Source organism: Alkalicoccus luteus, from assembly GCF_052061695.1.
Taxonomy (GTDB): domain Bacteria; phylum Bacillota; class Bacilli; order Bacillales; family Salisediminibacteriaceae; genus Alkalicoccus; species Alkalicoccus luteus.
Map to the genome: position 1 here is coordinate 1 of NZ_JBPZEY010000013.1, position 57,043 is coordinate 57,043.

Genomic DNA, 57,043 nt, shown 5'->3' on the forward strand with positions numbered 1-57,043 from the left:
GAAGGCCGCTCGGATTTCTGCTATTTTTTTGTCTTTTTCTCATTTCATTCCAAAAAAAAGCGGTACCGGACATATCCGGCACCGCTTTTTGTTTCAAGAAGAGCTTTTTAGACAGCCCCATTTGCTACCTCACTTATTTACTGTGAATGGTTAGAATCGTTGTTTCGCCTGCAATGACGTTTTCGCCCTCTACTTTATCCATCGAGGCCACTGCGTCACCATTCGTAATGATTACTGGAGTAATTGTGCTCTCAGCTTTCTCATTGACGAGGTCAAGATCGAATTCGATCAGCGTATCTCCCGCCTTTACTTTATCTCCTTCGCCGACATAAGCTTTAAAGCCTTCTCCCTGCATATTGACCGTTTCAATACCGATGTGCAGTAAAATTTCGACTCCATTAACCGTTTTGATGCCTACCGCATGCTTCGTTGGGAACAGCTGCATAATTTCACCCGTTACCGGTGCAACAATTTTACCTGTTGATGGTTTTACAGCGACGCCGTCTCCCATCATTTTTTCTGCGAAAGTTGGATCCGGCACTTCGGATAACGCCACAACTTCTCCATCGGCTGGACTGACGAGAACATCTTTCCCGTCTGCTTCCGGCATCTGCACCTCTTCTTTTTTCTTATCTAGACCAAACAGTTTCTTAAACATGTAGTCAGACTCCTTTCGCGTTTCAATTGTATATACAACTACAAAATACGGTTTACAGTATACGTCGAACACGACGCTGATGCAAGCACGGGCTCATGTTACTTTCGTTCCCCGATTAGGGGTGAGCGAAACCAATTGTCAGTCATAGCGCATTTTGCGCGTCATGCCGCCGTCCACCTTAATTTCTTCACCGTTGATAAAGTTATTTTCGGGTTTCGACAAGTACCAGCATAATGAAGCGATGTCTTCTGGACGGCCGATTCGCCCTGACCAGTGCATCCGGTGGTAATAGTCATCATGTGTTGCCCCTTCGGTGTCGATCCATCCGGGACTGATGGCATTTACCGTAATGCCTTCAGACGCCAGGCTGGCAGCAAGTGCATGCGTAAGAGCCGTGACCCCGCCTTTTGAAGCAGCGTATGCTTCACTGTCCGGCTCTGACATCGTCGCCCTGGTAGAGGATATATTAATAATCGCACCACCGTTCATTCTCGCTGATCCATACTGACTCATCAGCATGACCCCAGTGAGATTTGATGCAATCACTTCATTCCAGACTGAGAGCGGGAGCGTTTCAAACGGATGAAAGGTGGAAATTCCCGCGTTATTAATAATGACATGAAACGTTTCTGGAAGCTCTTCCCTGCTGAACAAGGTTTTTATCTCATTCTCTTCTCCAACGTTGCATACAAAAGGCGTTGCCATGCCTTCGATCTCTTCAGCCCGCTTCATAACGTCGGCTGATTTATCGATCATGAGCACATGATCACCTTTTGCCGCAAAAAATGATGCACAGCTTAACCCGATTCCAGATGCTGCTCCGGTAATAAGTACATTTTTCATATTATCATCCTCCATCCTGGTTAGTATGTACTCTCTGGTAAAACTTGTGCGGCTCCGGTATACTTTCTGCAGATAAAGGGAATAGAATCAACGGAAACCCGTAACTTAGAAAGGACGTGTCGTATGCCTCATCGTTATGATAATTACTTATTTCGTTTTTTTGTAGTCTGGTACGCAATCGGCGTTATTTTGCTCTCTTTCCATTTAGTTCCCCCTTGGCTCGAGTGGGCAAACGTCGTGTTCCTTATCAGCTCCGGCCTGTTAGGTGTCTTCTATTTTATCCGCTCTGCAGGTCCTGCAGGTGCTGCGGCTGTAATCATTATCTTTTTTGGCTCGATAGCGGTGGAAAGCTTCGGTGTACACACCGGACTGTTTTTTGGAGCGTATACATACGAAACGGACTTTGGTCCCAAGCTGATTGGAGTTCCGGTCACAATCGGGTTTGCATGGGTAATGGTGCTCGCGACTACGCACGTGCTTGCTGCTCCCTTGATGAAATGGAACTTCCCTGCCGGAGGGTTTCTTTATGTCGTGTACGGTGCGCTGGCTGCTGTCATTATGGATTTAATTATCGACCCTGTAGCTTATGATGTGAAACAATATTGGGTTTGGAATGAGGGCGGATTGTATTATGATATTCCCTTCTCAAATTTTGCAGGCTGGTTTATTTTATCCGCTGTCTTCCATGCATTATTACTTCTTCTTTTTAGAAGAAACGGCAAGTGGACCAACACGCACTCTTCTTACTGGAGTATCCGGATGAAATGGCTTTATGCGATGATGACCGGTATGTTTATCATTGTCGCGTTAGCAAACGGCTTGCTGCTGGCACCAATACTGACTGCAGTGCTCGTTACTGCTGTTCTGTTGTTCTATTCCTATATGCAGCGGGCAGGTGGACGTGCATGATCGAAGCAGCTCGTTCCCCGATGTTTGTCCGTGTGTTTGATGCCTATAATGCATGGCTTATAAAAAGACATTTCAAGCGGGTGCATGTATCGTTCTCGTCGATTCCGCTCCCAAACAAGCCTTCAATTATTATTGTTAACCATAGTTCATGGTGGGATCCGCTCTTTCTTTTCTACTACAATGAACGAATTTGGCGCCGTAGCAGTCTGGCGATGATGGATGAAGAAGGATTGAACCGCTATCCTTTCTTTGCAAAGCTCGGTGCGTTTTCTATAGGAAAGCGCGCTCGGGCAATTCATGAGTCGCTGCTGTACGCGGAAAAACAGCTGCGAAATGGGCACGATATCTTTTTGTTTCCGCAAGGGGGAGAAGCTCCGCTCGAAGAAGCCTATTCCTTCTTTACCGGCGCTGGTCATCTTAAACAAGCAGTTCCTGAAGCGCCTGTTGTACCCGTATGTTTTTATCACGGCTTCCGGCATCACCAGCTGCCAGAGTGGACCATGATGACTGGAGCTCCTATTCAAGGAGCTCCCTCGTGGAATCGCAGGCGGTGGACCGAAGAGATGGAGCGAGGCATGGAACAAACCAGGAACATGCTGAGAAATGAGTGGAATGACTCCAAGACGTCTTTTCATACCGTCACGCATGGGCGTGCCGGAATTGGTGAATCCTGGGAGCGGTTCAAACGCCGGACAGGGCGTTTATCATGATGATCACTGCAATAACTGTTGTCCTCTCGGCCTTGCTGATTTGGACCGTTATTAACTTAATTGCGCTGCCTCTACCCTCAGTCAAAGAAACGTCTATAGAAGAGCCATTTGTCTCTATTTTAATCCCAGTCAGGAATGAAGAACGCAATATCCCTCCGCTTTTAAAAAGCTTAGAGCTGCTTTCGTATGACAACAAAGAAATTATCGTACTAAACGACAACTCGACCGACAGCACCGGTGACCTGCTCGCATCAGCATCGGAATCTGTTCAAACAATTGCCGGCGAGAAACTGCCTGATGGATGGGTAGGGAAAGTTCACGCCTGCCATCAGCTTGGCAAAAAAGCTTCCGGCGACTACTATATGTTCATTGACGCCGATGTCCGTCTTCATCCTAATGCAGTTGAAACGGCACTCGCAGCGTTCCGAAAAGATACTGGCCTGATCAGCGGCTTCCCAAAGATTCCGCTCAAAAGTTTGCTGGGCCACCTGCTCGTGCCAATGCAGCATTTTCTCGTTTATGTTCATCTGCCCGTACTGCTTGCTAACGCAACTGCTTGGCCTCCGGCTTCTGCTGCACACGGAGCCTTCATGATGTTCCGGGCAGATGCCTATGAGCAGGCAGGGGGACATGCTGCGGTCCGAAACGATATCGTGGAGGATATTTCGCTCATGCGACAGGTGAAACGATCGGGCTGGCAAGCTCTATTAATAAACCCCCTCCGCTTTGTAACATGCTACATGTATGAAACGAACGCTGAGGTGTGGAATGGTTTTTCAAAAAACATTTATAACGGCATAGGCAGAAAGCTTTTTGCTGGAGCAGGAGTGATGCTGCTTTACAGTTCTTTATTCGCAGCACCTGCCGGCATCGCTGTATACGGCGCTTTGACTGGAGAATGGGTCTACCTGCTTCCGCTGCTGATCGGTTTCGCGATCAAGTTTCTCGTCGATTCGGCAGCAGGATATCCACGCTGGCTGTTTTTGCTTATGCCGCTGTCTGCTCTAAGTTTTATTGCACTGCTGCTGTATGCGATCTATCGGGATATGACGAAAAAAGGCGTAATTTGGAAAGGAAGAGTGTATGAGTAAACAGCATGTCGTTATTATTGGCGCAGGACTCGGCGGTCTGTCGTCAGCGATCGTCCTGCAAAGCAAAGGCTACCAAGTTACCTGCCTTGAAAAGAATAGCCACCCTGGTGGGAAGCTGCATGAAATTAAGCTCGATACAGCTTCATTTGACTTTGGTCCAAATACGATCACGATGCCGCACGTGTTTCAGGATGTGTTGAGAGGAGCTGGTCTGGAACCTGATGACTATTTTACCTTTACGAAGCTGCAAAAGCATACGACGAATGCGTTTCCGGACGGCTCCAGCTTCTCTTTCTCTTCCAATACAGAAGAAATGCGGGAAGAACTTTTTCAGCTTGACCCGGATGCAGCGGACAAGTACCCTGCTTACTTAAAAGAGGCGGAACGTCTGTTCAAGCTTGCGGAACGCCATTTCTTCAGCCGGACTTTCTCAAGCTTTCGGGATTACTTTTCTTTCGGACTCGCAAAGGCGCTGGCGGCTTCAAAGCCTGTTCAGACGATGGATGCCTTTCATCAGCGCTTCTTTTCCGATGAAAGGATCCGCTCTGCTTTTAACCGGTACGCTACTTATATCGGCTCCTCCCCTTTCGCATGTCCTGCGACTTTTTCGCTGATCGGCTATTTAGAGCTTGCAGATGGCGTCTACTACACGAACGGAGGAAACTTCCAAATTGCAGAAGGGATGCGGCGTGCAGCGGAAGACTTGGGGGTATCTTTCTACTTTGATGAAGAAGTAGTAAATCTTGAAGTAGTGGAAAAGCAGATTCAAACCGTACACACAACGAAACGCATGCTGCCTGCCAATGCTGTGATCATGAACGGCGATTTGCTGACCCAGTACCCATCACTCGTACTCGAAAAAAACCGCCCTTCTTTTTCAGATAAAAAGGCAGCGTCGTTTGAACCTTCTATTTCGGCGGCGGTGATGCTTTCTGCAGTCGATACTGTCTTCCCTACTACTCATCACCATGTCTTCTTCAGCGGAGACCCTGAGAAAGAGTTCAGGCAAATTTTTCACGAAAAACAGTATGGTGAAGACCCGACAATCTATTTGTGCACATCCTCGAGATCGGATGGAAAGAGAAGTCCCGATGGCGACAACATCTTCCTGCTCGTGAACGCCCCTGCTGTGTCAGGTAAAAAGACGGAATTTCCAGTTGAAAGAATTTATCGAAAACTTCGCAGATACGGAATAGATCTTCGTCATCATACGAAGGAAAACAAAGTGATTTTGCCTGAGCATATTGAGAAGTCATTTTATGCTTTCCGCGGAGCGCTGTATGGTCTTTCTGCCAACTCTCGTAAAAATACATTTTTACGCCCTTATAATCACGCCGCAGATATTCCAAACTTATACTTTGCCGGGGGGAGCACGCATCCTGGAGGTGGTTCTCCGATGGTAACGATCAGCGGAGTCCGAACAGCTGAATTATTAATGAGCCACCGCTAAGGGGCTGGGTCCGCCACGTTTTACATTCTGCTGGAAACAGTTTTCTGCAGGAACAGTATGAAGCCGTACGAACAGGCGGTACTGTTCAGAGCAGAAGCTGTCATTTTAAGCAACCTTCATTTTCAACCAGGTTCGTATCAGGGTTCAAAACTTCTCACGAGCATTGTTGTCCGTTTGCAGCCTTGCCTTTCCCTTGTGCGGCAGGTCCACCTCGGAATAGTACGGGAAACAATCTCATCAAAGTCACAGTAAACAGAAGGACATATATCCAAACTAGTAAACAGGTTCCTTTCCGTCCAAATCAATAAGCTGAAAAACAGGATGCGCCCGACGGCACATCCTGTTTTTCAGCTATTTACTTAAAGCGAGTCCGCTCAAAATATGCTGTTTTGTTTCTGTCGATACGACAGCCCGTTGCTTAAACACATCGTACCGGTTGTTTCTAGCTGTTTGTAAAATCTCCCGATAAAAGTAAGCGGCTGCCTGTACTGGCAGTCTGGCCGCCGGAGAGTATAAGTGAATATCCTGCAGTCCTTCTTGATAAAATGATTCCGCTAAAGTAGCAAGTCTTTCCCAAACTTGTACAAACGACTCGTTCACAATCCCGGCCTCAAGCATTTCTCGCGTATAACCGTATTCCTTCATCAGATCATCCGGCAAATACTTTCTGCCCAGTCGAATATCTTCTCCAACATCTCGAAGGATATTGGTTAATTGCATGGCATATCCAAGCTTGATCGCACTGGGGCGAAGATCGTTCTCTTTCCCTGGAGCCAGAATCGGCAGCAGCATTAAGCCGACAGTTGACGCTACATGGTAGGAATAATCAAGTACCTCTTCAACAGACGTATACGACCGGCTTCGCAGATCCATCCGCTGACCTGCAATCATGTCATAAAAGGGCTTAAGGTCGAAGTCAAACCTGCTGAACGTATCAGAGAGCGCCGTCCAAAGCAGTCTTTCCCGAGGCACCGCCCCTTGTTCAAACTGCATCAGCTCCTGTTCAAACTGATCCAGGTCCTCTTCCTGATTTGTGCCTTCATCTACGAGGTCATCAGCTGTGCGGCAGAACGCGTAAACCGCCCAGACTGCCTGCCGCTTCGCTTTTGGCAGGTGCTGAAACGCTTTTGAGAAGGTTTTGGAGTGTTTTTCGATGACCATTTTGCAGTGCTTATATGCCTGTTCTGTGTGCATAAAGTCCGCTCCTTTCTAACGTCTGCCGGACGAAGGCTGTTTGAATTATCAGCCATATTAGTAATAGAGTATCAGAAAACATCCGCCATAAACAGCTATGTGGCCGGCTGAAGGGAGGAATCACCTATTTCCTCATCTCTTAAAAGCTCATTCAGTACTTTTGCCCCCTGCATCACGATGGGGATTCCGCCTCCCGGGTGAACGGAAGCACCAACTGCATATACATTATCGATCTCAAACGGTTTAACTTGCGGTCTGAATACACCTGATTGAAACAGTGTTGGCGCTATCCCGAAGCTCCCCCCTTGGAATAGTCCATCCATTTTTGCTTCATGAGGGGTTCGGATATGAGACCATTCTGTTTTTTCCAAGAGACCGGCATCTACCCTTTCGATCAGTTTTTCTTTTATGTTCTCCGCGTAGTCTAGATATTCCTGCCTTGTCACATGTGCTGCCGAAGGAACCGGGACGAGAACGTAGGCAACTGCATGTCCTTCAGGTGCGAGTGACGCATCAATTAAGCTCGGCTGAAATACATAGAAAGAAGGATCTTCTTCCAGCTTCTTATTTTTGAATACGGACTGCATATGTTCATCAAGGCTTTTTCCCATGTAAAAGCTGTGCACGTGCTCTGTCTGAAGGGGCTTGTTCAATCCGAAATAAAGAAGCAGACATCCGGAAGACGGTTCATAGTTTCGAACTTGCCGTTTACGCACCAGCTTCTCCACTGCTGGAAACTCACCATTCATAATAACCCTGTCACAAGCAATTTCTTCTCCATTTACCTGAACAGCCTCAGCGTGCAGCTCATCCTCTGACATTCTCAGACCGTTTACACTTGCACCCGTGCGAATGACAATGCCTCTTTCCTCCATTGCTTCCTGAAGCACTTCAGCAAGCCGGGCATATCCCCCATCAACATACCAGATTCCGTGAAAATGCTCGCTGAATGGAACGAGCGAATACATAGCAGGAGTAGCATCCGGAGCTCCTCCTATATAGAGCGTCTGCAGCATGAACGCTTCCTGCACCCGCTTATCTTTGAAGTATGTTTTCACCTGCTTTTTTACGGACTGGTAAGCCTTGAGCCTCAGCAGATGCTGAATGTTTCTGCCTGTCCAAAAGTCTTTTTTCTTTACAAAAGCTCTGCCGAGAAACGAGGCACTGCCGATTTTAAACCGTTCTTCCATATCGGTCATATAAGCGGGAAACGCAGCCGCATCTTTTTTAGAAAACCGCTCCAGCTCCTGCTGCTGCTGTTCAACTCCGCTCATTTTCAATAACGTCGATCCATCCTGAAAATGCATTGGATAAAGCGGATTGATCCTCGTCATAGCTATCCGGTCCTGCAGGTTGAGTTCTTCCAGTATGGTATTAATCATGTCAGGCAGCAGGACGATCGTAGGGCCTTCATCGATTTTATAGTTTCCGCGGTCATGATAGGCGAGCCGCCCTCCTAATCGCGGCTTTTTTTCAAACAAGATCACCTCATGCCCTGCTTGATTTTCATAAAGTGCGCTGATCATCCCGCCTATACCGCCGCCGCAAATGATCGTTCTCATGCTTTCACCTTCTTCCTGTCATGAATGGCTATCAAAGAAGAAGTAATCCGTGCAGATTCAAAAATTGTTGGCAAGCCGCTGCCAGGATGTGTGCCTCCGCCGGTCAGCCATAGTCCTTTGATATCATCGAACTCATTATGCGGCCGGAAATACATCATTTGCCCTAAATTATGCGCTAAATTGAAAGTAGCTCCTTCGTAAATAAGCTTATCCTCTTCCCAGCCTTGTGGAGACAGAACACGCTCCACTTCAATTCTGCTCTCCAAATCAGGGATACCTGCACGATCAGCCACCGTTTGGAGTACCAGGTCACGGAATGCTTTTTCGTGTGTTTCCCAATCGATGCCGCTCATATTGTTTGGAACAGGTGCGAGTATATAGAGCGCTGACTTCCCGTCCGGAGCAACCGTACGGTCAGTAACAGCGGCATTTTGCACATAGATGGAAGGATCATCCGGCAGCACTTGTTCTTTCATAATTTCATCTACGTTGCGTTTATAGTCTTCAGCGAACAGGACGGTATGGTGGTCCAAGTCCACCTCTCCGCTCACTCCTAAATAAATCATAAAAGTAGAACAGGAGTATTTTTTCTTCTTCAGTTTCTCATCGGAATATTTTCTCCGCTGGCCATTATCAATGAGGTGTTTCATGCTGTGCGCAAAATCAGCATTCATGACGATATGATCAAAGCGGTGAATACTCCCATCCTCAAGCTCAAGGGATTCTGCACGCCCATTCTCAATATTGATTTTTTTTACACCTGTTCCCGTTCGGATATCAGCCCCTTCTTCCTCAGCAGCTCTGGCAAGTGCCTTCGTCAACTGATTAACTCCGCCTTTAGGATGGAAAACACCGTACTCATGCTCCATAAAAGAAAGAATCGTAAATGCCCCGGGACAGTCCCACGGTGACATCCCCAAATATTTTGATTGAAATGTAAATGACAGCTTTAATCGTTCATCATCAAAATATCTGGACAACACGTCATAGAGAGAGCTGCCAATCTCCAGCTCCGGTACTGCTCTCAAACTTCGAGGACGAAGGTAGTCCAGAAGAGAGGCGTGCTTCTCTTGCAGGATCGGCGATAGAACAGCCAGCTTTTTTCTCGTATCTTTCATAAACTTGATGTATGCAGGACCGTAGCCCGGGAAATGCTTTTCAATTTCAGCAGACATCTGATCTCGATCGCTGCTTGCCCGAATAGTCAAATCTGAAAACTTCAATGTATACATCGGATCAAGACGGATTAACTCCACGTAATCTTCTAATTTTTTGCCTGCTTCTTGAAAAACTTCTTCCAAGATGTGCGGCATACTAAAAAACGTTGGACCTAAGTCAAAGGTGAAGCCATTTTCTGAAAAGGATGACGTTCTGCCGCCTACGTATTGCTGTTTCTCAAACGTTGTCACATCGTACCCTTTTGACTGAAGCAGCATAGATGCTGCAAGACCTCCGGGACCTGCCCCGATAACTGCCACTTGTGTCATTTTGAACACCTGCTCTCCTGCTTATCTAAATACATATATAGCTTTTCCCCGATAAAGGATGTTATAAACGCCGTCGTATAAGTTTTGTTTATCTTTTTTGCATACGAAATGATACGTTCTTTCCTTATACTAACAGCTCGAAAAAAAAAGCTGCCCTCGGGCAGCCGGTGGTCCGTTATCGCTTTTTCTTCATCGTGATTAAATACCATCCGCCTTCTCGGATTAATGGCTTCATATCGGCAATTCGAAAGCCGGTTTTATCAGCATACTCTTTTAAATCATCCGGTGACGGAAGCGGGTATAGATTTTCATGGGCAGACATAAACGTATTGAATGCGCTCGTAAATGCTGCTCCGTATTTCGCTTTAACCAGCGGACAAATAATCGTAACCGTTCCCTCTCTTGCCAATGCCTGGTGAAATGTTCGAAATAAGTCGACTCGTCTTGACGGTTTGAAATAATAAAGCAGATTATGGGCCATAATCATATCAGTGCGACCATCAAAATTTTCCAGAAACTCTTCAATCTCGCCTTCCCTTATATCTATCTCATCGGGAAGCGAGGCATTTGCCTTTTTTACCACATCAGGGCTCAGCTCCACTCCGATTAATTCCGTTTTCGGGTACTTCGTGTGAATCGCTTTTAAGTAGCCTCCAAATCCGCAGCCAAGATCGATCGCACTTGAAGGCTTTTCCTTCTTTACCCAGCGTAAAATTGGTCCAACAGCCGCTTTTTCGAGCAGGGTGGACGTTTCCGCTACAATTTCAGCGAACTTATCGGATAAATATGTAAGCCGTTCATCCGATTCCATTATTTCGGGATACTCAAGCAGCGTAGGAATATGCAGCTCCATCATTTCGCTCAATAAGATGCCGACAGATTCACTGCTTTTCTTTGAAGCGTATTTAACCATTTTTCGTTTCGAGCTGATCTTTCCGCTTCTTGATTCTTTTAAATGGTTTACTTCTACCCCTACATCAACCCAGCGCTGAAGCAATTCTTTGGAGAGCTTTTCTGAAGCAGCTACCTCTCCTACAGATTTCGATTTCTTAAAATGATCAAATAAATCCAGCTTGTATCCTACATGCGCATGCCACGTTTGTAAAAAATTCTCATTTGTTTTCATCCAGTTACGTGCTTGAAGCATTCGCTGCAATTCACTCATGCCATCACCTGCTCTATCGTTTAAGTTGTCAATCTTTGTAACTGAATTCCCTGTTGTCAGTTTCCTTAAACCACTGGATGAACCGCCTGACGCTCCTTAGGAAGCGGCAGAATCGTGATTACATCTTGCTCAATAAATATCCTTGCACTTGCCTGAATCGGCAGACATTCGCTTTCCCTGCGAGAATGGTCGCGGATTCCTTACAATGTCCGGAGGATCTTCCCTTCGATGTCGGCAGCTGACAGAAGCATCGCCTGATTTTTTTAGCGCGTGTCTGCAAATGCCATCTGAACCTTCTTCATGCAGCGTCTCTTATTCACTAGATAACGCTGGTGCTTCGAAGAAGCCTGGTTCCGAGTGAAGCCGCGCCATCCTTCCATTCATACAGGAGTCATCCTGAGAATTAGCTGAAGGCCAGCCCCGTAAGAAAAGTTAGGCGCAGCAGGAATGCATATAAAATGAATGATCTGTTTGTTAGGCTAACGTTGTCAACAGCATGTTCTCCCTTAGGAATGCGGGTTTCCTTATCATAAACAAAAAGCCCGGTTCATTATAAACCGGGCTTAGAAAACGTTTTTATTCGTTTAGTGAAAATACGTCGGATATTTTTTCTTCAATCGGACCAAAGCTTCTTCTACTTGCTCACTGTTCGCTACCTTCTCTTCTCCAATCAGCCTTAGTGTATGATCGGCGTCGATGTTTCCAGCAAACAGCTTAATGCTTGATTCTGAACTGCACTCTTCTGAAGAATACGATGCTACGTCACTGGCACAGTCAACACTCTCATAACGTTCATAAGCTGCATATACGCTCTCTACTGTTCCTGCGTCGCTTAGACGCTTCGTCTCAACTAATTCTTTCACGAGCACGATTGGTCATCTCCTTGAGTTGTATTAATCTACGCTTTAATCATACATACTCATTTAGAAAATTGCGAGATGAAATGTGACTTTTTTGTGAACAAAGCTAAAAACACGTCATGTAATCGTTCACAATTGGTAATTTCAGGATGACAGCACGCTTTCTCGCTGTTGCATCATGATTATTTTTGTTTAAACGCATTACCCCCGGCTTTTTCTACAATTGAAGGCGCAAGCTGATATAAACGGGCAGCAGCGCCCATCCACCAAGGCATCATTCTGGACCTTTTTTTCCGGACGATGAGTTGTACTGCAGCGCGTCCAACTGTTTCCGGTGCCAGCATCATTTTCTCTATGTTCTGTTTGTAGCGTCCGCTTCGATCAGCCGTTTCAAAAAAAGCAGTATCCACCGGCCCCGGCATCAATATTCCTACGTGAATGCCATACGGCTTCATCTCCATCCGAAGAGCATCCGCATAGCCTGCCACCGCATGTTTTGTAGCACTGTAGATGCTCGTTTTTGGAGTAGGCAGCCTAGAAGAGATGGACCCGGTAAAAATGATGCTGCCTTCCCCGCGTGCTTTCATGAAGGGCATTACATACTTGGCCGCCGCAGCGCCGCTCAGTACATTAAGACGAAACATGTCTTCTGCCTGCTCTAATTGCACATCTTCTGCATAATCGAATGCCCCGAACCCGGCATTGTGAATATAAGAAAAGATTGGTCCAATATTGGCTTCAATTCGCTCAATCATGTTTTTTAAGGCTGAAAAGTCCGATACATCACACACTTCTACAACCGGCCGGATCCTGGTAAGCTGCTCTACTTTGTTTTGAGTTGCCTCAAGCCTTTCTCTAGTTCTTGCTACGATGACGGGAAGTGCTCCTCTTGCAGCTGCTGCGCAGGCAATTTCTTCCCCGATGCCGGTGGATGCCCCGGTTATCACGATAATTCTTTGCTTCAATGATTGCTTCAAACTGATTCCTCCTATTCTTGACGTTTAACTTCATGTTGACATTGCGTCTTACGAAGAGCATAATAAACGTAATTTTCAGTATACAGGAGTGTCAGAGATGAAACTATTTATTGCAGGTGCAGGATCAATGACAGAGGCAATGGTTAAAGGATGGATAAAAGAAGGCAGTATTCCGCCTGACCATATTACCATTACGAACAAATCGAATGACCAGGCACTTGCCAACCTCCGCAGCCTTTACGGAGTTCAGACCACACGTCATGCGCAAGCTGCAGCTGACGCAGATATCATATTTCTCTCCTGCAAGCCAAAGGATTGGGAAGATGCTCTTGCTCCGCTTAACGGCATATTACGCAGCGACCAGCTTCTGGTGTCGGTCATGGCAGGTGTTACGACTTCATCTTTAGAAGAGGCTTCCAAGGGACCCGTTGTGTTTCGTGCGATGCCTAATACGTCCGCTGCCGTACGTGCGTCCATGACCTCCTTTGCCGGGGGAAGCGCCGCTGAAGACGTGCACATCCGTACAGTAGAGCACGTGTTCAGTTTGATCGGCGAAACAGCTCATGTAGAGGAACATCTCCTCGATGCTGTTACGGCGCTTACTGGAACAGGTCCAGCTTACATTTATTATCTAATGGAATCGATGGAAAAAGCGGCTCAGGCGATCGGGATTCCTGAAGAGCTCGGTCGAGACCTCGTAGCTCAGACCCTTCGCGGTGCTGCAAGAAGAGTTCAGGAGGAAGATACCACACCAGCTGAACTGTATAAGCAAATCATGAGTCCTGGCGGGACGACAGAAGCAGGGTTTAACGTGCTTAAAGAACAGCATGTTCAGGAAGCATTAATTGCCTGCATCGAAGCCGCAAATAACCGTTCCAAAGAATTAGGTGCTCCTGCCGCCAGCAGACAGCAAAGCTGATCCGACGTTTCCTTAGAGAGAAGGTAATCATGCTCCCGCTCACGAGCTGGAGCATTTTTGATGTGCCTATAAATAGTATACACGCATCATTTCTGCTTGATTGTATATGCTGATTTTCCTTTCCGCGTGTTTTAAATCATAGTAAACTAGTAAGCAGCGTGTCGCCCACAGCCTATACATAAAGGATTTGATCTATTCATGGGGTTTCTTCCAGAACATATTCGAACGAAGCTGGAATACATTGTTGAGAACAACTGGTTCACCAACGCTGTCATTTTGATTATCCTATTTAATGCAGTTGTTGTCGGGATTGAAACATATCCTGGAGTTTATGAGGCAAATCAGTCCACCTTTTTCTTCATTGACAGAGTATTACTATGGATTTTTACAGTAGAGATTGCAATGCGCATGGCTGCCTCAACGTCGTTTAAAGGATTTTTCTCAAACAGCTGGAACTGGTTTGATTTTCTCATTGTCGCTGCGAGCCATATTCTGGTCGGAGCCTATTTTGTAACTGTTCTGCGCATCCTGCGCGTCCTCCGTGTTTTTCGCGCCATCTCAGTGATTCCGTCATTGCGACGGCTAGTCGATGCGCTGTTGATGACGATCCCCTCTCTCGGAAACATTATGCTTTTAATGAGCATCGTTTTCTATATTTTTGCAGTGATCGGCACTATGCTGTTCCAACAAACAGCTCCTGCCTATTTCGGAAATCTGCAGCTGTCGCTGTTAACCCTTTTTCAGGTCGTCACCTTGGAATCATGGGCCTCAGCAGTCATGAGACCCATTATGGATGAACTGTGGTGGTCGTGGATTTACTTTGTTTCATTTGTTCTTGTAGGAACCTTCGTTGTCTTTAATCTCTTTATTGGTGTCATCGTTAATAATGTTGAAAAAGCAGAACATACGGGAGCAGAGAAAGAAGAGGACCCGGTTCAAAAAGAGCTTTCTGAAGTAAAGCAGGAGCTTGCTGCCATTAAAAAGCTGCTTCAGCAAAAGTCTGAAAACGAATGACGTCAGATTATCTGACAATTTTGCCCGCCCCCGTTTTCTATCGTGGTATAGTATAACAAACAAAGCTGATGGACGAGGAAGGACGGGGATTTCTTTGGCAGATGCGTCATCCTATAAGGATAAAAAAGTAATTGGAATTGGGATTGCCAGCGAACTAACCGGATTATCCGAGCGTCAGATCCGTTACTATGAGGAACGGAAGCTGATTTTTCCTGACAGAAGTAAAGGCGGAACGCGCAAATATTCGTTTGCAGATGTGGAACGTCTCGTAGATATTGCGAACAAGATGGAAGACGGCATGCAGACGTTTGAGATCCGCAAAGAAGAAATGAAACAATCTGATATTCGCAGTAAAATGCTGCGAGGTCAGCTGAATGCTGCGTTTAAAATGCGTAAATAACAAACAGAGGCGTGACAAGACCTAAGTCTGTTGTCACGCCTCTGTTTGTTTATTGACTTTTCCTTCTAAAAGCTCTACTATTATGCATGGAGATAGGTGGACAGGAAGCTGATTTCCAAATCACTGTCCCCGTTTAAGTACCTATTAATTTATAGAAAGTGTGCATATCCATGCCAAATATTCAAGAAACAGACGTGCTCAGCGGACGTATTGATACGTTTATCGTCCCTGCAGAGCAGGTGGCAAATGTCCAGCCTGATCATTCGTTGGAGCATGCCTTGCTTGTACTAGTAAAGTCTGGTTATACAGCGATTCCCGTTCTTAATATCGATACACAGTTAGTTGGTATTATTAGTAAGGCTAAAATACTCGACTCTATTCTCGGCATCGAACGGATGGAGCCGGAACGACTGAACAACTATTTAGTGAAGGATGTCATGAACGAAGATTTTGTTACTGTGCATGAAGACGCGCGGTTTGAACGAGTGATTAATCAATCGATTGAATATCCCTTTGTTTGTGTGCAAAACAGCAGCGCCGTGTTTAAGGGTATTATCCCGAGGAGTAAAATACTTGCTCATCTGAACGGTTACCTCCACGAGCTGCGTCGAACATGCTTTAAACAGGATGAAGATTAGTAAAACAGGCCTTTAATACAAAAAGCAGCCCTCCCATTTTTATGAGGGCTGCTTTTCAGCGTGTTGATAACGTCTTTATGCATGCCTGTTCCTGCAAAATGCCTGTATATGCGGCGAATCACCCTCCAAAAAGGAGCGGGCCCGACTCTACCTCCTGCTCCGCGAATCGTCGCAGCGTTTTTCAGATGCACACTAAGCAGTCTGAAGTTTCTATATCGCACGAGCGGAGACGGACTGGATAATGAAAACTTCTCAAGAACAGGCTGTTTTTGAGCGAAGCCTTCCCCTTCTTCCATCCAGACAATAAGGCTGAAGAAGCGAAATAGGCGTGTGTGGAAATGCAGAAAAAGAAACAAGCATGACTTTTTAATCGGGTCCAACGAAAACCTGGCAGAGGAGCGCGTTTGTAAAAAAATATTCAAAAATACGGGACGTTCTTATTCCACCGGCCCCAACAGACTGTTCAGCTTTCGTTTGCGGTCGCTGAACATTCCAAAGAGCATCAGCTTGACGGCTGCTGAAGGCACTGAAGCGTCAAACTGTACCATGTCAATCATCTTTGTGCGGCCGTCCGGCTCCGTTTTAAATGCATGAACGTGGCGCCACACCTTGAAAGGAAATGGTACCTCTATCCCTTCATCAATAAAATAGTTCGGTTCAGATACTTCACTGATTCTGCTCTTCCAGGAGAGCTTGGCAGCGTAAAAATTCATTTGCAGCTCAATCTCAGCTCCCTCTTCACTTCGCTCGGATCCCTTTACCGTTATTTCAGGAAAGGTGGTGATAGCCGCCAAATTTTCAGTCGCCTGAAAAAAATCCCATACCTCCTGAAGTGGCTTGTCTATAATCGTTCCGTAGTAGAATGTTCCGCTGGACATATACACCGCTCCCTTATCAACAAACTAAGCCGGCTAGGGCTTTTTTTCTTTACCCGTTTATGATCTTGCTCATACCTGATTACGCATAGATATTAACGAGAAGACCCTGTATTTCTCCAGTTTGTTTTAACAGGTGGAGGCCTTTTTGTTGACCGCGCAGAACGCTGTCCGTCAGATCAATCAGCTTCGAATCTACTTCTTTTACGATTTTGTAAACCTTTGTTCGTCCCCGCCGGTTAAATCCTCTCTGCTCTTCAAGCTGCAGGCCGAGCTTCACCGCCTCATCCATGAACTCTTTTACCATTTTTTTATAAAGTCTCAGTTCATCGACGGTACGGGAATCTGCAAGTCGTTTTCCCTGCTTTTCAATCGCCTCCAGCTTTTGGCCGAATTGGTCATAGGCTCCCTGCCTTCTGCCGTCCTTCATTATTTCCTGAAACGTTATTTTCGCTTCCGTGCTTTTATTGCTGCTGTCCGAAGCCCGCGCGGCACCGGCAGCACGTATTCGCTGTATATCCATTACACGTGATCCCCCTGCAAAATACATGTATTGCTATTAGTATAACAGATTGGCCTGCAGGCTTTGTTCTATTTATTGAAGCAGCTGAAGAACGCCCTGAGGCAGCTGATTTGCCTGCGCAAGCATTGCTGTTGCAGACTGGTTCAATATGTTATTGCGGGTGAATTCCGTCATTTCAAGTGCCATATCTGCATCTCTGATTCGCGATTCTGAGCTTGTCAGATTCTCGTGCGTCACCTGCAGATTGTTAATCGTATGCTCCAGACGATTTTGAACGGCACCCAGCTTGGCACGGGCATCGGACAGCATGGCAACAGCCCGGTCCAGCTTAAAGATCGCTTCACCTGCGTCTTCACTGGATGCTACGGAGATATCCGTTATACCTAGCGTCACCGTGTCCATCTTTGGAATATCGATCAACACTTCCTGCCCGGTATTTGGTCCAATTTGGAACGCAAGCGCGTTGTTGGAAAGTGAAAATTCCTGTGCAGGTTGTTCTGCAGCAAGAACGGAAGCGCCTACCGGGTAATGAATCCCCTCATACCGGAACTCTCCGTTGACTGTTGTCACGGTCTTTTCCGCCCGCACCAGTGTTTCAGTTTCAGTCTCATCCTCATTCAATTTGTTAAGCTTCAGAGACGCCGTTGCTTCGAGCTTCACTCGTGCAGTGCCATTGCTGGTAATATCCGCAGTTTTGATTGAAACTCCTCCGACTGTTACATCCTCTCCTTTTTCAATGACCTTTGTTTCCAGCACTCGTCCCTGGGGCCCGATGACTTCTACTTTTGCCGATGCAGATTGTTCATCATATTCCCGGACATTAATCGTGTAACTACCAAACTGTCCGCTGCCATTCGGGTCAAGTAAAACAGATGATTCATTAAGACCGGCAGCCGGCTGCGTCATCTCTGCCGTTTGTACGACATTTTCCATTTGCAGCCTGTAGCTTCCGCTCGCATATTCAGCCGACTGTACATCCGGTGTTCCACCCAAGATCTGCTCCCCTGAGAGCGTAGTTACTAGTGCACTGCTCCCGTCAAGCAGCTTCCGCGTATTAAATTCCGTTTTTTCTGAAACACTGTCAATTTCTTTTTTCAGCTGATCGATTTCTTTTTGCAGTTGCTCTCTGTCTTCATCGGTATTCGTATCATTTGCTGCTTGAACAGATAGTTCCCGCATGCGCTGGAGCATCGCATGCACCTCCTGAAGAGCACCCTCTGATGTCTGCATAAGTGATATACCGTCAAGTGCATTTCGTTCTGCCATTTTTAAGCCTTTAATTTGTGATCGCATTTTTTCTGAAATCGCAAGTCCTGCAGCGTCATCCGCTGCCCGGTTTATGCGAAGCCCGGACGAAAGCTTTTCCAAGTTGCTTGATGTCGCCTGCTGATTTTGATATAAGTTGCGATACGCATTAAGCGCCTGAATATTATTATTGATTTTCATATTGATTCCTCCTAGTTTTCAATCCCAATATGCTGTTCGTAAGCAGACAGCTGCCGCTTAACTCCTGCTTGAGGCTTTACACCAGTTTGTGTCCGAACTGCCGAGAGCCAGTCAGAATAGAGCGGCTCCATCATCATTCGCAGCCTTTTGATTCGCTCTCTGTCTTTGGTGAGATTACACTGCATCAGCTCATCTGCCGTATACTGATAAACGGCTTCAAACTGGTCTGCCAGGATCCCCGCCTCGTAGCGGAGGCCTGTTCCCAGACGGACACAAATATCAATTGACTGCTGTAAGGCTTTGTTCGCTTGCATATATTCTTTCTCACTTATACTGCTCTCTGCTTTTTCCATTTGCAGGCACAACGCCTCAAGCAAAAGAGCAGTAAGCTGCTGTGGCGTTTTTTCATACAGTTCTTTCTCCGTAAGCATATTCTCTCCCCCTCATCCTTCAACTTTGATGCATGCGCTCCAGCTCTTCGATCATGAGTAATATTTCTGCAATAACCGCATAGAGCTGAGGTGGAATATCATCTCCTAAATCAAGGTCAATTAAATTTTCAATTAAATAGGGATCTTCCTCCATATGAATATGATGCTCCTGCGCTATCTCCTTTATTCGCTCTGCAACGTGGCCCCGTCCGCTGGCTAGCACTTTAGGGGTGCCGTCAAGCTCGTTATAGTGAATAACTGCTGCTGTACTGCCGTTGATCGCTCGCTTTTTCACTTGATTAAACCGGCGCTGTATCATATTTTGACATCCACTCCGTCCTTGAAGTTCTCTTCTGCTGCCGGATCTGCTGCCGGTGCTTGTTTCTCCTCTATTTCCATTGGCGCTGATTGGATGGACTGCACCTGATAGCCAATTTCTCTGATTGACGCTGCATATTTTTCCTTCAGCGGTTCGAGACGCTCAGAAAAAGTGGATTCATCATTATAAAAAGAAACTGTCAGCTGCCTGTTTTGCACAGATACGCGTATCCCTAGCGGGCCTGAGACCGGAGCTTCCAAATGAAAATAAAGCTGAATGTTCTCCCAGTCAAGTCCGCCCTGATGACGCTCATCGACGAATATTTTCAGTTCCTGCATCGTATCATCCAGCATCAGCGGCACGTGAAATAAAAGACCGCTTTGACTGTCCAAACGATTTCCCTGCTGATGCCCGTTTATGACTGCGAGAGCCCGCTGCGCTCCAGCCTCCTGTTCACCGCCTGCCTGCAGCATCCTTCCTAATAGCCCTTTTAAATTGCGATTTTCTTCCGGATTCCTCATATCAGGTCTGACCAATTCTACCTCCCGGTTAAAACCGAACTGCCTGAGCGCCTCCAGCACGTTCCTGCCAGAATGCTCGTTTGCTGCAAGCGTTCTGCCCGTATTTTCTGTGAGCTGTCGAATCTGCTGAGTGATCGGGCGTTCTGAATCCGCTTCTTTATGTACGTGCTGATATCTGAAGGCAGACGGTTTATATTCCATCTGTTCGATCGTTTGCCGGACCCCGGCAGTGACAGCTGCAGCTTGTCGCAGCTGTCCTTGATTCATTAGCTGTTTCGCATGCGTCAGCTCTGAGCTTGCTTGCAGCAGCGTCCTTTCTTGTTTCATCGATGCGAATAACAGCCATCCGCTTCTGTTAATGGATTTATCAAGCTGCTGAATAACTTGTTCAAGCATCGGCTTCACTTGCGGAGCTGCCTGTTGCTGAAAGCGCTGTATCAACAGATCCATTCTCGCAAGACTTCTTACCGCTTCACGTTGAAATCCCTGAAATTCATCCCTAGCTGAGGCCATTGCCGGAGTTACTTCTCGTACCATTACCGTAATGCCAGAAGCCGACTGGACACGATCAGGAGGCTGGCTGGACGAGAGCTGTTGAAAGAGCTGGGCCGCGCGCACTTCTTTCCCTTCATCCAGCAAAAAAAGTACGTGCCGCAGCTGCTCCAGCGTTGAAGCATTTGCGGTTTGCTGTTGCTGCTGAAGCATCTGTTCTGCCGCAGTGCGAAGCGGAAGAGCAGGCGAATTTGCAGGAGCTTTGTCTAAAGCTGGAAAAACCAGCTCTCTCAGCTTATCAGCTGCAGTGCTCCTTCCGCCTTGAGATTGAGCAGAAAGAACGGTCCTCAACAGTTGATTCACTGCTTCAGCATGAACTGTTCCAGACGCCGACTGCTGCAATGCAGTAACTGCATTTCTGACACCGGATCCACTTTCGTACGCCTGGAGCAGTGCCGGGAGCGTTTGCCGGATTCCATGAACAGCAGGCGTGTCAGCACTGGCTCCTGCTGTCATGACCTGCTGCAATGCCTGCAGAGGTGTCGTATGAGCGGCGCGCTGGAAGCGATCCAGTACGTCGGCAGACAGTGCCGCACGCGTATCCATGGCCTGTTGAACCGCCTGAACTGAACCTCCCCGGCTTTCTGTCATAAACTGCACCACTGTGCGGACATTTTCACTCGTTAATCTTCCGTGAGCCTGCAGTATTCTAACAGCCTCCACTGTTTTAGCAACAGGCTGGCCGCCTGCCTCTCTGATTAACGCCTGAATATCGGGCCGTGAGCGATCCGACGCTTCAGCGGCTACAGCTGCGCGCAGCGTCACTTTCCCGTCTTGTATACGAGAAACATCTGCTTGCACGGTATCACCACTGGGCACTCGCCCTTCAAATACGGCGTTGACCTCTCTGCCTCGGATTTGCACGACCGCTTCTCGCTCGCTGGTCCGTTCCACAATCACAGCTCTTACTGTTTCCCCTTCACGAGGTGCTGGCCGCTGCTCGTGTGAATATTGCTGGAAAGGCTGAATCTCCATATGACCATCCTCCTGCAGTCGGTACTGTGACCGTCTTTTATCTAGTTTCTATATCGGTTAAACATAAGAGCTCTTGAACCAATTCCTTGTTTTACTTGCTCTTCCGTATATCGCTTGACCCTAAAGAACTAGTACGGCAACGAGTTCAGCTACAAAAGCCGTCCGGTTACATCGGACGGCTCAGGCTGTTGTAAAAGTCTTTCAATTTACATATGTATTCGTGTGGTTGTATTTGCCCTCTGCTTACCCCAGCCTGCCGTGGCCTGGCCTTCAGCTATATTCAAACTGCTTGTTTCGCCTCCGCCCGAAACATCGGGGAAAGCGCTTCGATTCTTAAAGACCAACGTCATGACGGGCAGACGCGACTGCTTCTTTTCGTTTGTCATGAATTCGATGACGTACTGGCATCTCTATTTAACATCGAAACGTTTCCTCGGGAAGATTCTATCCGTATGGAAGCCGATCGTGCAGGCCTAACCAGGCACGTGAAACGCACTGCCGGCCGCCGGATTCTCGACTCGTTTTAATCCCTCCATGATTGGAGGCCCTTCAGAGCCGGTCACTTGCAGGGAGGTGACGAAGATTGATACCAATTAGCACGAGCCCGCCGTGTAAGCGTTACTCAAACGACGCTTCGCTTGTAAGCTGCAGGGTGAAAGAGAGTCTAAAGCTTCACTCTCGTTCTGGTTTTGAGCGGCAGTCCGTTCGTGAGAAGTCAGCATGGGGAGTGAAAACATCTCGTGAAAAGCACTGCCCATATGAATCCATCCCCTTCTAACGTGCTATCTATTAAGTAAATTAGAAGAAGCCTTAAGCAGCAGCCTAAGGCAAATCTCTGTTTACAAGTGAAGATGGACGGCATGCGAACGAATTAATTTGCAGGTAAACACAGCAAGCAGTTTAGACAGTCGATGTGGCACACCTGATTCTATTTGTAATAGCCTCGCCGAACAGCCGTTGGACCGAACCGCTCTTGCAGCTGTCTAACGTGTTCGTCTCGATCCCATTCTTCTTTGTCCTTCTGATAAGAAAACAAATCAAGCTGTTTTACTGCACTGCCTTTTTCAATCAGGTCAATTCCTGTTAAACCTAACAGCCTGACCCTGTCTCCGTTCCAAGATGTCTCCAGCAGCTCTTTGGCGCAGGATTCAATCGTCTGATGGTCGGAAAGTGGATATGGAAGTCTGATGGAACGCTGTATGGTTTCCCACGTACTGTATCTGATTGTAAGCTGCAGACCGGAAGCATAAACGTATTTCTTATGAAGTCGCTGTGCAACTAAATTGGACAGCAGATGAATTACTGGCGCCATATCCTGCAGGCTTACCGCATCTTCCGGAAGCGTGCGCGAATGACCGATACTTTTAAACTCTTCAGCTGATTCCGGATCAACGGGTCTGCTATCAATTCCCCACGCTTTTTCAAACATTCTGCCTCCACTCGAGCCGAACGTGCTTTTCAGCTTATCCTCTCCATAAGCTGCGATATCACCAATTGTTTCAATACTCAGCTGCCTCAGTTTTTCTGCTGTTCTCGCTCCAATTCCATGCATCTCCTCACAGGGCAGCGGCCATAAAAGGCGCTGCACATCCCGCTTTCGCAATACCGTAATACCTAGCGGTTTTTTCCAGTCACTTGCTGTTTTCGCAAGGAATTTGTTAGGTCCAATACCAATGCTGCAAGGAAGCCCCAAAGTATCCAGCACCTCCTGCTGAATTGATTGAGCCACGGCAACAGGATGCTTTCCATATAAGTATTTCGTCATATCCAGGTAGCCTTCATCAATCGATACCGGCTCCACTAAACCTGTTTTACTGCGCAGCACCTCAAAAAATTTTGCAGACATTTCCCGGTACCTTGGAAAGCGCGGCTCTCTGACAAGCAAATCGGGGCATGCCTTCTTAGCTTCCCACAGAGGCACCGGTGGCTTCACGCCCATTTTTTTAGCTTCGTAACTAGCCGTTACAACGATGCCTTTCCTTTTTTTGGCGTTTCCTGCAATAGCAAGCGGCTTGCCTTTTAGCGAAGGGTCATCAGCTGCTTCAACAGAGGCATAAAAGCTGTTCAAATCAATATGAAAAATGATTCGGTGACTCACGCTGACGCCCTCCTTTTCTCTCCATAGTCTCTTTTCATTTTATCAGATTTTGCTCCTGCACCGCTAAACGTTAAGCTACTCTTGCAAAGCTTTTTAGAGCAAAAAAGGCGGTAAAGCATAAACTGTTTTCAGCTATGATATGTATAAACTAACACTCAACTTCCTCCAAAGACGATAAGCCGCAAATAAGCAGGTACGATTCATGAAATTTACAAATTATTCACAACATTTTGTAAACATACGTTCGACCGTGACTATTATCTATGCTATACTACGTATATAGAAAGGTGGTCGATATTGATGAGGGAGCAATTTTATCAATCTCCTGTTCATCAATCGGTTCTTCACCTGGTTACGGAGGCCTTAAAGGAGTTTACGGCCGCCAGGGCGCCTTCACCTACGATTAGACAGCTGGCCCAGCTGATCGGCTGCTCAGAAGAGACGATCTTGGAGTCAATAGAGTTCGGCAGACAGGAATCGATTGGTCTTTTACAGTGAATGGAGTGCCCTTGGATTTTGAAATAGTTAAAACGGTGCCGGATTACCGGCACCGTTTTCAGGCTGTTGATAAAGTCAATTTGTTTACATGTTTATTCGATTGATTGACTTTCCCCTCTGTTTACCGAGCCTGCCGTGGGCTTGCCTTCAGCTATTTCTCAGGATAAACCTCTGAGAAAGGATCTTCAGGCTGCGCTAATTCCACGGGCACGCCGGACACAAAGGGGAAATGAATTTGTTTGATGGAGAAAAACGTCTCAATCGCTGGACGCTGCGGCTTTTTTTGGTGGATACGTTGACGTTCATCCCGATTCGACATCGAAGCGCTGCCTAACGAAAGGTTCCCTCTAGATGGAACAAGCTCGTGTGAATCTTCACCAGGGTTTTAACCGGACAGCCAGCTGCTAAATCGGAGGAAACCCGACTCCGGGAGGATCAGAACGAGGCGAAGATCCAGCGCTTCTGACGAAAGGAAGAAGCGGTTAGCTGAGCCCGTTCCCTCCGGAAAGCGAGGGTCCGCAGATGCAGGCAGATGCAAAGTCATTCACCTGAAATGACTTTATCAACACTCTGAAAACGGTACCGGATTACCGGCACCGTTTTTTGTTATGCGTGTGCTGACTGCTTCATCAATGCGTAAGTGAGCTCTGCAAGATTATACAATTCCTGCTCGGGTATACTTTCAGCTGTTGTGTGAATGTTTTCATATCCTACGCCCAAATTGACAGTCGGGACGCCGTGCCCGGCAATTATATTCGCGTCGCTTCCTCCGCCGCTTTGCTTTAACAAAGGCTCTCTGCCGATTTGTTTAACAGCTTCAACTGCAAATTCAACAACCTCATCCGTTTCAGCCTGTTTAAAGCCCGGATAGACAAATTGAATATCCACATCCACAGTTGTCTGAAAGCGTTCAGCCGCCTTCTCGCATGCCTCTCGCATGGCAGCTGTCTGTGCTTCGAGCTTGGAACGGACGAGTGAACGTGCCTCAGCCTTCAAGTCGACTCGATCGCAAACGATATTTGTCTGGCTTCCGCCTTCAATTCTCCCAATATTTGCAGTTGTTTCCTCATCAATACGCCCAAGCGGCATCCGGCTTACCGCATCAGCAGCAACTTGAATAGCAGATATGCCACGTTCTGGCGCTACACCTGCATGCGCTTTTTGACCATGACATGTAATAAACAATTTTGCCTGATTTGGCGCAGCCGTCACAATGCTTCCTACGGCACCGTCACTGTCGAGTGCATAGCCGAAATCTGCGTTAACCAGCTCCATATCTAATTCCCTGGCGCCTGCTAAACCTGATTCCTCTCCTACCGTAATAATAAACTGTATCGTTCCATGGGCAGCGCCCTCTTCCTTCAGCGTGCGTACGGCTTCAAACATGGCTGCTATACCGGCCTTGTCGTCAGCTCCCAGAACGGTGGTTCCGTCCGAGCGTATAACCCCGTCCTCGACAACAGGCTGAACAGATAATCCTGGTACGACAGTGTCCATGTGAGATGTAAAATAAATTGCTTTCCCATTTGTGTTTCCTTCCAATGTCGCGATCAGATTCCCTGCTCCGTGTCCCGTTCGAGGCTGAGACGAATCCTCTACAACATCCATTCCAATGTCTTGAAGTTTTTGGATGAGTAAATCTGCTATTTCTCTTTCATATTTCGTTTCTGAATCAGTTTGAACCAGCTCTAAAAATTCATCCAGCAATCGTTGTTTATTCACTATCATGTCCTCCTCCAGCTTATGTACGTTTCTGATTGTATCATAAGGTATTAAAGAGGAATATTCCCATGCCTTTTTTCAGGACGCTGTTCCGATTTCACTTCCAGCATACGCAGACTTTGCATCAGCTTCATTCTTGTTTCTCTTGGGTCGATCACATCATCCACCATTCCGTTTGCCGCTGCAATATACGGATTGGCAAATTTCTCGCGATACAGTTCAATCTTTTCAGCTCTTACAGCCTCGGGGTCATCACTGTCCTGGATTTCACGAGCAAAAATCACGTTAGCAGCTCCGTGAGGTCCCATCACAGCAATTTCAGCGTTCGGCCACGCATACACAATATCAGCCCCGATCGATTTGCTGTTCAATGCTACGTACGCACCGCCGTATGCTTTTCGGGTAATGACGGTGATTTTGGGCACGGTCGCTTCTGAATAAGCGTACAGTATTTTGGCACCGTGCCGGATAATGCCGCCATGCTCCTGCTGCACTCCGGGCAAAAAGCCTGTAACATCCTCAAATGTGATTAATGGAATCCTGAAACTGTCGCAAAAGCGGATAAAGCGGGCAATTTTATCGGAAGAATTTATATCCAGACCACCTGCCATTACTTTTGGCTGATTTGCAATCAAGCCTGCGGGGCGGCCGCCGATTCTTGCAAATCCAATAACCGCATTTTTCGCGAAATCTTTTTGAACTTCCATAAAGCTGCCTTCATCTACCGTCTGCTTGATCATATGACGGACATCATACGGTCTTGACGGATCTGCCGGGACAGAATCGAGCAGATCATAAAGGAATTCATCCTTGTTCTCATAAGATTCGCGAGGTGCCTCTTCGCCCTGGTGCTGCGGAAGATAGGAAAGCAGGCGGCGGACTTCCTGCAGGACCTCTTCTTCTGACGTACCAGTAAAATGACAGTTACCGCTAACGGAGCTGTGAATACTGGCACCGCCAAGCTCTTCAGAAGATATTTTTTCACCGGTTACTGTTTCAATTACTTTTGGACCAGTGATAAACATTTGGCTCGTTTTTTCCACCATAAACACAAAATCTGTGATAGCCGGAGAATACACCGCACCCCCGGCACACGGGCCAAGTATGACGGATATTTGAGGGATAACTCCGGAATAAATAGCATTGCGGTAAAATACATTCCCATATCCATCCAGTGACAGCACGCCTTCCTGAATTCTTGCTCCACCTGAATCATTCAATCCAATAAATGGACATTTATTTTTCACCGCAAGATCCATTACGTTCGCAATTTTCCTTGCATGCATCTCTCCCAATGCGCCCCCGTACACGGTGAAATCCTGAGCAAAAAGGAAAATCCGGCGTCCGTTCACGTCTCCGTATCCGGTAACGACGCCTTCCCCAGGAGCTGACCCTTTCTCCATGCCAGGCTCGTCAAACCGGTGCTCCATGAATGGCTGGAGCTCTACAAACGTATCATCATCCAGGAGGAGGTCGATTCGCTCCCGCGCAGTGAGCTTTCCTTTATCGCGCTGCTTCTGCTGACGTTCATCGCCTCCCCCCATTTCCACTCGTCTGCGTTTATCGTAAAGCTCATTCAGCTTGTCATACATATCCATCCTGATCGTCCCCCTCTAACAGTTCCACCAGCGTTCCGTGCGCTGCTTTCGGATGTAAAAAAGCTATCGGCTGACCTGATGCGCCAGTTTTTGGCACATCATCAATAAGCGCTACTCCTGAATTCCGCATTTGCTGCAGCCGGTCTTGGATGTTATCCACCTCTACGGCAATATGATGCAGACCTCCGCCGCGCTTATCGAGAAAGTGAGCGATCGGGCTGCTCTCGCCGAGAGGCTCCAGCAGCTCGAGCTTCACGTTACCTGCTGGAATAAAGGCCACTCGAACTCCCTGTTCAGGTACATCAACGACCTTGTCAACCTTTAGCTGAAAGTGGGTCGAATAAAAGGAAGCAGCCTCTTCAATGGAGTGAACGGCGATGCCGATATGGTCGATTCGTTTTGCCGGAGCAAACGCTTCTGAGCCGCTTCCACGGACCGTTTCTTCAATATAGGCAGCGATTGTTCCAGTAGGGGTGCCCGGTGTAAATATTTTTTCGATACCATTCCGCTCCAGCTCTGCCGCATCATCTGCTGGAATGACGCCGCCGCCGATCACGATAATGTCAGCTGCTTCCTGCTTCTGAAGCTCTTTCACGACAGCTGGAAACAATACATTATGCGCTCCTGATAAGCTGCTCAGGCCGATGACATCTACGTCTTCCTGCACAGCTGCCCGTACTATCTGCTGCGGCGACTGTCGCAGCCCTGTATAAATCACTTCCATGCCGGCGTCCCGAAGCGCCTGAGATATAACAAGCGCTCCTCTGTCATGTCCATCCAGACCCGGCTTTGCAATCAATACTCTGATCCGGTCCATTGCTTCCATCTCCTTACGACGTATATTCTCCAAATACTTCCCGCAGAGCGTGACAAATTTCTCCAACAGTGGCGTAGGCCCTTACGCATTCCAAAATAGGATACATCAGGTTTCCGTTTCCGGAGGCTGTTCGCTTCAGCTCTGCAAGGCCAGCTTCCACCTTCGCAGTATCCCGTCTCTCCTTCAACCTCTCCAAACGGCTGAGTTGATTTTCCACAAACGCTTCGTCTACTTTCATCAGATCAGGCGCTTGTTCGTCCTCCGTTTGGAATTCATTCACTCCTACAACAATGTCATCATGTCGTTCCAGTCGTTTTTGCGCCTCATAGGCGGATCGGTGTATCTCCCGCTGCATGTACTGCTTCTCAACGGCACTGACGGCACCGCCAAGCGTATCGATATGATCGATGTAGAGGAACGCCTCTTCTTCCAGCCGGTCTGTCAGTGCTTCCACATAGTACGAGCCTCCAAGCGGATCGATCGTATTCGCAGCACCTGTTTCGTGAGCAATGATCTGCTGGGTTCTAAGCGCAATCCGGGCACTCTCCTCTGTCGGCAGCGAAAGCGCCTCATCCTTGGAATTTGTGTGCAGACTCTGCGTCCCGCCGAGTACAGCGGCCATTGCCTGAAGCGCGACTCGCACGACATTGTTTTCGGGCTGCTGAGCGGTGAGCGTGGAGCCTGCCACTTGTGTGTGGAAGCGCAGCTGCTCACTTCGCGGCGAGTTGGCGTTGAACCGTTCCCGCATCAGCTTCGCCCACATACGTCTTGCCGCCCTGAATTTTGCTGCTTCTTCGAAGAAATCATTATGTCCATTAAAAAAGAACGCCAGGCGCGGCGCAAAATCATCCACCTTCAAGCCCGCGTCGACCGCCGCCTCGACATAAGCAATAGCATTTGCCATCGTAAAAGCAAGCTCCTGCACAGCTGTGGAGCCAGCTTCCCGAATGTGATATCCGCTGATGCTGATCGTATTAAACGACGGGGCTTCTTCGCCGCAAAACGCAAATATATCGGTAATCAGGCGCATGGAAGGCTTTGGTGGGTAAATGTACGTACCCCTTGCAATATATTCTTTTAAGATGTCGTTTTGAATCGTTCCCCTTACATTTTCGTGAGGTACGCCCTGCTTTTCCGCCACAGCTATGTACATGGCAAGCAGCACAGCTGCAGAAGCATTGATCGTCATGGAGGTACTGACTTTGCCGAGGTCGATTTGATCGAACAGCATTTCCATGTCTTCTAAAGAATCGATGGCTACTCCTACTTTGCCGACTTCGCCGAGCGACATAGGATCATCGCTGTCGTATCCAATTTGAGTTGGAAGATCAAATGCGACTGACAGTCCCGTTTGACCTTGGTCTAGTAAATAACGGAAACGTTCATTGGTTTCCTGGGCAGAGCCAAATCCAGCATACTGCCTCATCGTCCAGAGCTGACCTCGGTACATCGTATGACGGATTCCTCTTGTATAGGGGTATTCTCCAGGAAATCCAGCTTTTTCTATGTAAGCGTTATCAATTTCGTCCGGAAAATATACTCGGTCTACCTCGAGTTGAGAGCCGGTTTGAAATAATTCCTTGCGTTCCGGCCGCTTATTCAGCTGCTTCTGCAGTTTCTCCTGCCATTTTTGATAGGCTTTTTCATACGTTTCCATCTGCACGCCCCTTTCCTGTTAATTCCTGTTTATTATAGCATACCCCCTGCTAATGTTCCCACCCTCTTGAAAACAGCTCGCTCAGCAGGTACAATATGAAAAGCATATGGTGCAGAGGAGGTTGAATCATGCCCCGTAAATTCCGAAAAGCGATCGTTTATATGATGATCATCGTAATGTTTTTAGGTACTGCCCTCATGGGAGTAAGCTACTTTTAACTTGCTGGATAAACGAAGAAAGCCGGATCAGAAGCGCTGATCCGGCTTTCTTACCTTTTTTATTATCCAGTATTAGTCTTTAAACAAGCAAAGCTTACATATTTATCAGCTTCCAGTTTCCAGTACCCCATACCTCTTTTTAGTCTTGAACTGCTGCTTGATGGCAAGATAATCATCCAGCTCCTTTACTACATGGGCAAGTGCTGATCTCGCTTCAAATTCTTCACGCGTCTCCGGGAGCTTCATGTTTCGGTACGACTCCTTTAATTCATCAAGCTTATCTATATACTTATATGCCGTATTTGCAGGGTGCACTCCGTCTGCGAGATCATCCATAAAGTCGGCCAGCATATCAGCCTGCTGCACATGATAATCGATAGACGTAAGCATCGGCATCAGCCGTTCAATGATATCGAGCTGTTTTTCTCTCATTTTAAAATAGTGATAAAAAGTGTCTTCATAGCGCATGATATGATTCTCAAGGTTTCGCATCGCTTCATTTTTCGCTTCCTGAATCAATGAAGACACTTTGGTGATTTCGTTTCCATCCCAGTTGGTATCCCCATTACGTATGTAATCGGCAAACCGATGAAAGATAGCTGCGTAATAATGTTCAAGCTCGGTTTGATACTTCTCAAGCTTCCGTTCATTGCTTGGAATGTAGCTGTTCATTAATAATGCAGTGCCTACACCTATCACGATCAAAGCCGTCTCATTAAGCAGAAGGCCCACTGTCACAGTTCCTGCTGTATAGACGTGAAAAATGATAACCGTACTGGTGACGATTCCGGAAGTGATACGCATTTTGACACAAAGTGGTATAAAAAGCAGCATCAACAGCCCGATCGAGAGCGGATGGTAGCCAAGTAATTCGAAGAGCATGCTCCCTGCAGCAAGACCGAGTATACATGCAGCAAAACGCTCCCATGCGGTCATCAATGACTTTTTCCTTGTTCGCTGAATACAAAGGATGGCAATAATACCGGCCGATGCAAAAAAATCGAGCTGAAGTGCTTGCGCAATGGCAACGGCAGCAGCAGCACCTACAGCAGTTTTTAGCGTTCTGTAGCCAATCGGTATGGTCAAGTACGGTTTCTCCCTTCTCGCGGCTGTTCCTGTGCGACTGCAACTCACCGGAAAACGCGGCTGATTGTTTAAAAGCTGACATACGCTGCCTGAAATGACGGAAACCATGTGATATAAAAAAACCTCCAGGGAGTCCTGAAGGATTGCTAATCATATAGTGGCGCGCCCGCCAGGATTCGAACCCGGAACGCAAGAGCCGAAATCTTGTATGATATCCATTTCACCACGGGCGCAGCAAGTGCTGATTAATCAGCACATAAAATATTATACCAATATAACGTGTCGTCGGCAAGCTTATTCTTCTTTAAATTTTTCGTAGTCATCAAACATTTTTTCAAACGTCGCATTCATCTGTTCTTCGTTGTAGCCTTTTCGAGCAAGGCGTGCAGCAAAATTTTGTGCCCACAGCGTAAGACGCTTTGACATTTTTGCGTATTTCTTCGTTTCTTTTTGCGAAGTTGCCTCTTTAGAGCGGCCGTCAGCGTTAGACATGACGTTCTCGGAAATAAAGAGAGCCTTCCAGATGTCTTCTTCCTCAAAGCTGTCGGCGTGATCATTAAAATAGCTGATCACTCGCTTGTAAAAATCATCAAATTGTTTGAAGCCTATCTCTTCTTCCTGGTTAAGATACATATGTATTTCTTTATAGAGATCCTGCATTGCGGTTTCACTCCTATACGTTTCAACGGTTAAGTGCTGACGATTTCAAATTATAGCATATCACCCAACGTTTGACCAGTCTATCCGATAAATATCCACGAAACGTTAAACCGTTGTGTTGAAGCGGTTTGAGCGTGTGCACTTTCAAGAAAAAGCCGGAAGAGCTGCAGCTCTTCCGGACCTTCTACACGTTACTTTTTGAAGTGCTCGTCAAAGTAGCTTTCCAGCTTATTAACAACTTCAATCGGTTCATGTCCTTCAATTTCATGACGTTCAACCATAGCTTTAATTTCTCCATCTTTCAGCAGTGCAAAAGAGGGTGAGGATGGCGCAAATCCTGTAAAGTAAGAACGCGCTTTTTCAGTTGCTTCCTTATCCTGCCCAGCAAAGACAGTTACAAAACGGTCCGGCTGCACTTCATAATTCTTCATGTAAGCAGCGGATGGACGTGCGATACCTCCAGCACAGCCGCAAACAGAATTGACGACCACAAATGTGGTCCCTTCGGCCTCAAGTACTTTCTCTACGTCTTCGGCTGATGTAAGCTGGTCATAGCCGGCCTGATCCATATCCTGACGAGCGGCCTGCACCACATCGTTCATAAACATTTGGAATTCCATGTTGTTTCACCCTTTCTGATGAAGATTTCAATTCCCATTTTACACGTATCATCCACAAATGCCAAAGGCTTTGTCACTCCCGCTGGCTTTTTAGGAGGAACAATAATGAATTATGGCGCTAAACGTGCAGAGGCACTAGCTCTCGCTGTGGATTATCTCGTTGTTCGACTAATGTTTTTTATTCCGTTTTTCGATACCCTTTCATTAGCAGCAGAAGCTGCTGCAGCTGCATTTCTGTTTGCTCTTATATACGGAGTCCTTCCTGCCGCCGGCATACGCTCGCCTGGCCAGCGGCTTCTGCGTGTCACGTTCAGTGGTCCTTCCCTGTCATTATTGATGCGAGGAATAACGATTTCATGTGTTTGGCTCCCTGCAAGGCTTTTGGCAGCATATCCGCTGCCATTATTCGGTTTCCATATCCTGACACTGTATTTAGTTTACATAATTATTGTTATCGTCTACTTATTCGCTTCTTATTTATCTTTAAAGCCATCTTTATTCAGCTGGTCTGTTTTAGTAACACGCTCGATCCGTTCCACTTCCTAGAAGCCTCCTACAGCTGCAAATCAACATAAGCAGATCGCAGAGCGGACCTCTCCCTGTTATGATTCGCGGCTATTTATGCTGATTTTAGTTTGCTTTCGTAACCGATCCTGCTATAAAAGCCGGAAATTGAACGATTAAAGCAAAAAAACCGCACGAGGCGGTTTTTTTCTTTCGTTAATAAATTGATGTTGACTCATCCATCGTTTCAAGCGTCTGCTTCACTTCCTGCATAAACTTCCCGCAAATATACCCGTCAAGTACACGATGATCCAGACTCATGCAAAGGTTTACCATATGGCGGATAGCAATGGCGTCATTGTTCAATACGACAGGACGCTTTACAATTGATTCTACCGAAAGAATAGCGGCCTGCGGTGTATTGATGATTGGCTGGGATTGAACAGATCCAAAAGATCCGGTATTGTTCAGCGTAAACGTACCGCCCTGCATATCCTGTGAGGTCAGTTTTCCACTTCTTACTTTCCCGGCTATATCATTCAGCTCCCGGGCCAGACCTTTGATGTTTTTTTCATCTGCATTGCGGATAACCGGAACATACAGCTCATCTTCCGTTGCAACTGCCATCGACAAATGAACATCCTTGTAACGGTAAATTTTATCTCCTGCCCATGCCGCATTTACTTGTGGATACTTTTTCAGAGCATCCGTAACGGCTTTCATAAAGAACGGCATAAACGTCAGCTTAAAGCCTTCCTGAGCTTGAAATTCAGCCTTTTTCTTTTCACGCAGGTTGACCATATCGGTCACATCGACTTCGACCATCATCCAGGCGTGCGGAGCTGTATGCTTGGACTGTACCATATTCGAGGCAATGGCTTTGCGAACTCCAGTTACAGGCACTTCATCCCGACGTGCGTCAGAGGAAGGGGGAGCACTATCCTGTACAGGTTCAGTTTTCGCAGGCGCTGCTTCGGGCTGACTAGAACGAGCGGCTTCTTTCGCTTCCGGCTGGCCGCCTTCGTCGATGACCTTTTGAATATCCTTGCGGGTAATTCTTCCGCCTCTTCCCGAACCTTGAATTGAATTTAAATCCAGTTGATGCTCCTGTGCCAGTCTCATCACTGCAGGAGAGTATCTGCCCTGCTGGGAGGTGTCTGCTTCAGAGGACGTCTCCGCTTCCTGTTTCTGCTGCTTTTCTCCTGGTCCGGGAGCTTCCGGCTTCGGCTCGCCGCTTCCCTCTGTTTCCATCGTACAAATGACTTGTCCAACTTCGACAGTCTGATCCTCCTCTGCGATGAGCTCGGTGATCGTGCCTGCAAAAGAAGAAGGAACTTCGGCATTCACTTTATCTGTCATCACTTCAGCAAGCGGATCGTATTTGTTTACTTTGTCGCCGGGCTTAACCAGCCATTTCGTAATCGTTCCTTCTGTCACGCTCTCCCCCAGCTGGGGCATCGTAATTTCTGTTGCCATCCGGATCCCTCCTCGTTAAAATTCAGCAAGCTCCCGCAATGCTTCTTCAATTTTATCGGTATTCACCATAAACTTTTTTTCAAGCGGCGGATTATACGGCATTGCCGGCACATCCGGTCCTGCAAGACGCTGAACAGGTGCATCAAGATCAAACAGGCAGTGTTCAGCAATAATCGCTGCCACTTCGCTCATAATGCTGCCTTCCTTATTATCTTCCGTGACGAGCAGTACCTTTCCTGTTTTGGAAGCTGCTTCTGCAATGGCGTCTTTATCTAACGGATACACAGTACGCAGGTCCAAAATATGTGTTTCAATGCCGTCTTCTGCAGCCTGTTCAGCAGCCTGCTTGGCAAAGTGCGTGCATAATCCGTAAGTGATGATCGTCAGATCGCTTCCTTCGCGTACTACAGCGGCTTTACCAATTGGTACTGTATAATCTTCATCCGGCACTTCTTCTTTCAGGAGACGGTAGGCCCGCTTATGTTCAAAAAACAGAACAGGATCATTGGAACGGATCGCTGCTTTTAACAAGCCTTTAGCATCGTATGGATTAGAAGGGATGACAATTTTTAAGCCAGGGGTGCCTGCAAATAATGATTCAACCGACTGGGAGTGATAGAGAGCTCCATGGACCCCGCCTCCAAATGGCGCACGAATTGTGATAGGGCATGTCCAGTCGTTGTTGGACCGGTACCGTATTTTTGCGGCTTCGGAAACGATCTGATTAACAGCCGGCATGATGAAGTCAGCGAACTGCATTTCGGCCACAGGCCGCATGCCAGCCATGGCTGCACCGATTCCTACACCGGCAATCGCTGATTCAGCGAGAGGTGTATCAATCACACGCTCTTCTCCAAAAGCATCGTAGAGACCGTCCGTTGCGCGAAATACTCCCCCGCGTTTCCCTACGTCTTCTCCAAGTACAAAGACATTTTCGTCGCGCTCCATTTCTTCACGCATAGCGGCTGTAACAGCTTCAATGTATGTTTTAACCGGCATTTAGTTCCCCTCCTCATAAACAAAGTCCGTCAGCGTATCCGTATCCGGGTAAGCTGCCTGCTCTGCATAATCCGTCGCTTCATCGATTTCCCTGCGAAGTCTGGCTCGAATTTCATCCTCTTTTTCCTCGCTTAAAATGCCGGCTTCGCGCAGGTAGTTACCGAACGTGTGAATCGAGTCGATTTTCTTCGCTGCTTCTACTTCATCGCGGGAGCGGTACGTGCTGTCATCGTCATCGCTTGAATGAGGAGTCAGACGGTACGATACCGTCTCAATTAAGGATGGACCAATGCCGTCAGCTGCTCGGTTTCTTGCATCCTTCACTGCTTTGTAAACAGCGAGTGGATCGTTGCCATCGACGGATTCCCCGTGAATGCCGTAGCCCGCCGCACGGTCTGCCACGCTTTCGATGTTTAACTGCTTATCGAGCGGCACGGAAATAGCGTATTTATTATTTTCACACATGAAGATGACTGGAAGATCATGCACACTTGCGAAGTTAATTCCTTCATGAAAATCGCCCTGATTGGACGAGCCTTCCCCGAACGTCGTAAAAGCGACTGATTCTTCCTGCTTCATTTTAGACTTAAGTGCAAAGCCGACTGCGTGCGGCACTTGGGTTGTTACTGGTGACGAACCGGTCACGATGTTTTTAGCACGGTAGCCGAAATGTCCCGGCATCTGACGTCCACCAGAATTAGGGTCTTCCGCTTTTGCAAATGCAGACAGCATCAGGTCCTGAGGTGTCATGCCGAAATGAAGCACGACCCCCATATCCCGGTAGTAAGGAAGAGCAAAGTCAATAGATGGCTCTAATGCCATCGCTGCGCCGACCTGAGCTGCCTCCTGTCCCTGACACGAGATGACAAATGGAATTTTTCCTGCGCGGTTTAAAAGCCACATCCGTTCATCGATCATGCGGGCTTGAAGCATGGTTTCATACATGTTCAGTACATCTGCATCCGTCAGTCCTAGTGCTTCATGTCTGTTATCTGCCACTTGTATGACCTCCTCTTGTTTGTTTGCCTTACCCATGAATCTGCATTCCTTCGACTGCAAGTGCTGCTTCGCCTACGGCTTCTGACAAACTAGGATGCGGATGAATGACAGCGCCTACTTCCCATGAAGCTGCATCCAGCAGCTTCGCCAGAGCCGCTTCGGAGATCATGTCGGTGACGTGCGGTCCAATCATGTGAACACCAAGCAGGTCGTCTGTTTTTTTATCCGAAACAAATTTCACAAATCCCGATGCATCCCCATGCACAAGTGCTTTCCCAATGGAAGAGAAAGGAAACTTGCCGACTTTTACGTCGAAGCCTGCGCCTTTGGCCTGCTCTTCTGTCATGCCGACTGCAGCTGCTTCCGGATAGGAATATGTACAGCGCGGTGTCATATCCGGGTCAACAGCATGTGCCTCAACTCCAGCGATATGATTGACAGCTGCAATGCCTTCATGCGAAGCAACGTGAGCAAGCTGCATCCCGCCAATACAGTCGCCGATAGCGTAAATGTGAGATTCCTTTGTCTGGTAGTGTTTATTCACTTTAATCGTGCCGTTCTCGACAATAATGTCTGTGTTCTCTACGCCAATATTCTGAATGCTGGCTTCTCTGCCAACTGATACGAGGAGCTTATCAGAGGTAATAGAATGCTCTTCACCGTCGTGATCAAAGCTTGCCTTAACACCATCGCTGCTTTTGGTTACACTTTCAGGGCGAACGGCAGCATTGGTATAAATGGTAACGCCACGCTTCTCAAGCGCTTTTTTCATTTCTTTAGATACGTCCTCATCTTCAGTAGGTAAAATTCGGCCGGCATATTCGATCACGGTAACTTCCATGCCGAAATCAATAAACATGGAGGCCCATTCGACTCCGATGACTCCACCGCCTACGATCGTGATCGATGCTGGCAGAGCACTGAGCTGCAGCGCCCCATTTGACGACATGATATCCTCTTCGTCCAACTCAAGTCCGGGAAGTGTCCGCGGTCTGCTTCCTGTAGCTATGATGACGTTTGCAGGAATCAGCATGTCGTTTTCCCGCTCATCTTCATATTCAACCGAAATCGTACCGGGTGTGGGAGAAAAAATGGATGGGCCAAGAATTCGGCCGAATCCTTTATACACATCGATTTTGCCTTTTTTCATCAGCCCTTGAACCCCTTGATGCAGCTTTGAAACAATATCATCTTTGCGTTTCATAACAGCTGGAAAATCAAGCGAGCTCCCTTCTGTTTTCACGCCAAAATCTTCAGCCTGCTTCACTGTTTTATACACCTCTGCACTTCGTAAAAGCGCTTTGCTTGGGATACATCCGCGATGAAGGCAGGTCCCTCCCAGTTCAGAAGCTTCTACTACCGCTGTCGTGAGTCCAAGCTGTGCAGCGCGGATCGCAGCAACGTATCCGCCTGTACCAGCTCCTAATATGACCAGATCATATTTTTCAGCCATACGATTCTCTCCTTTTTAGGATTCCACTGAAGGAATGTGATAGGATTTAGCCTTTTCCTGTCCCCGCAGAACTCTTAAAGCGCCTGCGGTCAATGCCTCAAGCTCATTTTCACCCGCATAAACAAGTACATCTGCAATCCATTCTACACGTGACTTGATTTTTTGTACAAATTCCTTCCCAAACGCAAGTCCACCAGTAAGAACGACCGCATCTACCTTACCCTCTAACACAGCTGCTGCCGCACCAATCTCTTTAGCGATCTGATACGCCATAGCTTCGTAAACAAGCTCTGCTTTGTCATCGCCTTTTGCAATTCTGTTCTCCACTTCAACAGCATCATTTGTACCAAGATGACCGACCAACCCGCCCTGACCGACAATTTTTTTCATGATCTCAGAGGAAAAATGATCACCGGAAAAGCATAAGGAGACGAGATCCCCTGCCGGAACTGTACCGGCACGTTCAGGAGAAAAGGGACCTTCTCCATGTAGTCCGTTATTGACGTCGATGACACGGCCATAGCGATGAGCGCCTACGGTAATGCCGCCGCCCATGTGCGTGATGATCAGCCGCAAATCTTCGTAATCACGGTTCATATCAGAAGCTGTTTTTCTGGCGACCGCTTTTTGATTCAGTGCATGAAAGATACTTTTCCGTTCAAAATCGGCAAACCCGGATACTCTTGCCAGGTCATGCATTTCATCTACAACAACAGGGTCAACGATATAAGAAGCAATGTTCAGCTGCTTGGCAATTTCCCAGGCGATAATACCGCCCAGATTGGAAGCGTGCTGACCGGAATACCCTTCCTTCAAATCGTGCAGCATGTCTTCATTGACTTCGTACGTGCCGCCTTCAATCGGTCTGAGCAGCCCTCCGCGGCCGACCACTGCCGACAGACGAGACAAATTGATCCCTGCTTCATCCAGCGTTCTTAAGATCATCTCTTTCCGAAAAGCATATTGATCAATAATGGAGTGGTAATCCTCAAGCTCCGCTCTGTCGTGACGGATCGTATGCTCAAGCAGCTCCGATTCATTTTCAAATACCCCAATCTTCGTTGACGTAGATCCCGGGTTGATCGCCAGAATCCGATGGTAGTGTTCCATGATTTCCCTCCAGATTATCTTCCGCGAGATAAAATATTCATGCCATTCTGCAGGAATTGTCTGCGCGATTTCCTCATTGTTTCAATTCGTTCTTCTGCAAGTCTGTTTGCAGCTGCGTACGTTGGAATATTGTCTCGTTCTGATATAGCAAATATTTTTTCAATGCTGTCATAAATCGTTTCTACTTTTTTCATTGCACGGTCTCTGTTATACCCCAACAGTTCGTCCGCTACATTGATGACGCCGCCTGAGTTAATCACGTAATCCGGCGCATAAACAATGCCCTTCTCCTGTAAGACATCGCCGTGACGATTTTCGAGCAGCTGATTGTTGGCTGCCCCGGCAATGACTCCAGCTTTCAGCCGGGAAATTGTGTCGTCGTTAACCGTTGCACCGAGAGCGCAAGGAGAATAAATATCTGCTTCCACATCGTAAATGTCGTTCACATCTACAGCTTTTGCTCCGAATTCATTTACGGCACGCTGAACGGAATCCTGATTGATATCTGTTACAACGAGAGAAGCCCCTTCTTCATGCAGATAGCGGCACATGTTGTAAGCGACATTCCCAATTCCTTGCACAGCAACCGTCTTTCCTTTAAGGGAATCTGATCCAAACGCTTTTTTAGCCGCCGCTTTCATTCCGACGTATACGCCGTACGCCGTTACCGGGGAAGGATTTCCGGAGGATCCGAATGCTGGGGAGACGCCCGTTACATAGTCGGTTTCCGAATAAACGAGATCCATGTCCTCTACAGTCGTTCCAACATCCTCTGCTGTAATGTACCGGCCGTTCAAACCTTGAATAAACCGGCCGAACGCACGGAACATCGCTTCGTTTTTATCTTTTTTTGGATCTCCAATAATAACCGTTTTGCCGCCGCCGAGATTCAATCCTGCTGCTGCATTTTTATAGGTCATTCCTTTTGCCAGTCTCAGTGCATCTTCAAATGCTGCTTCCTCAGTTGCGTAAGTCCACATTCTGGTTCCGCCTAGCGCCGGTCCGAGTGTGGTGTCATGGATCGCAATAATTGCTTTCAGTCCGGATTCCTGGTCCTGACAAACGACAACCTGTTCGTAATCGTATTCTTCCATGTAAGTAAATAGTTTCATTTGTAACGCCCCCTGTTATTTTTGAATCGTGCTTACAGCCATTAAAAGCGAAAACAGACGGCTTTCAGCTGTATCTGATCTGGAAGTTAACACGATTGGTGCTCTTGCGCCAACGATCATTCCTCCAACAGTCGCTCCACCGAAAAGAGTCAGTGACTTATACAAAGTGTTGCCGGTCTCAATATTCGGTGCAACCAATAGATCCGCCCGGCCAGCCACGTCTGTTTCCAGCCCTTTTTGCTTTGCTGCTTTAGCAGACACGGCGACATCAAGTGCGAGCGGTCCATCTACTAAACATCCAGCCAGCTGACCGCGTCTGTTCATCTGAGTCAGAACTGCGGCGTCCACTGCAGCAGGCATCGCCGGATTTACCGTCTCCACTGCGGCGAGCAACGCCGTTTTAGGCAGCTCCATCCCCATTTTTGACAATGCCTCAACAGCATTCTCAATAATTCCCTGCTTTTGAGTTAAATCAGGTGCAATATTCATCGCTGCATCTGTTAAAAAAAGCAGATCATCCTGCTCTGGAAGCTGAAACCCCGCCAGATGAGAAAGCAGTCGTCCGGTTCTAAGTCCTTTTTCCTTATGAAGCACCGCTTTTAAAAGCTTAGAAGTAGGGGTCATCCCTTTCATCAAAACATCTGCCTGTCCTTCGTGAACGAGCACGACCGCTTTTTGTGCTGATTCTGCTTCATCGGCAGCATCTGAAAATGAAAACCTGTCCGATTGTTCCACCGCTGCATCTTTCATAGCATCTGTCATTTCGGTTAGCGGACCAATAAAATGAAAGGAAGCCGTTCCCTTCTCGGCTGCAAGGCTGCAGGCTGTAAAAATCGAAGGTTCAACTGCATGCGCCACTGCTACTGTCACCTGTTCAGATTTATTATGTACCTTATTCGTTAAATCGGTTACGTTCATTCGATCACCGCCTTTTCACCCATTCTAAAATGAGTATACCAGAATGCTATCCGTTCATCCTGCGCAAAAACGCGCAATATTTTTCATACCACGAAAAATATTGCGCGCAATTTATTGCAATCAGGTTGATGATGTAAGTTATTTTAATTTGTAGTAGAGACTTCTTGTACTAATACCCAGCTTTGAAGCTGCTTTTGTTTTATTACCGTCCGTTTCAATCAGCATTTTTTCAATGACGGCCCGTTCAAAGCGGCGCAACTGTTCATCAAGAGGCTCTTCACTGATTTCAGGTGCCAATTTCGACTCTTCTTTACGTTCATCCGTTATAATATCAGCCGCCCGAATCATACTTGCATTTTGAGGGAGATGGATCATTGCCCGGCCTAATACATTTTCCAATTCTCTTACATTTCCTGGCCAGCTGTACCGCTGCAGCTTTTGCAGAGCTTCTGGGGAAAGCTTTGTGACCCGCCTGCCGTAATCCTGATTCAGCTTCATCATAAGATGCTCACTCAGCCTGCCGATATCATCTTTTCGCTCATTTAACGGCGGGATATAGATCGGTACTCGATTTAGACGGAAAAACAGATCCGAGCGGAATTCTCCTTCTTCTATCCGCTTTTCTATATTCATATTCGTCGCGGCAATAACGCGGACGTCCACTTTCAGCACTTGGGAGCCGCCAACGCGAACGATTTCCTGCTCCTGCAAGACGCGCAGCAGCTTTGCCTGCATTTTTGGTGTCAGTTCGCCGATCTCATCTAGAAAGATGCTGCCTTGATCAGCCTCTTCAAATACACCTTTTCTACCCCCGCTTTTTGCTCCGGAAAAAGCCCCTTCTTCGTAGCCGAATAATTCACTTTCCAACAGCGTTTCAGACAGCGAGGCGCAGTTGACCCGAATAAATTTGTTGAACTTACGGCCTGATTCGTTGTGAACGGCATGTGCAAACAGCTCTTTACCTGTGCCGGAATCACCACGAAGCAGGATAGCAGCCGGTGTTCTTGCGGCCACCTTCGCCTGGTCCACCGCCATTTTTATCTCCTGGGTCCGGCCTACGATATCATCGAAGCTGTATTTGGCTTCCAGCGTGCGAATGATTTTGCGAGCCTGCTCCAGTTCTTTTGTAAGCGCCTCCATTTCTGATACATCATGAACAACACCTACACTTCCCTTTACATCTCCATCCACAATAACCGGGGCGACGTTTACAACGACATCTTTTCGAGCCGGTCCAACCTTCATTCTCGCTCCGCGCACAGCAATGCCCGATTGCAGCACCTGCATATGGATGCTTTCTCCTTCTGATATATCCGTAGAAGCTGGTTTACCGACGACTTCCGATTCCGAGAGACCGGTCAGTCTCGTGTAAGCAGGGTTAATCAACAGCCCGTTCCCATTTTCATCCACAACCGAGATCGCATCATCCGATGAGTGAATAATCGCTTCCAGCATTTCCTGGATGCTTTTCAGATTTGTTACTTCCTCGGCCATATTGACGATTTCTGTTATGTCGCGAAACACCCCCAGTGCACCGACAGGGCGCCCCTGGTCCATGATTGGCACCCTAGTTGTTACAATGGTTCTGTCGTTTCCTAGCTTCTGCTTACGGTTATGTTCCGTCTTTCCGGTTTGCAGTACTCTCGGCAGCATGCTAGTCGGCATCACCTCATGTACGTCTTTTCCTATATCCTGCACAGCGGAAAGGCCCGTCATTTCTTCAGCGCGTTTATTTAACAGTGTCAGCTGCGCTTTTTCATTGATGGCAATCATACCGTCGTGAGTCGCGTTTAGTACTTCTTTCAATCTTTCCGTCATCTGCTCCATTTCCTCTTTTTCAGCGTCCGCCTCCATCTGACGAAAATAGATGGGTGCACACTGCAGCGGAAGGGTGTCGTCCCTTACGTTTGTCTCAGCAAAAACAAATTCATACTGGCTTGATTTCCAATCCTCTTCCGGAACAGTCGTCAGCAGACTGCCGGTCCAGGCTGCATGATCTGTTACCCCTCCATAAACCTCTGCCCCTTCTGGTACGAGCTTTTCCAATTCTTCCAGCTGTGCTTTTGTGCCGATAAGTAAAATACGCTTCATCCGATCACCTGCTTCTTCTTCTCCGTTTTAAACGGATATTCTCGACAGAACTTGGTTTTTTCGATAGACTGGTACTGAACATGCACGCTTATGAAAGAAGGGACTTGCTTCATGACTATTCAACGATTTGCTGCGCTTATCGTCCTGCTCATTCCGATTTTTACAGCAGGGTATGGAATTAAGCAGATGCGTGATACGCTTTTTCAAATTCTGAACAGCCCGTATCCGACGCTTTACATTCAATTTTTCGCTGGCGCTGCTGCGCTTGCCGTGGGCGTATGGTTTATCGGCGGGTTTATTTTGCACAGGGACCGTAAAAACAATAAAGTCGCTCCGCGCTTTCAAAAAAAACAGCCTGCAGAAAGGTAATAACCTTCCGCAGGCTGTTTTTCGTTCAACGGTCAACGGCGATGCTCGACTCTCAGCTTATCTGCAACCATTGCAATAAACTCCGAATTGGTTGGCTTCGATTTTGCAGTATTGACCGTGTAACCGAACATTTTGGAGATCGATTCAATATTTCCTCTGTTCCATGCCACTTCGATCGCGTGACGAATCGCTCTCTCCACCCTGCTGGACGTTGTATTAAATTTATCCGCGATATCAGGATACAATACTTTCGTAACTGATCCCAGCAGATCAATATCGTCATACACCATCGTGATTGCCTCTCGTAAATACATATAGCCTTTGATATGAGCAGGAACACCAATTTCGTGAATGATACTCGTGATGCTGGCATCAAGATTCATCGGCCGGTTGTCTGTCGATACGTTTGGCTCGTAAACCGCTCCAGCGGATCCTGTCGCAATCTCTCTCACTTTCTCTACGAGAATATCCATGTCAAAAGGTTTTAAGACATAGTAGGAAGCCCCAAGCTGCACCGCTTTTTTCGTTACGTCTTCCTGTCCGAAGGCGGTGAGCATAATAATATACGGTTTTTTCTTCAGCTGCATCCGGTTGATTTTTTCCAGGACCGCAAGTCCATCCAAATGCGGCATGATAATATCTAATATAAGCACGTCCGGAATAGATTCTCCAAGATATTCCAAACATTCCTGGCCATTATACGACTTATGCAGAACCTGCATATCTTCTTCCTGATTTACATAATCAGCAAGGATGCCGACAAGCTCCTGATTATCATCTGCAACACTGACTTTTATCGTCTTCACACCGTGCTCCCCCTCTGACGCTACCTGCTATAATTAATGCCGAAATCAGTATACCATACGTACTGAGCACAATAAAAGTCGCATTCTTTCAGAGGGCCTAAAGCTACTTTTTCTGGGAAGCTTGTTCCAAAAGCTCTCTGGCATGCTCCCGGGTTACTTCTGTTACTTCTACACCTGAAATCATTCTGCCGATTTCTTCCGTCTGCTCTTCTTGTGTCAATGGGTGGACGCTTGTAATTGTTCTGCCGTCCTGTCCATATTTAGAAATATAAAGGTGTGTATCAGCCATCGCTGCCACCTGCGGCAAGTGCGTGATGCAGAGCACCTGGGAACCTTCTGCAATACGGTGTATTTTTTCAGCAATCGCCTGCGCCACACGCCCGCTGACTCCTGTATCTACTTCATCAAATATCAGAGATGTTACCCCTTCATGCTTAGCTAGAATCGATTTGAGCGCCAGAATCATCCGGGATATCTCCCCACCTGATGCGATTTTAGCCAGAGGCTTCAGCGGCTCCCCTTTGTTCGTAGCTACCTGAAATTCGACATCGTCTATCCCGTATTCTGTGAATGGATGCTGTTTTACAAGCGCAGAGGCGGCCATGGAGCCGGGATCCCTTGGCGTCACAGAAGTTTGAAAAACCGTATCATTCATGTACAAATCCACAAGCTGCTGATGAATGGCATCCTCGAGTCCTGCAGCTGCTTTTTTACGAATCGAGGACATGTTGCTTGCTTCTACAAGGAGATCTTCTGCGGCCGCTTCTAATTCCTTCTCCCATTCATGCAGACGCTCATCCTTGTTCGTAAGGTTGTCCAGTTCCTCCTCGATTGATGCTGCGTACTCCAGAATTTCTTCGACAGACGTTCCGTATTTTCGTTTCAGCTGACTGATTTCACTCAGGCGTGCTTCAATTTCATTCAGTCGTTCCGGATCAAATTCGATGGCGTCGTAATATTCCCTCATCGTAAATGAAGCTTCTTCAAGTAAATAATAATTATTCGTCACGGTTTCCTTTAATTCGGCCAATGAGGGATCCATTTCTGCAGCCTCTTCCAGCTGGTTCATCGCCGTCATTACCCACTCCAGTCCTTTCCCTTCTCCATAAAGGGCTTCGTAGGATCCGTGAACCGTTTTATACAGCCCCTCACTGTTTGCAAGGCGCTGCTTTTCTTCTGCCAGCTCCTCATCCTCCCTCGGCTTCAGCTCTGCATTGGTAATCTCTTCATGCTGATAGCGGATCAGGTCCAGACGCTGCGCCATCTCCTGTTCATTTTCTGAGAGAGCTTTCAGCTGCGTCCGCTTCTTTTGAAAACGCGTGTACATTTCCCGGTACTCTTTTAAAGAGGCTGCCAGGTTCTCTTCAGCAAATCTATCCAGAAACATGCGGTGTTTATCCGTTTGCATAAGCTGCTGATGTTCATGCTGTCCGTGAATATCAACTAACTGCTGTCCAATCTGACGAAGAACAGCCAGCGTTGTCAGCTTTCCATTAATCCGGCAGATGCTTTTACCTGCACCCGTAATCTCGCGCCGAAGGATGATCGATCCTTCTTCAATTGGAACACCTGCATCCTCCAGGTAATGGTCCAGCTCTTTTGCCTCTCCATCTACCGTGAAGATGCCTTCGATCTCTGCACGTTTACTGCCGTGGCGAACGAAATCAACAGAGCCACGCCCCCCTATCAACAGCCCGATTGCATCAATGATGATCGACTTACCCGCTCCAGTTTCCCCGGTAAGTACCGTTAGTCCTTCTTCATAGGAAACCGTCAGTTCTTCGATAATAGCAAAATTGCGAATGGTAAGCTCCAGCAGCATGTTTTCACAGTCCTTTCTTCAACAAATGTCAGACGGAAAAAAGGACTGAAATTCTGCTCCGCAGCTCCAGTCCTCTTTGTTCGCCGGGAAATGCTGGGGCAGCAAGCTACAGCATTTCCAAAAATTTATCTGAAAGCTTTTCCGGGTCTTTGTCGGAACGGCAGATGATGAGAATTGTATCATCTCCACAAATTGTTCCCATTATTTCCTGCCAGTCCAGATTGTCAATCAGCGCTCCCACAGCATTTGCATTCCCCGGTAGCGTTTTGATAACAATCATATGCGAGGTATGATCGATAGAAACGAAACTGTCTACAAGAGCACGCTTCAGCTTCTGAAGCGGATTAAATCGCTGATCGGAAGGAAGACTGTATTTATACCTTCCGTCCATCATCGGAACTTTAACGAGGTGCAGTTCCTTTATGTCCCTGCTCACTGTTGCCTGGGTCACATTGAAGCCCGCTCGGCGAAGTTCGTTAACTAGCTCATCCTGTGTTTCTACATCGTTGTTTCCTATGATATCCCGAATTTTTATATGTCGCTGACCTTTGTTCATTGCTTCCCCCTTTATCTGCTCTCCGCCCCGGCTGGATCTGACTCATGAGCTAATGTTACAACCTCTTTGAAATCGGGCTCATCCGGGCAGGATGCAGTAGTTTTAATCAGATGAAGCAGAAATTCAATGTTGCCGCTTCCTCCCCTTATGGGGGACGATGAAGCTCCGGTCACACAAAATCCTGCCTCACGCGCCAGGGCAGCAGTCTGAACGAGCACCTGGTGATGAATCGCAGGGTCTTTAACGAGTCCATTCCGGCCCACCTGCTCCCTGCCTGCCTCAAACTGGGGTTTCACAAGAACCGCCGCCTCTGCCTCCTGAGAAAGCACGTCATGCATAACCGGAAGAATATGCTTCAGTGAAATAAAGGACACGTCAACCGATGCAAAATCAGGCGTTTTCACCTGAAAATCATCACGGGTGCAGTAGCGGAAATTCGTTTTTTCCATAACCACTACCTTCGGATTCTGACGCAGCTTCCATACGAGCTGGTTTGAGCCGACGTCCACGGCGTAAACGAGCTTAATGCCGTGCTGTAATGCACAGTCTGTAAACCCTCCCGTTGACGAGCCGATGTCGAGCATCACTCTGTCGTCAAGCGTAATGTTAAACTCCCGCAGCGCCTTCTCCAGCTTCAGGCCTCCCCTGCTTACATAGGGCATCGGCTTCCCTTTCATCGATAACACAGAGTCAGCTGCGATTTTCATACCTGCTTTGTCAATACGATGCCCGTCGGCCAGGACCTGTCCGGCCATAATCGCCCGCTTCGCCTTTTCCCTGGACTCAAACAGCCCCTGCTCCACGAGAAGAATATCCGCTCTTTCTTTTTTCATCAGGCACGCTGCTGCTTTCTCGGCAGAATGGATTTGATACGGGCAGCCGTATTATCTGCTGTTAAACCGATTTCTTTTAACAGATCGGACACGCTCCCGTGTTCAATATACCAATCCGGGATACCCATCCGCTCTACGGGAACATTATACAGATTTTCATTGTTGTAATATTCCAATACAGCACTGCCGAAGCCGCCCTGAAGTGCATGCTCTTCCAGCGTAAGCAGCGGTTTTCCTTCCTCATGCAGCCTCTTCAGCATCTCTTCATCCAGCGGCTTAATAGATCTTGCGTTGATCACTTCAACAGAAATCCCTTCTTTTGCAAGCAGCTCTGCCGCTTCTTCCGCTACAGGCACCATCGTACCGACTGCAAGCACGGCTGCATCTCCTCCGGATCGAAGCGATTCCCAAGTGCCAATGGAGAGTTCTTTCAGCTCCTCATCCATCGGAGCTCCGGTACCCGCTCCACGCGGATAGCGCACTGCAATCGGTCCATTGTTATACTGATAGGCTGTATAGAGCAAGTGCTGGAATTCATTTTCATCTTTCGGACACAGAAGGGTCATATTGGGCAGATGTCTCATATAGGATATATCAAACACACCCTGATGCGTTTCTCCATCAGCTCCAACAAGCCCTGCGCGGTCGATGGCGAACATCACGTTGAGATTTTGTCTGCAGACGTCATGCACAAGCTGGTCATAGCCCCGCTGCAGGAAGGTTGAATAGATGGCGAGAACCGGTTTCATCCCTTGTGCGGCTAATCCTGCAGACATCGTCGTAGCATGCTGCTCTGCAATTCCGACATCAAACATACGCTCCGGAAACTCTTTTGCGAATTTATCAAGTCCGCTTCCGTTCGGCATTGCCGGGGTAACTGCAACCAGCTTCTCATCCGAGCGGGCGATCGTTTTCATTGTTTCTGCGAAAACCCCGCTGTAGCTCGGAGGTCCCGGCTTTTTCACTACTTCGCCTGATTCAATCTTATATGGCCCGAGTCCATGCCAAGTTCCTTTTGCATCGTTCTCTGCAGGGGCATACCCTTTGCCTTTTTTCGTCACGACATGAATCAATATCGGTCCTTTTGTCTTTTTCGCATAGGACATATTTGCACGCAAATCGTGGAAATCATGTCCATCAACTGGTCCAAGATACGTAAAGCCCAGCTCTTCAAAAAACATACCGGAAACCAGCAGATATTTCAGACTGTCCTTCACTCGCTCGGCAGCAGCAGCAAGTCTGCCGCCAAATGCCGGCACTTTCTTAATAAGCATTTCCAAATCATCTTTGGCTTTTTGATACTTTCCTGCCGTGCGCATACGCCCGAGCATGTTGTGCATAGCACCGACGTTAGGCGCGATAGACATTTCGTTATCATTCAGAATGACCGTCATATCCCGCTGCTCATGGCCAATGTGGTTAAGCGCTTCCAATGCCATACCCCCGGTTAAAGCGCCATCTCCAATAATCGGAACGATGTGCTCATCCGTGCCCTTTAAATCGCGTGCAAGCGTCATCCCCATCGCACCCGACAATGATGTAGAGCTGTGCCCTGTTTCCCAGCAGTCATGAATGGATTCTGAACGTTTTGGAAATCCGCATAGTCCTTTATGCTGTCGCAATGTGTCAAACTGATCGGCACGTCCTGTCAAAATTTTGTGTACATATGCCTGGTGCCCGACGTCGAACAGAAATTTATCTTTCGGGCTGTCGTAGAGCTGATGAAGCATCAGCGTCAGCTCAACCACTCCTAAATTCGGTCCCAGGTGTCCGCCTGTAACAGACAGTTTGTCGATCAAAAACGACCGGATATCCTCCGCCGTTTGCTCGAGTTCGGCATCTGTCATATTTTTCAGGAAGGACGGGTCTTTCATATTCAATACGTCCAAGAGAAACCCTCGCTTTCTAACATTAAGCTTTCTTCCGTCTTTTCTTTTTATCCTTAAAAATGGTTATCTTCAATTTTACCTCTAACAAATGAAATAATCTACCCACACGGTAGATGATCTCAGTAGAATAGCGGATCGCAATTGTTTTGCCTACTGATTTACCACCTACAGTAAGCGCTGCAACGACACTCGTAAAAACGACAGAAATAACAAATTGCAGCGTCGATCCTTCGCTATGTCCAAGCTGCACGGCTAGCTGAAGGACCACATAGGCAGAAGCAGTACCGCTGATGACACCGGCAATATCCCCGATCACATCATTCGTAAAATTGGAGAACTTATCTGCGTTTCGTGTGATCGTAACCGCTTGCCTTGCCCCGGGCAGTTTTTCTGCTGCCATCGCGTGAAACGGCTTTTCTGCGGCCGCAGTTGCGGCAACACCTATCGTATCTGATATTACCCCTATCAGGACAATTAGAAACACAATCAGCATGCCGACGCCCCACGCGACACCGCTCAGGATTGCTGTGGAGACGACAGAAAAAATAGCCGCTAACACAAGAGTGATAACGGCAATCATCCAGCTCCATTTCAACGAATCGATCATTGACTGTTTCATTAAGGCAACCCGGCTTTCTTTAAAAGTCCTTTAGCATGCCGGCTTGACCCCGGCTGATATGTAAATATGTAGGAAGAGTGGTCACAAACAGGGTAAAAACTGCGCCATAGGTCCAGTAGGTTTTCCCAACCGGCTGCCGAAGCGTCGCCGCTCCGGTGGTTTCCCTTTAAAGCCGGCTTGATGCTGTCACCAAACATCAGACTGGATTACCACTTAGTACGCACTATAATCCCCTGTTCATGTACACGGAACAGTCTAGAAGTTTTCCTTGGCAGCTCCGGCCACCTTCTATCCTCTTTTGCAGAGATGATTTCATACGGCTGGCGGCCGTAATCCCCTCATACTCCACTCAAGGCAGGCTACGCTGCCCACGGGTTTCCCTTTCCCGCGCGGCAGGTTCATACCCATGAGCATAGCGCTGATGGGAACAGCACCACACTCATGGGCCTCCGCGGCTGCAGGGTCAACGCCCACATGCCATTGTGGATCGCCCTACAGCCTTTACTCCCAGTCAGGACCCAAGGCTGGGCGCCTCAAGCCGAGACTAGGAACTTCATCGATGTGCCCTTTAGTGGATTTTTAGGCCCGCTTTCGAAGGTGAAGAACTGACTAGAATACTGCACCACTCTCCTTTCTCATTATACCATGAGTAAAGAGGTACGGACAATTACTTCGTGCGCTCGCTGATGTATGCGGCGAGCTCCTTTAACACGGCCGTATTGCCGGAAACCTGCTCCAGTTCCGCAAACGCTCTGTTAGTGTGATAGCGGAGTTTTTCCCGCGCTCCCTCCACTCCCAGAAGGCGCACATAGGTGTTTTTATCATTCGTTTCATCGCTGCCGACCGGCTTGCCGATCTCTGATTCATCTCCTTCAACGTCCAGGAGATCATCTTTGATCTGAAAGGAAAGACCGATATGCTTACCAAAAGCCTCTAAAGCCCGCTGTTCCGCTTCCGGAGCACCCGCAATTACCGCACCGGCTTGAAGCGCCACCGATAATAAAGCACCCGTTTTTCGGGCATGGATATATTCCAGCTCTTGGACGTCTACTTCACGTCCCTCTGCTTCCATGTCGTCCAGCTGACCCCCTACCATTCCTGGTGCACCTGACGCCTCAGTTACAGCTGCAATGATCTGCACCTTTTTATCCGCAGAAAGCAGCTCGTCCTTTGCAATCAGCTGAAAACTTTGCGTGAGCATCGCATCTCCTGCCAATATGGCGCAGGCATCTCCATAAACACGGTGATTGGTTGCACGCCCCCGGCGTACGTCATCATCATCCATTGCTGGCAGATCATCATGAATCAGTGAGTACGTATGGATAAATTCGATAGCGCAGGCTGTCTGATCGGCTTTTTCCGGTGCTATTCCATATGTGTCCAAAACTGCATAGACGAGCAGAGGTCTGACCCGTTTCCCGCCTGCTTCCAATGAATAAAGCATCGATTCCTTCAGCTTTTGCGGCATTTCTGCAGAGCCTACGACGGTCGGAAACAGCTGCTCAACCCGATCTTTATAAACAGACATAAATGTTTTCAGTTGCACGCTACAACTCCTCCTCCGGAAGTTCTGACAGGGTACCGTCCTGCTCGAGCACTTCAGTCATCTGCTTTTCCACCTTGTGCAGTTTGTCATGGCAAGCTTTGGACAGCTTCATTCCCTCTTGAAACATGTCGATTGCTTCTTCAAGCGGCACGTCACCCTGCTCCAGGTTTTGCACGATGCTTTCCAGTTTTTTCATAGACTCTTCAAAGGTCATTTGTCCTCGCGCTCCTCTCTGATTACATTGACGACAGACGCATCAATGCGGCCATCTTTCATTTTCAGTGATACCTTGTCACCTTTCGCAACACTGTCAACCGATCTCAACAGATCACCATTCTTATCATAGGTAAGACTGTAGCCTTTTTTCATCAGCTGAAGCGGACTTAGGAGCTCCAGTTTGGACAGCTGCAGGTTCAGCCGATGACGCTCGTTATCATGCTGCCGTCTTATCGCGGTCTTTAAAGCCTGTTCGAGCTGCATGAGCTTGTTCTTTTCTTTCTCCGCCATCTGATTAGGATGTACATGAGAAAGCCGCTGCTCCATTTTTTCCAGACGAATTCGCTGGGACTGGGCATTCTCCTGAAGCGCACGACGAAGTTTATCCGTCCATATATCGAGCTCCTGCTCCTTTTGTTCTAAAAGACGCTGCGGATATTGAAATGCATACGAGCGCTCAAGTGCTTTCAGCTGCTCCTGCTTTCGATCAAATTTTAATTTCACTGCACGAAGCAGGCGGGTGTGGCGTTCCATCACAAATGCACGCATATCCTGTATATCCGGTACTGCAAGCTCGGCAGCCGCAGTCGGAGTAGGTGCTCGTAAATCAGCAGTGAAGTCACTGATGGTTACATCTGTTTCATGCCCGACCGCAGAGATCACCGGTGTTGTCAAAGAAAAGATCGTGCGCGCAACCTCTTCCTCGTTAAACGCCCAAAGTTCTTCCAGAGAACCCCCGCCTCTGCCGGCAATGATCACATCAAAGGAGGCTGTTTCTTCAGCTTGTCTCAGCGCTTTTATGATCGACTCTGGAGCGTTTGGGCCCTGAACCAATACAGGAAGAAGTGTCACCGCTGCGAGCGGATACCTCCGTCGTATCGTCGTCACAATGTCGCGAACTGCAGCCCCGGTTGGAGACGTGACGACCGCAATCCGTTCCGGAATTTTAGGGATTTTTTTCTTATGATCCGGCGAAAACAACCCTTCCGCCTCTAGTTTTTTCTTCAGCTGTTCAAAGGCCATATAAAGATGACCTATGCCATCCGGCTGCATCTCTTTAGCATAAAACTGATACTGACCAAAAGGCTCATAGACGGAGATATCTCCGCGGACCAGCACCTTCATTCCATTTTCTGGAGCAAAGGCAAGGCTGCGGTTGTTTCCGGCAAACATGACGCTTTGCAGTCGGGATTTATCGTCCTTTAGCGTGAAGTACATATGACCGCGGCTGTGCTTCTTAAAGTTGGATATCTCTCCCTGCACCCATACATTTTGAAGTCCGGCATGCCTGTCGAGCGTTTGCTTAATAAGCGTTGTGATTGCCGATACGGTAACGTGATTCATGTTGCGGACAGCTTCTTTTCAGCTGACATCACCGTGTTGTACATCAGCATGGTAATCGTCATCGGCCCAACACCGCCGGGTACAGGCGTAATAAATGAAGCCTTTTCTTTCACGCCAGCAAAATCAACATCTCCTGCCAGCTTCCCGTCGGATGTGCGGTTGACGCCTACGTCCACGACTACTGCGCCAGGCTTTACGTCATCTGCTGATATGAATTTTTCTTTACCGACAGCAGCAATGAGAATATCGGCCTGCAGCGTATGGCTTCTCATATCTTGTGTTCGGGAATGGCAGAACGTAACAGTCGCATTCTCTTTCAATAAAAGCATTCCGGCTGGCTTGCCGACTATATTACTGCGGCCAACCACGACAGCATGACGGCCTTCAATTGGTATGTTGCGTGACTTCAGCATATGTATAATTCCAAACGGCGTGCACGGTAAAAAACCGTCCTCGCCTGTCAGCATTTTTCCGGTATTGTAAGGATGAAAGCCATCTACGTCTTTTGCCGGGTCGATCGCCATAATGACTTTCTGCTCGTCGATGTGGTCCGGCAGCGGAAGCTGAACGAGAATCCCGTGAATTTCCTCGCGATTGTTTAAGCGCTCAATCTTTTCGAGCAGCTCCTCTTCTGTGATGGTCGCTTCAGGCCGGTCCACTTCAGAATGAATACCTGTTTCCAGACACGCTTTTTCTTTTCCACGAACGTAAGAGGCGGAAGCAGGGTCATTTCCTACCAGAATGACTCCAAGACCGGGTGTTATTCCTTGTTCCACCAGTTTCTCAGTCCGCTCCTTAAGACTTTGACGCGTCGCCTGTGCAAGCTCTTTACCGGAAATCACTTCTGCTCCCATATTCCCATCCCCTTTTTATTCGTTGTTTTCGTTTAATTCCGCAGCGATTCGGGACGCTACTCCATTTACAAATTTACCAGCTTCTTCGTCAGCGTTAAAGCCTTTGGCGAGGTCAATGGCTTCGTTAATACTGACATTGACCGGTACGTCCTCGAGGTTCATCATTTCAAAGACACACTGTCTGAGAATGGCTCTGTCAATTCTCGACAACCGATCAAGCGACCAGTGGTCAAGTGCCCCCTCCAGTCGTCCGTCAATCTCTTCCTGATGATCCAGTGTTCCATTTACGAGTTTTATTAGGAAGTCACTGCTCTGCTCGTCCTGTTCCAATGTGGCCTCTATGGCTTCAGCCGGGTCGACTCCGGTCATTTCCACCTGGTAAAGGGCCTGAACCGACTTGATTCTAGCCACTCTTCTGTTCATAAAATATTCTGCTCCTTTTTGTACTGCTCTGTCTGATTACCTTTTACATAATAGCATATCACTAAGCCTTCATGCACTATGTGAAAGGGGGCGTAAACGCTTTAATCAAGAAAAAACGTTCTGCAGGCAACTAGCATGCCTGCAGAACGCTGCATTATTCTGGAGCGGCCTCAGCTTCCAGCTTTGTTTCAAACTGGACACCGGTTACGTGAATGTGCACGTTCTGTGCCTCCAGCGCTGTCATCGTTTTCAATGTTTGTACGATGTTTTCTTGTACCCGGCCGCCAACTTCCGGGATTGAATGCCCGTATTTTGTAACGATGTAGACATCGATTGTGACATTCTCCCCGTTCATGTCGACCTTTATCCCTTTGCTTAAGGATTTACGTCCCAGTTTCTCAGCAACTCCAGCCGCGAAATTCCCGTGCAGGTGGTCTACACCTTCCACTTCTGCAGCTGCGAGGCCCGCAATTATTTCCACGACCTCAGGTGAGATTTCAACCGTACCCAGTTCATTTTTATAATCGGCTATTTTTACTGTGTGGTTCTCAGCCATCTTACTCCTCCTCTTCAGCACGTATCGGGTAAAGCTCGAGGAACTTCGTATTGAAATCCCCGCTTCGGAATACGTCATGCTGAAAAAGCCTGATATGGAAAGGAATTGTCGTATGGACTCCTTCCACATAAAATTCTTTCAGCGCGCGCTCCATTTTGCTCACGGCTTCCGCTCGATCGGCCCCGTGTACAATCAGCTTTGCCACCATTGAATCATAAAACGGGCTAATTGTGTACCCATTATAACACGCGCTGTCGACTCTGACTCCTGGTCCGCCCGGCGGGAGATAAAAAGACAAGGTTCCCGGAGAGGGCATAAAGTTACGGAATGGATCTTCTGCATTGATCCGGCATTCGATGCTCCAGCCATTAAACGTCACATCTTCCTGGCGGACGCTGAGCGGCTCGCCGGAGGCCGCACGAATCTGCTCTTTAATCAAATCGACGCCTGTAACCATTTCGGTTACAGGATGCTCCACCTGAATCCGTGTATTCATTTCCATAAAATAAAATGATTCGGTATTATGATCGAAAATAAATTCAATCGTACCAGCTCCAACATAATCTACAGCTTCGGCAGCTTTAACAGCCGCGTCACCCATCTTCCGGCGTACTTCCGGACTCACCGCAGGCGATGGCGTTTCTTCCACCAGCTTTTGCAGGCGACGCTGGATTGAGCAGTCGCGCTCCCCTAGATGAATCGTATTGCCGTGCTTGTCAGCCAGCACCTGTATTTCCACGTGCCGGAAATCTTCGATAAATTTTTCTAAATAGACGCCGCCGTTGCCGAAGTTCGCCTTCGCTTCTTTTTGGGTAACAGAAATTCCTTTTTTTAATTCTGCTTCATCTCTAGCTACTCGAATCCCTTTTCCGCCGCCTCCGGCAGTTGCTTTAATGATAACAGGGTAGCCAATTTCAGCCGCTACTTCGGCTCCGTGATCTGGACCATCGACAAGGCCATCAGAGCCTGGTACGACAGGTACTCCAGCTTCCTGCATCTTTTTCCTTGCGACGTCCTTTGTTCCCATTTGACTGATAGCCTGTGGACTGGGACCAATAAACGTTACGTTACAGGCATCACATATTTCAGCAAAATCGGGGTTTTCAGCCAGGAAACCGTAGCCTGGATGAATTCCGTCAACATCCGTCAGCTTAGCAGCACTAATAATGTTGGTGAAATTTAAATAGCTGTCTGTGCTGGAGACAGGACCGATACAGACAGACTCATCAGCCATTCGAACGTGCAGCGCATCTTTATCTGCAGTTGAATAAACGGCTACAGTGCCAATGCCCATTTCCTGTGCTGCCCGGATAATTCGGACGGCAATTTCTCCGCGGTTTGCGACTAGTATTTTTTTCATATTCAATCCCTCTATTCTGCTTCGACGAGAAATAGTTCCTGGCCGTATTCAACCAGCTCGCCGTTCTCAACCAGTACTTTTACAATACGTCCGTTCACTTCTGCTTCGATTTCATTCATCAGCTTCATCGCTTCAACAATGCAGACGACGGAGTCCTTCTTAACCGTGTCTCCTTCTGCTACGTACGGATCCGAATCCGGAGAGGGAGAGGAATAAAACGTTCCAACCATTGGTGAGGTTATTTTATATGTACCTTCCTGATCGCTGCCAGTTTGAGGAGCTTCGGCCTTTGGCTCCGGAGCAGACTGTTTTTCAGGCGCAGGCGCTGGAGCCGGCTGAGGCGCTGGAGCTTCCTTTTGCTGCGGTGCAGGTGAAGATGCTTGTACGGTTTGACCGCCGTGTTTTTTAAGTGACACTTTTGCTCCATTTTGCTCGTACTTAAATTCATCAATGCTTGAATCGTCAATCAGTTTAATGAGCTCTCTGATTTCCTGAATTTTTAACATCATGATCCGCCCTTTCATCATTTAGCTTCCGTTACATGTAACGATAAACCATTAGGAGTTGCTCATAAATATGCTACCGTATTTCAGATAATTTGAAAACATCTTTTTGGTCAGACCACTTCGTAAGCGCTTACAATGTCAATCTGAGTAAAGCGAAGGAATTCCTTCGCCTTACTCCATTCTTTCCAA

Annotated in this window: 56 protein-coding genes and 1 tRNA gene; 12 read left to right on the forward strand and 45 right to left on the reverse strand. The window is 47.6% G+C overall.

The features are described 5' to 3' along the window. Positions 1 to 133: 133 nt before the first annotated feature. A complete protein-coding gene (locus ACSZLD_RS14925) occupies positions 134 to 658 on the reverse strand; it encodes a PTS sugar transporter subunit IIA (protein ID WP_377910618.1) in 525 nt (174 codons plus the stop codon). Between the two features lie 138 nt (positions 659 to 796). Next, the gene (locus tag ACSZLD_RS14930) at positions 797 to 1,501 is read right to left on the reverse strand and encodes an SDR family NAD(P)-dependent oxidoreductase (protein ID WP_444685653.1); all 705 of its coding nucleotides are present in this window, start codon (positions 1,499 to 1,501) and stop codon (positions 797 to 799) included. Positions 1,502 to 1,624: 123 nt separating this feature from the next. Between ACSZLD_RS14930 and ACSZLD_RS14935 the strand changes: the two genes are divergently transcribed. From ACSZLD_RS14935 to ACSZLD_RS14950, 4 genes are read left to right on the forward strand one after another with little or no spacing between them, the layout of a single operon-like run. Beyond that, positions 1,625 to 2,410: a carotenoid biosynthesis protein gene (locus ACSZLD_RS14935; protein ID WP_377910621.1), complete on the forward strand. Its 786-nt coding sequence runs from the start codon at positions 1,625 to 1,627 to the stop codon at positions 2,408 to 2,410. Beyond that, entirely contained in the window at positions 2,407 to 3,120 is a 714-nt protein-coding gene (locus tag ACSZLD_RS14940; RefSeq protein WP_377910622.1) for a lysophospholipid acyltransferase family protein, read from the forward strand. The genes ACSZLD_RS14935 and ACSZLD_RS14940 overlap by 4 nt, the downstream gene beginning before the upstream one ends. Continuing rightward, a complete protein-coding gene (locus tag ACSZLD_RS14945; RefSeq protein ID WP_444685654.1) occupies positions 3,117 to 4,211 on the forward strand; it encodes a glycosyltransferase family 2 protein in 1,095 nt (364 codons plus the stop codon). The genes ACSZLD_RS14940 and ACSZLD_RS14945 overlap by 4 nt, the downstream gene beginning before the upstream one ends. After that, positions 4,204 to 5,661 (forward strand): phytoene desaturase family protein, encoded by a 1,458-nt coding sequence (locus tag ACSZLD_RS14950; RefSeq protein WP_444685655.1) that lies wholly within the window; start codon positions 4,204 to 4,206, stop codon positions 5,659 to 5,661. The genes ACSZLD_RS14945 and ACSZLD_RS14950 overlap by 8 nt, the downstream gene beginning before the upstream one ends. Before the next feature lie 351 nt (positions 5,662 to 6,012). Here the strand turns inward: ACSZLD_RS14950 and ACSZLD_RS14955 are convergent, their stop codons facing one another. The 6 genes from ACSZLD_RS14955 to ACSZLD_RS14980 all read right to left on the reverse strand — a co-directional run bounded on the left by ACSZLD_RS14955 (position 6,013) and on the right by ACSZLD_RS14980 (position 12,906). Beyond that, positions 6,013 to 6,855: a phytoene/squalene synthase family protein gene (locus ACSZLD_RS14955; protein ID WP_377910625.1), complete on the reverse strand. Its 843-nt coding sequence runs from the start codon at positions 6,853 to 6,855 to the stop codon at positions 6,013 to 6,015. A 95-nt stretch (positions 6,856 to 6,950) separates the two neighbouring features. Next, on the reverse strand, positions 6,951 to 8,417 hold the full coding sequence (locus ACSZLD_RS14960; protein WP_444685656.1) for a phytoene desaturase family protein: 1,467 nt from the start codon (positions 8,415 to 8,417) through the stop codon (positions 6,951 to 6,953). After that, the gene (locus ACSZLD_RS14965; protein ID WP_444685657.1) at positions 8,414 to 9,904 is read right to left on the reverse strand and encodes a phytoene desaturase family protein; all 1,491 of its coding nucleotides are present in this window, start codon (positions 9,902 to 9,904) and stop codon (positions 8,414 to 8,416) included. The genes ACSZLD_RS14960 and ACSZLD_RS14965 overlap by 4 nt, the downstream gene beginning before the upstream one ends. 175 nt (positions 9,905 to 10,079) lie before the next feature. After that, positions 10,080 to 11,069, reverse strand: a complete 990-nt coding sequence (locus ACSZLD_RS14970) for a class I SAM-dependent methyltransferase (protein ID WP_444685658.1) — start codon at positions 11,067 to 11,069, stop codon at positions 10,080 to 10,082. 584 nt (positions 11,070 to 11,653) lie between these two features. Next, a complete protein-coding gene (locus tag ACSZLD_RS14975) occupies positions 11,654 to 11,938 on the reverse strand; it encodes a hypothetical protein (RefSeq protein ID WP_377910629.1) in 285 nt (94 codons plus the stop codon). 173 nt (positions 11,939 to 12,111) lie between these two features. Further along, entirely contained in the window at positions 12,112 to 12,906 is a 795-nt protein-coding gene (locus ACSZLD_RS14980) for an SDR family NAD(P)-dependent oxidoreductase (protein ID WP_444685659.1), read from the reverse strand. A gap of 97 nt (positions 12,907 to 13,003) precedes the next feature. Here ACSZLD_RS14980 and proC point away from each other — a divergent pair, with 97 nt between their 5' ends. The 4 genes from proC (at position 13,004) to cbpB (ending at position 15,877) form a co-directional block, all read left to right on the forward strand. Then, complete coding sequence (gene proC, locus ACSZLD_RS14985) at positions 13,004 to 13,825, forward strand: pyrroline-5-carboxylate reductase (protein ID WP_444685660.1); 822 nt, start codon at positions 13,004 to 13,006, stop codon at positions 13,823 to 13,825. A gap of 198 nt (positions 13,826 to 14,023) precedes the next feature. Then, complete coding sequence (locus ACSZLD_RS14990) at positions 14,024 to 14,839, forward strand: ion transporter (RefSeq protein ID WP_377910632.1); 816 nt, start codon at positions 14,024 to 14,026, stop codon at positions 14,837 to 14,839. Positions 14,840 to 14,933: 94 nt separating this feature from the next. Next, positions 14,934 to 15,239, forward strand: coding sequence for a MerR family transcriptional regulator (locus ACSZLD_RS14995; RefSeq protein WP_377910633.1), 306 nt, complete (start codon positions 14,934 to 14,936; stop codon positions 15,237 to 15,239). Between the two features lie 170 nt (positions 15,240 to 15,409). Then, entirely contained in the window at positions 15,410 to 15,877 is a 468-nt protein-coding gene (gene cbpB, locus ACSZLD_RS15000) for a cyclic-di-AMP-binding protein CbpB (RefSeq protein WP_444685661.1), read from the forward strand. Positions 15,878 to 16,314: 437 nt separating this feature from the next. Here the strand turns inward: cbpB and ACSZLD_RS15005 are convergent, their stop codons facing one another. The 7 genes from ACSZLD_RS15005 to ACSZLD_RS15035 all read right to left on the reverse strand — a co-directional run bounded on the left by ACSZLD_RS15005 (position 16,315) and on the right by ACSZLD_RS15035 (position 23,617). Then, positions 16,315 to 16,755, reverse strand: a complete 441-nt coding sequence (locus tag ACSZLD_RS15005) for an SRPBCC family protein (RefSeq protein WP_444685662.1) — start codon at positions 16,753 to 16,755, stop codon at positions 16,315 to 16,317. A 79-nt stretch (positions 16,756 to 16,834) separates the two neighbouring features. Further along, positions 16,835 to 17,275: a YaaR family protein gene (locus ACSZLD_RS15010; protein ID WP_444685663.1), complete on the reverse strand. Its 441-nt coding sequence runs from the start codon at positions 17,273 to 17,275 to the stop codon at positions 16,835 to 16,837. 72 nt (positions 17,276 to 17,347) lie between these two features. Continuing rightward, on the reverse strand, positions 17,348 to 18,721 hold the full coding sequence (locus ACSZLD_RS15015; protein WP_444685664.1) for a flagellin N-terminal helical domain-containing protein: 1,374 nt from the start codon (positions 18,719 to 18,721) through the stop codon (positions 17,348 to 17,350). 11 nt (positions 18,722 to 18,732) lie between these two features. Further along, a complete protein-coding gene (locus ACSZLD_RS15020; RefSeq protein ID WP_377910638.1) occupies positions 18,733 to 19,152 on the reverse strand; it encodes a flagellar protein FliS in 420 nt (139 codons plus the stop codon). A gap of 19 nt (positions 19,153 to 19,171) precedes the next feature. Then, the gene (locus ACSZLD_RS15025; RefSeq protein WP_444685665.1) at positions 19,172 to 19,471 is read right to left on the reverse strand and encodes an EscU/YscU/HrcU family type III secretion system export apparatus switch protein; all 300 of its coding nucleotides are present in this window, start codon (positions 19,469 to 19,471) and stop codon (positions 19,172 to 19,174) included. After that, the gene (locus ACSZLD_RS15030) at positions 19,468 to 21,519 is read right to left on the reverse strand and encodes a TP0910 N-terminal domain-containing protein (protein ID WP_444685666.1); all 2,052 of its coding nucleotides are present in this window, start codon (positions 21,517 to 21,519) and stop codon (positions 19,468 to 19,470) included. The genes ACSZLD_RS15025 and ACSZLD_RS15030 overlap by 4 nt, the downstream gene beginning before the upstream one ends. 928 nt (positions 21,520 to 22,447) lie before the next feature. Next, the gene (locus tag ACSZLD_RS15035; RefSeq protein WP_444685667.1) at positions 22,448 to 23,617 is read right to left on the reverse strand and encodes a DNA polymerase IV; all 1,170 of its coding nucleotides are present in this window, start codon (positions 23,615 to 23,617) and stop codon (positions 22,448 to 22,450) included. 300 nt (positions 23,618 to 23,917) lie between these two features. Between ACSZLD_RS15035 and ACSZLD_RS15040 the strand changes: the two genes are divergently transcribed. Further along, complete coding sequence (locus tag ACSZLD_RS15040; RefSeq protein ID WP_377910642.1) at positions 23,918 to 24,115, forward strand: hypothetical protein; 198 nt, start codon at positions 23,918 to 23,920, stop codon at positions 24,113 to 24,115. Positions 24,116 to 24,721: 606 nt separating this feature from the next. Here the strand turns inward: ACSZLD_RS15040 and ACSZLD_RS15045 are convergent. The 4 genes from ACSZLD_RS15045 to ACSZLD_RS15060 are packed head-to-tail and all read right to left on the reverse strand — an operon-like array spanning position 24,722 to position 29,909. After that, complete coding sequence (locus ACSZLD_RS15045) at positions 24,722 to 25,840, reverse strand: M20/M25/M40 family metallo-hydrolase (protein ID WP_444685687.1); 1,119 nt, start codon at positions 25,838 to 25,840, stop codon at positions 24,722 to 24,724. A gap of 47 nt (positions 25,841 to 25,887) precedes the next feature. Then, a complete protein-coding gene (locus ACSZLD_RS15050; protein ID WP_377910643.1) occupies positions 25,888 to 27,435 on the reverse strand; it encodes an acyl-CoA carboxylase subunit beta in 1,548 nt (515 codons plus the stop codon). Beyond that, the gene (gene mce / locus ACSZLD_RS15055) at positions 27,422 to 28,252 is read right to left on the reverse strand and encodes a methylmalonyl-CoA epimerase (protein ID WP_377910644.1); all 831 of its coding nucleotides are present in this window, start codon (positions 28,250 to 28,252) and stop codon (positions 27,422 to 27,424) included. The genes ACSZLD_RS15050 and mce overlap by 14 nt, the downstream gene beginning before the upstream one ends. 13 nt (positions 28,253 to 28,265) lie before the next feature. Continuing rightward, entirely contained in the window at positions 28,266 to 29,909 is a 1,644-nt protein-coding gene (locus tag ACSZLD_RS15060; protein WP_377910645.1) for an acyl-CoA mutase large subunit family protein, read from the reverse strand. Between the two features lie 128 nt (positions 29,910 to 30,037). On the opposite strand from ACSZLD_RS15060, the gene prli42 reads away from it, so the two are divergent. After that, positions 30,038 to 30,127 carry a stressosome-associated protein Prli42 gene (prli42, locus tag ACSZLD_RS15065; protein ID WP_168006330.1) on the forward strand — a complete coding sequence of 30 codons (90 nt, stop codon included), beginning with the start codon at positions 30,038 to 30,040 and terminating at the stop codon, positions 30,125 to 30,127. A gap of 105 nt (positions 30,128 to 30,232) precedes the next feature. Here the strand turns inward: prli42 and ACSZLD_RS15070 are convergent, their stop codons facing one another. From ACSZLD_RS15070 to ACSZLD_RS15085, 4 genes are all read right to left on the reverse strand, one after another. Then, positions 30,233 to 31,213 (reverse strand): aromatic acid exporter family protein, encoded by a 981-nt coding sequence (locus tag ACSZLD_RS15070; RefSeq protein WP_444685668.1) that lies wholly within the window; start codon positions 31,211 to 31,213, stop codon positions 30,233 to 30,235. Positions 31,214 to 31,371: 158 nt separating this feature from the next. Further along, positions 31,372 to 31,446: transfer RNA gene (locus ACSZLD_RS15075), tRNA-Arg, on the reverse strand. Positions 31,447 to 31,507: 61 nt separating this feature from the next. Continuing rightward, the gene (locus tag ACSZLD_RS15080) at positions 31,508 to 31,873 is read right to left on the reverse strand and encodes a hypothetical protein (protein WP_377910647.1); all 366 of its coding nucleotides are present in this window, start codon (positions 31,871 to 31,873) and stop codon (positions 31,508 to 31,510) included. Positions 31,874 to 32,064: 191 nt separating this feature from the next. Beyond that, a complete protein-coding gene (locus ACSZLD_RS15085; protein ID WP_377910648.1) occupies positions 32,065 to 32,493 on the reverse strand; it encodes a BrxA/BrxB family bacilliredoxin in 429 nt (142 codons plus the stop codon). Between the two features lie 105 nt (positions 32,494 to 32,598). Between ACSZLD_RS15085 and ACSZLD_RS15090 the strand changes: the two genes are divergently transcribed. Next, on the forward strand, positions 32,599 to 33,039 hold the full coding sequence (locus tag ACSZLD_RS15090) for a hypothetical protein (RefSeq protein ID WP_444685669.1): 441 nt from the start codon (positions 32,599 to 32,601) through the stop codon (positions 33,037 to 33,039). A 174-nt stretch (positions 33,040 to 33,213) separates the two neighbouring features. Here ACSZLD_RS15090 and ACSZLD_RS15095 read toward each other — a convergent pair whose 3' ends face one another. The 8 genes from ACSZLD_RS15095 to ACSZLD_RS15130 all read right to left on the reverse strand — a co-directional run bounded on the left by ACSZLD_RS15095 (position 33,214) and on the right by ACSZLD_RS15130 (position 43,155). Further along, on the reverse strand, positions 33,214 to 34,473 hold the full coding sequence (locus ACSZLD_RS15095) for a dihydrolipoamide acetyltransferase family protein (RefSeq protein ID WP_444685670.1): 1,260 nt from the start codon (positions 34,471 to 34,473) through the stop codon (positions 33,214 to 33,216). Positions 34,474 to 34,488: 15 nt separating this feature from the next. Further along, a complete protein-coding gene (locus ACSZLD_RS15100) occupies positions 34,489 to 35,472 on the reverse strand; it encodes an alpha-ketoacid dehydrogenase subunit beta (protein ID WP_444685671.1) in 984 nt (327 codons plus the stop codon). Further along, on the reverse strand, positions 35,473 to 36,471 hold the full coding sequence (locus ACSZLD_RS15105; RefSeq protein ID WP_444685672.1) for a thiamine pyrophosphate-dependent dehydrogenase E1 component subunit alpha: 999 nt from the start codon (positions 36,469 to 36,471) through the stop codon (positions 35,473 to 35,475). A gap of 28 nt (positions 36,472 to 36,499) precedes the next feature. Next, positions 36,500 to 37,924: a dihydrolipoyl dehydrogenase gene (gene lpdA, locus ACSZLD_RS15110; RefSeq protein WP_444685673.1), complete on the reverse strand. Its 1,425-nt coding sequence runs from the start codon at positions 37,922 to 37,924 to the stop codon at positions 36,500 to 36,502. Positions 37,925 to 37,939: 15 nt separating this feature from the next. Then, the gene (buk, locus tag ACSZLD_RS15115) at positions 37,940 to 39,034 is read right to left on the reverse strand and encodes a butyrate kinase (RefSeq protein WP_444685674.1); all 1,095 of its coding nucleotides are present in this window, start codon (positions 39,032 to 39,034) and stop codon (positions 37,940 to 37,942) included. Positions 39,035 to 39,048: 14 nt separating this feature from the next. Next, complete coding sequence (locus tag ACSZLD_RS15120) at positions 39,049 to 40,146, reverse strand: Leu/Phe/Val dehydrogenase (protein WP_444685675.1); 1,098 nt, start codon at positions 40,144 to 40,146, stop codon at positions 39,049 to 39,051. 15 nt (positions 40,147 to 40,161) lie between these two features. After that, positions 40,162 to 41,064 (reverse strand): bifunctional enoyl-CoA hydratase/phosphate acetyltransferase, encoded by a 903-nt coding sequence (locus tag ACSZLD_RS15125; protein WP_444685676.1) that lies wholly within the window; start codon positions 41,062 to 41,064, stop codon positions 40,162 to 40,164. A 138-nt stretch (positions 41,065 to 41,202) separates the two neighbouring features. Further along, entirely contained in the window at positions 41,203 to 43,155 is a 1,953-nt protein-coding gene (locus ACSZLD_RS15130) for a sigma-54 interaction domain-containing protein (protein WP_444685677.1), read from the reverse strand. Positions 43,156 to 43,272: 117 nt separating this feature from the next. Between ACSZLD_RS15130 and ACSZLD_RS15135 the strand changes: the two genes are divergently transcribed. Continuing rightward, on the forward strand, positions 43,273 to 43,524 hold the full coding sequence (locus tag ACSZLD_RS15135) for a DUF2627 domain-containing protein (protein ID WP_377910950.1): 252 nt from the start codon (positions 43,273 to 43,275) through the stop codon (positions 43,522 to 43,524). A 32-nt stretch (positions 43,525 to 43,556) separates the two neighbouring features. On the opposite strand, the gene spo0A is transcribed toward ACSZLD_RS15135, so the two are convergent. The 14 genes from spo0A to accB all read right to left on the reverse strand — a co-directional run bounded on the left by spo0A (position 43,557) and on the right by accB (position 56,854). Next, positions 43,557 to 44,330 carry a sporulation transcription factor Spo0A gene (gene spo0A, locus ACSZLD_RS15140; RefSeq protein ID WP_377910658.1) on the reverse strand — a complete coding sequence of 258 codons (774 nt, stop codon included), beginning with the start codon at positions 44,328 to 44,330 and terminating at the stop codon, positions 43,557 to 43,559. 103 nt (positions 44,331 to 44,433) lie between these two features. After that, positions 44,434 to 46,152: a DNA repair protein RecN gene (gene recN / locus ACSZLD_RS15145; protein ID WP_444685678.1), complete on the reverse strand. Its 1,719-nt coding sequence runs from the start codon at positions 46,150 to 46,152 to the stop codon at positions 44,434 to 44,436. A 106-nt stretch (positions 46,153 to 46,258) separates the two neighbouring features. Next, positions 46,259 to 46,708 carry a transcriptional regulator AhrC/ArgR gene (ahrC, locus tag ACSZLD_RS15150; RefSeq protein WP_168006358.1) on the reverse strand — a complete coding sequence of 150 codons (450 nt, stop codon included), beginning with the start codon at positions 46,706 to 46,708 and terminating at the stop codon, positions 46,259 to 46,261. A gap of 11 nt (positions 46,709 to 46,719) precedes the next feature. Then, positions 46,720 to 47,541, reverse strand: a complete 822-nt coding sequence (locus tag ACSZLD_RS15155; RefSeq protein ID WP_377910660.1) for a TlyA family RNA methyltransferase — start codon at positions 47,539 to 47,541, stop codon at positions 46,720 to 46,722. Beyond that, positions 47,541 to 49,415: a 1-deoxy-D-xylulose-5-phosphate synthase gene (gene dxs, locus ACSZLD_RS15160; protein WP_444685679.1), complete on the reverse strand. Its 1,875-nt coding sequence runs from the start codon at positions 49,413 to 49,415 to the stop codon at positions 47,541 to 47,543. The genes ACSZLD_RS15155 and dxs overlap by 1 nt, the downstream gene beginning before the upstream one ends. 37 nt (positions 49,416 to 49,452) lie before the next feature. Further along, positions 49,453 to 50,049, reverse strand: coding sequence for a CNNM metal transporter family protein (locus ACSZLD_RS15165; RefSeq protein WP_377910662.1), 597 nt, complete (start codon positions 50,047 to 50,049; stop codon positions 49,453 to 49,455). A 667-nt stretch (positions 50,050 to 50,716) separates the two neighbouring features. Next, positions 50,717 to 51,577: a polyprenyl synthetase family protein gene (locus ACSZLD_RS15170; protein WP_377910951.1), complete on the reverse strand. Its 861-nt coding sequence runs from the start codon at positions 51,575 to 51,577 to the stop codon at positions 50,717 to 50,719. Positions 51,578 to 51,596: 19 nt separating this feature from the next. After that, positions 51,597 to 51,809: an exodeoxyribonuclease VII small subunit gene (gene xseB, locus ACSZLD_RS15175; protein ID WP_377910663.1), complete on the reverse strand. Its 213-nt coding sequence runs from the start codon at positions 51,807 to 51,809 to the stop codon at positions 51,597 to 51,599. Then, positions 51,806 to 53,155: an exodeoxyribonuclease VII large subunit gene (xseA, locus tag ACSZLD_RS15180; RefSeq protein ID WP_444685680.1), complete on the reverse strand. Its 1,350-nt coding sequence runs from the start codon at positions 53,153 to 53,155 to the stop codon at positions 51,806 to 51,808. The genes xseB and xseA overlap by 4 nt, the downstream gene beginning before the upstream one ends. Then, positions 53,152 to 54,009, reverse strand: a complete 858-nt coding sequence (folD, locus tag ACSZLD_RS15185) for a bifunctional methylenetetrahydrofolate dehydrogenase/methenyltetrahydrofolate cyclohydrolase FolD (protein WP_377910665.1) — start codon at positions 54,007 to 54,009, stop codon at positions 53,152 to 53,154. Before folD ends, xseA begins: the two co-directional genes overlap by 4 nt. 15 nt (positions 54,010 to 54,024) lie before the next feature. Beyond that, complete coding sequence (gene nusB / locus ACSZLD_RS15190) at positions 54,025 to 54,432, reverse strand: transcription antitermination factor NusB (RefSeq protein ID WP_377910666.1); 408 nt, start codon at positions 54,430 to 54,432, stop codon at positions 54,025 to 54,027. A 154-nt stretch (positions 54,433 to 54,586) separates the two neighbouring features. After that, the gene (locus ACSZLD_RS15195; RefSeq protein WP_377910667.1) at positions 54,587 to 54,988 is read right to left on the reverse strand and encodes an Asp23/Gls24 family envelope stress response protein; all 402 of its coding nucleotides are present in this window, start codon (positions 54,986 to 54,988) and stop codon (positions 54,587 to 54,589) included. A gap of 1 nt (position 54,989) precedes the next feature. Continuing rightward, positions 54,990 to 56,348 carry an acetyl-CoA carboxylase biotin carboxylase subunit gene (gene accC / locus ACSZLD_RS15200; RefSeq protein ID WP_377910668.1) on the reverse strand — a complete coding sequence of 453 codons (1,359 nt, stop codon included), beginning with the start codon at positions 56,346 to 56,348 and terminating at the stop codon, positions 54,990 to 54,992. 11 nt (positions 56,349 to 56,359) lie between these two features. After that, complete coding sequence (accB, locus tag ACSZLD_RS15205; protein WP_377910669.1) at positions 56,360 to 56,854, reverse strand: acetyl-CoA carboxylase biotin carboxyl carrier protein; 495 nt, start codon at positions 56,852 to 56,854, stop codon at positions 56,360 to 56,362. Between the last annotated feature and the right edge of the window lie 189 nt (positions 56,855 to 57,043).

Excerpts from the sequence above, each read along its gene's own strand:
- ACSZLD_RS15165 (WP_377910662.1), bottom strand. The coding sequence starts at position 50,049 with ATGAAACAGTCAATGATCGATTCGTTGAAATGGAGCTGGATGATTGCC.
- ACSZLD_RS14970 (WP_444685658.1), bottom strand. The coding sequence starts at position 11,069 with ATGAGTGAATTGCAGCGAATGCTTCAAGCACGTAACTGGATGAAAACA.
- ACSZLD_RS15015 (WP_444685664.1), bottom strand. The coding sequence starts at position 18,721 with ATGAAAATCAATAATAATATTCAGGCGCTTAATGCGTATCGCAACTTA.
- buk (WP_444685674.1), bottom strand. The coding sequence starts at position 39,034 with ATGGAACACTACCATCGGATTCTGGCGATCAACCCGGGATCTACGTCA.
- ACSZLD_RS14955 (WP_377910625.1), bottom strand. The coding sequence starts at position 6,855 with ATGCACACAGAACAGGCATATAAGCACTGCAAAATGGTCATCGAAAAA.
- cbpB (WP_444685661.1), top strand. The coding sequence starts at position 15,410 with ATGCCAAATATTCAAGAAACAGACGTGCTCAGCGGACGTATTGATACG.
- xseA (WP_444685680.1), bottom strand. The coding sequence starts at position 53,155 with ATGAATCACGTTACCGTATCGGCAATCACAACGCTTATTAAGCAAACG.
- lpdA (WP_444685673.1), bottom strand. The coding sequence starts at position 37,924 with ATGGCTGAAAAATATGATCTGGTCATATTAGGAGCTGGTACAGGCGGA.
- accB (WP_377910669.1), bottom strand. The coding sequence starts at position 56,854 with ATGTTAAAAATTCAGGAAATCAGAGAGCTCATTAAACTGATTGACGAT.
- ACSZLD_RS14950 (WP_444685655.1), top strand. The coding sequence starts at position 4,204 with ATGAGTAAACAGCATGTCGTTATTATTGGCGCAGGACTCGGCGGTCTG.
- xseB (WP_377910663.1), bottom strand. The coding sequence starts at position 51,809 with ATGACCTTTGAAGAGTCTATGAAAAAACTGGAAAGCATCGTGCAAAAC.
- ACSZLD_RS15085 (WP_377910648.1), bottom strand. The coding sequence starts at position 32,493 with ATGGAATTCCAAATGTTTATGAACGATGTGGTGCAGGCCGCTCGTCAG.
- ACSZLD_RS14960 (WP_444685656.1), bottom strand. The coding sequence starts at position 8,417 with ATGAGAACGATCATTTGCGGCGGCGGTATAGGCGGGATGATCAGCGCA.
- ACSZLD_RS15050 (WP_377910643.1), bottom strand. The coding sequence starts at position 27,435 with ATGGATATGTATGACAAGCTGAATGAGCTTTACGATAAACGCAGACGA.
- ACSZLD_RS15080 (WP_377910647.1), bottom strand. The coding sequence starts at position 31,873 with ATGCAGGATCTCTATAAAGAAATACATATGTATCTTAACCAGGAAGAA.
- proC (WP_444685660.1), top strand. The coding sequence starts at position 13,004 with ATGAAACTATTTATTGCAGGTGCAGGATCAATGACAGAGGCAATGGTT.
- dxs (WP_444685679.1), bottom strand. The coding sequence starts at position 49,415 with ATGAAAGACCCGTCCTTCCTGAAAAATATGACAGATGCCGAACTCGAG.
- ACSZLD_RS15095 (WP_444685670.1), bottom strand. The coding sequence starts at position 34,473 with ATGGCAACAGAAATTACGATGCCCCAGCTGGGGGAGAGCGTGACAGAA.
- ACSZLD_RS15040 (WP_377910642.1), top strand. The coding sequence starts at position 23,918 with ATGAGGGAGCAATTTTATCAATCTCCTGTTCATCAATCGGTTCTTCAC.
- ACSZLD_RS15060 (WP_377910645.1), bottom strand. The coding sequence starts at position 29,909 with ATGGAAACGTATGAAAAAGCCTATCAAAAATGGCAGGAGAAACTGCAG.
- ACSZLD_RS14990 (WP_377910632.1), top strand. The coding sequence starts at position 14,024 with ATGGGGTTTCTTCCAGAACATATTCGAACGAAGCTGGAATACATTGTT.
- ACSZLD_RS14925 (WP_377910618.1), bottom strand. The coding sequence starts at position 658 with ATGTTTAAGAAACTGTTTGGTCTAGATAAGAAAAAAGAAGAGGTGCAG.
- ACSZLD_RS15155 (WP_377910660.1), bottom strand. The coding sequence starts at position 47,541 with ATGAAAAAAGAAAGAGCGGATATTCTTCTCGTGGAGCAGGGGCTGTTT.
- nusB (WP_377910666.1), bottom strand. The coding sequence starts at position 54,432 with ATGAACAGAAGAGTGGCTAGAATCAAGTCGGTTCAGGCCCTTTACCAG.
- ACSZLD_RS14940 (WP_377910622.1), top strand. The coding sequence starts at position 2,407 with ATGATCGAAGCAGCTCGTTCCCCGATGTTTGTCCGTGTGTTTGATGCC.
- ACSZLD_RS15030 (WP_444685666.1), bottom strand. The coding sequence starts at position 21,519 with ATGGAGATTCAGCCTTTCCAGCAATATTCACACGAGCAGCGGCCAGCA.
- ACSZLD_RS14945 (WP_444685654.1), top strand. The coding sequence starts at position 3,117 with ATGATGATCACTGCAATAACTGTTGTCCTCTCGGCCTTGCTGATTTGG.
- recN (WP_444685678.1), bottom strand. The coding sequence starts at position 46,152 with ATGCTGCTGGAGCTTACCATTCGCAATTTTGCTATTATCGAAGAACTG.
- ACSZLD_RS14965 (WP_444685657.1), bottom strand. The coding sequence starts at position 9,904 with ATGACACAAGTGGCAGTTATCGGGGCAGGTCCCGGAGGTCTTGCAGCA.
- ACSZLD_RS15130 (WP_444685677.1), bottom strand. The coding sequence starts at position 43,155 with ATGAAGCGTATTTTACTTATCGGCACAAAAGCACAGCTGGAAGAATTG.
- ACSZLD_RS15005 (WP_444685662.1), bottom strand. The coding sequence starts at position 16,755 with ATGTCCAGCGGAACATTCTACTACGGAACGATTATAGACAAGCCACTT.
- ACSZLD_RS15010 (WP_444685663.1), bottom strand. The coding sequence starts at position 17,275 with ATGGATATACAGCGAATACGTGCTGCCGGTGCCGCGCGGGCTTCGGAC.
- folD (WP_377910665.1), bottom strand. The coding sequence starts at position 54,009 with ATGGGAGCAGAAGTGATTTCCGGTAAAGAGCTTGCACAGGCGACGCGT.
- mce (WP_377910644.1), bottom strand. The coding sequence starts at position 28,252 with ATGGACCGGATCAGAGTATTGATTGCAAAGCCGGGTCTGGATGGACAT.
- ACSZLD_RS14935 (WP_377910621.1), top strand. The coding sequence starts at position 1,625 with ATGCCTCATCGTTATGATAATTACTTATTTCGTTTTTTTGTAGTCTGG.
- ACSZLD_RS15025 (WP_444685665.1), bottom strand. The coding sequence starts at position 19,471 with ATGATACAGCGCCGGTTTAATCAAGTGAAAAAGCGAGCGATCAACGGC.
- ACSZLD_RS15090 (WP_444685669.1), top strand. The coding sequence starts at position 32,599 with ATGAATTATGGCGCTAAACGTGCAGAGGCACTAGCTCTCGCTGTGGAT.
- ACSZLD_RS15020 (WP_377910638.1), bottom strand. The coding sequence starts at position 19,152 with ATGCTTACGGAGAAAGAACTGTATGAAAAAACGCCACAGCAGCTTACT.
- ACSZLD_RS14930 (WP_444685653.1), bottom strand. The coding sequence starts at position 1,501 with ATGAAAAATGTACTTATTACCGGAGCAGCATCTGGAATCGGGTTAAGC.
- ACSZLD_RS15170 (WP_377910951.1), bottom strand. The coding sequence starts at position 51,577 with ATGTCTGTTTATAAAGATCGGGTTGAGCAGCTGTTTCCGACCGTCGTA.
- ACSZLD_RS15195 (WP_377910667.1), bottom strand. The coding sequence starts at position 54,988 with ATGGCTGAGAACCACACAGTAAAAATAGCCGATTATAAAAATGAACTG.
- prli42 (WP_168006330.1), top strand. The coding sequence starts at position 30,038 with ATGCCCCGTAAATTCCGAAAAGCGATCGTTTATATGATGATCATCGTA.
- ACSZLD_RS15125 (WP_444685676.1), bottom strand. The coding sequence starts at position 41,064 with ATGAACGTAACCGATTTAACGAATAAGGTACATAATAAATCTGAACAG.
- ahrC (WP_168006358.1), bottom strand. The coding sequence starts at position 46,708 with ATGAACAAAGGTCAGCGACATATAAAAATTCGGGATATCATAGGAAAC.
- accC (WP_377910668.1), bottom strand. The coding sequence starts at position 56,348 with ATGAAAAAAATACTAGTCGCAAACCGCGGAGAAATTGCCGTCCGAATT.
- ACSZLD_RS15120 (WP_444685675.1), bottom strand. The coding sequence starts at position 40,146 with ATGAAACTATTTACTTACATGGAAGAATACGATTACGAACAGGTTGTC.
- ACSZLD_RS15100 (WP_444685671.1), bottom strand. The coding sequence starts at position 35,472 with ATGCCGGTTAAAACATACATTGAAGCTGTTACAGCCGCTATGCGTGAA.